This window comes from Roseateles aquatilis (assembly GCF_002205645.1).
Taxonomy (GTDB): domain Bacteria; phylum Pseudomonadota; class Gammaproteobacteria; order Burkholderiales; family Burkholderiaceae_C; genus Roseateles; species Roseateles aquatilis.
The window spans coordinates 1-56193 of record NZ_NIOF01000016.1 but is presented as its reverse complement, the minus strand read 5'-3'; the positions used below and the strand labels follow the sequence as shown (position 1 = coordinate 56193).

Genomic DNA, 56193 nt, shown 5'->3' with positions numbered 1-56193 from the left:
CATCGCCGCGGGCAACCATGCCGGCGGCCATGGCCACGGCGATGGCGGCGAGGACAGCGCCATCGGCAAGCCCGGCCAGGCACGGCAGGTCACCCGCACCGTCGTGGTGGACATGACCGACACCATGCGCTTCTCGCCCGCCAGCATCCAGGTCAAGCAAGGCGAGACGATCCGCTTCAAGGTGAAGAACTCCGGGCAGGTCAAGCACGAATTCGTGCTCGGCACCGAGCAGGAATTGAAGGCGCATTACCAGGCCATGCTCAAGAACCCCGAGATGGAGCACGAGGATCCGCAGATGGTCACCCTGGCGGGCGGCAAGACGGGCGAGGTGATCTGGCAGTTCACCAAGGCGGGCAAGGTCGATTTCGGTTGCCTGCAGCCGGGTCACTACGACGCCGGCATGAAGGGCGCCGTGACGGTCGCCAAGCTGGACGCCAAGGCCGCGCCGGCCAAGGCCGTGCCGAAGGCGGTGGACGGCCAGGCCAATCACGGGCATTGATGGGCATGAGCCACTCGATCCATCGAAGGCATGTGGTCCGGTCCGGCCTGGGCCTGGCGCTGATCGGCGCGGCGCCGGTGCTGACGTCGGCGAAGGCGTCCGCGCCGGTCGTCGAGGTGTGGAAGTCCCCCGAGTGCGGATGCTGCAAGGACTGGCTCGCGCACCTGCAGGCGCAGGGCTTCGCCATCGGCACCATCCACAACGACGGCAACACCGACGCGCGCAAGGCGCTGGGCATGCCCGTGGCCTTGGGTTCATGCCACACGGCGCGCATCGAGGGGTATGCGATCGAGGGCCACGTCCCCGCGCGCGAGATCAGGCGCCTGCTCAAGGAACGCCCCCAGGCCGTGGGCCTGGCCGTGCCCGGCATGCCGCTGGGCAGTCCAGGGATGGACGGGCCGGACTACGGCAACCGGACCCAGCCGTATGACGTGCTGCTGGTGCTCAAGGGCGGCGCGACGAGGATCTTTCAGTCCTACGCCTGAGCGCCGCCCGGGGCGCTCGCGGCCCTGGGGCCGACCGGCGCCCGCGGGCGCCGTCCTTCCCCTCGGTGACGCAGGGCAGGGCGGCGCCCGCCGCGCCGCCCTTCGCGCTCACAGGCTCCTCAGCCAGGCCAGCAGCGCCTCCCGGTCCGCCGTCGACAGTTGCTCGAAGCGCGCGCGTGACTTCTCCGCCTCGCCGCCGTGCCACAGGATGGCTTCGGTGACGGTGCGGGCGCGGCCGTCGTGCAGGTAGCCGACCTTCGTGGCGGCCTGCACCTTGTCGGTATAGCCGATGCCCCACAGCGGCGCGGTGCGCCACATCGCGCCCTGCGCCTGGCCCTCCGGCAGGGCGTCCGCCAGGGCGGGGCCCATGTCGTGCAGCAGCAGGTCGGTGAAGGGGCGGATGGTCTGGTCGCGCAGTTCCGCGAAGGGGTGGGTCTTGCCCGTCTTCATCTCCGCCGTGTGGCAGGCCGCGCAGCGCAGCGCGTCGAAGACCCGGCGGCCGGCCGCCACCTGCAGCGGATCGACGCGGTGCTCGTCCAGCGGCGCCACGCCCTTGGGGAAGCCGCTGGGCAGGCTGCGCTGGGCCGGCACCGCGATCAACTCCATGTAGCGCGTCAGCGAGGCCAGGTCCGCCTCGCCGATGCCCTTCTGCGCCGGGCCCGAGCGGCAGCCCGCCGGATCGGCGGCGCAGCCGCGGTTCGGGTAGATCGGCGAGGTCACCGACATGTCGTTCAGCAGCGCCGCGGCCACCTGATGACGCAGGCTGGCCTTGGACGCCTTCCAGCCGAAGCGGCCCAGGCGCACCGCGCCGGACTCGGGGTCGAAGACGAAGTTGGCCTTGCCCAGCACGCCGTCCACGTCCGGCACGGCGCGCACGCGCGCCAGGATGTCGGCCTCCGGCACCGCCTCCAGCAGGCCGACGCCGATCATCGGCTGCGCGCTGCGCGCCGAGTACAGCGCCGGCACCGGGCCGTCGAAGGCCAGCCTGGGCTTGCGCAGCTCGACGACGGTGCCGTCCGCGAGCTTGACGCCGCGGGTGTCGAAACCGACGACGCGCACGTCGTTGCCCCAGTTCTGCGGGCTGCCGCTGGCGGAGCGGGCGTTCATCTGGATCGTCGCGCCGTAACGCGGATCGGGGCGCACGCGGCCGTCGGCCCCGAGCGCGCCGACGTGCACCGACATCGTGTCCAGCCGCTGCCCGATGGCCCATGGCGCCGGGCTGCGACCGTTGTTGGTGTGGCACTGCACGCAGGCGGCCTGATTGAAGCGCGGACCGGCCAGGTTGGCGATCGCGTCCATGCGGTCGTTGCCGGGCTCCGAGTGCTCGCCGGTGACGAAGCTGCTGTGCACCAGCCGGCGGCCCTCGACGAAACGCTGCATGTTCTGCATGCCCACGTTGTTGGACGGCTGCTGGAACATCCGGAAGCCTTCGTCCGAATAGTTGTAGGACACGGAGCCCGACCCACCCGACAGCGTCGCCTCCGGCAGCGGCACGCTGTTCAGGCGCGGCTGCACGCCGTACCACGGGGCCAGGCCTTGCCCCACCACGTAGACCCACTCGTTGGCGTAGTAGCGGATGCCGCCGTTGTCGCCCTTGGCCTGCATCGCCGCGGTCGTCGAGAACATCGACGGCGCCACCTCGATCGCGTCGCCCACGACCAGCGGCCGCGCCGGCACGTTCTGGCCGTTCGGGAAGCCGTTGGCGTCCAGCGCCGCGTGGCCCGGATAGTCCTTGATCAGCACCGTGCAGTTGTCGGTGCCGAGCTGGCCGTTGGCCGGGTAGGCGACCGGCTTGCAGACCTGGTCGGGACTGCCCACCAGCGCGCCGTTGTTCATCCAGCCGTAGCCGGTCACGCCGACGCGGTCGAAGGCGCGGAAGAACGCGGTGCCGCCGGGCAGGAAGTCGACCTGGTTGTAGGTGTTGACCTTCAACTGCGGCCGGGTGACGCCCGCGACGCGGCTGTTGTCGATGATCTCCAGGCCCCAGGTGCGGTTCTTGAAGTAGTTGGGCACGAAGGTCAGGTAGGCGCCCGGACCCTTGTCGACCGGATTGCCGGCGGCGTCCACGGTGTCGTTGGGGCCGTAGCCGATCTCGTTCCAGTCCTCGCCGCGCTCACGGCCGTGGCGGCCCACGCCGCGGTTGCCGAAGCGCGTGATCAAGGTGCCGTCCGGCAGCGTGAACTGCAGCGTCTCGACCGGCGCCTGCGGAGCGAAGAGCGCCGCCAGGTTGTTGCCGTTGGCGGGGAAGGGCAGCGGCGAGGTCGCCTGCGTCGGCAGGCTGTTGTCGCTGCCGATGGTCTTGAACTCGACCTCGAACAGCGAGTAGCCGTAGTTGGTCGCCCGCGCGATGCCCTGCATGCGGACGAAGCGCGTCTTGACGCCGAGGTTGAAGAACTCCTCGGCGCCGCCCTTGCCGTTCTGGACCTCGCGCAGCTGGGTCCAGGTCTTGCCGTCGTTGGAGACCTGCAGCGCGTAGGCCTTGCCGTAGGCGTTCTCCCAGACCAGCTTCATGTAGCCCAGGTTCACCGGCGAGGCGAACTCGAACTGCAGCCAGGCGCCGTCCTCGGCCTTGCTGGCCCAGCGCGTGGCCGCGTTGCCGTCGACGGCGTTGGCCGCGGACAGGCCGCCGTTCTCGACGCTGGAGGCCGTCACCGTGACGGGCCTGACGGCGACGCCGGGCCGGCTGGTGTCGCCATCGGGCGGCGTGACCGGCGGCTGGTCCGGGTTGGTGGGCGCGGTGGGATCGGTGGGCGTGGTGGGCGGCACGGGCGTGCCGCTGAAGGCCTGGATCTCGAAGATCGAGTAGCCGTACTGCGTCGAGCGGCTCAGGCCCTGGATGCGCAGGAAACGACCGTGGCCGGCCAGGCCGCCGATGTCCTCGACGCCGCCGGCGCTGTTCTCCACCGTCTTGATCGTGGCGAAGGTCTTGCCGTCGTCGGAGACCTGGATCGCGTACCGCCTGGCGTGCGCGTTCTCCCACTGGATGCGCACGCGGGCGATGTCGACGGCCTTGCCGTAGTCCAGCGTCAGCCACTCGTTGTCGGTGAAGCCGCTGCCCCAGCGGCTGCCGTCGTCGTGGTCGATCGCCTTGTCGGCGGACAGGTCGCCGCGTTCATTGGAGCTGGAGGTCGCGCCGGTGGGCGTCAGCGCGGTCTCGCTGCTGTCGCCGGCCATCGCCTTCGCGCGGGCCGCGGAATCCGCGGTGACCTCGCCGACGCCGGCCGACTGGATGCCGACCTCCGTCCTGCTCTCGCCGCCGCCGCCGCCACAGGCGGCGAGCAGCACGCTCCCCAGCACGGCGGGCAGCAGCGCGCCGCTCGCGAGTTGCCCGAACGTCGAGCCGAGCCCGACTTGCCTGATCTTGATCGCCATCCTCATCCCTCCCGTGCCTGCGGCATGCGTTGGTGCGGTGTGGGCGGGCTCCGCTGTCTCGCGGTGCGCCGCCGCGTGTCCCCGGTGAAGGGGTCACGCGGCGCGAAGTATGGTTTTCCAGCTTGGCGCAGGACAAGTTTTAATCTGTTTCAGATTGCTCTCATCCGGATACATAACGGAAACATGACGGCCATCTGACGAGGTGCTCACGGCGACGCGGGTCGTCGCCGGCCGAAGTGGGGTCAGGTCTTGCGCCCTCAGCCCTTGTCCTCGTCCTTGACCGCCTTGCGCTGCGTGCTCATCGCCTTCGCGCCCATCGAATCCGCCTCGCGCTCCAGATGCGCGTGATCGTTGACCGGCACGCCGCCGCCCATCGTCATGGTCGGCTTGACGCGGCCCTGCGCCTGCTGCACGACGTGCCAGGCCTCGTGCGGGAGGTGCCGCTCCTGGCCCGGCGCGAGGTGGATGTCCCGGCCTTGCGCGTAGGCATGGGCGTTGAGCTGCGCGGGCTTGGCGGAGTTGTAGTGCACCTGCACGTTGTCCAGGCTCATGCCGGACAAGGACTCCATGCCCTCGCGCAGCGGCGCGGGCAGGCCGCCTCGGTCCTCCGAGCGGGCGGCGGGCGCCTTGCCCTTGCGCAACTGCGCCAGCTTGTGGCGCTGCACGGTCTGGCGGGGGCTCGCGTCCAGCGCCTGGCTGTCGGCGCCGGCCGGTGCCGCGCCGTCGTCCTGCGCGCGCTGCGCGGCCGGCTCGTGACGTGGCTCCACGGCGGGGCCGTCTTGGGATCGTTTCATGGTCGGATCTCCCGTTGTCTCGCGCAGGGTCGGCGTGGACGGGTCGCCGGGCCGGCTACTTGCCGCCGGGCTTGCCGCTGGACTTGGCGATCGAGTTGCTGACGTTCGCCTCCATCATGCGCCGGCGCCGGCCGTTCTTGGCGGCGCTGATGCCCGGGTCTTCCGTGCGGGCCTTGCCGGCCTTGTGCGACGTGATCTTGCCGCCGCGGTTCTTCGAATGGGACGGGCCCAGGCTGTGGCCCTTGGCCTTGCGCTCGCCCTCCACGCGCTGCACGGGCGCCTCGGCGCTCGTGGCGGCGGCCGGGACGGGCTTCGCGCCGGCGCGCAGCTGCGCCAGTTGCGCGCCTTGCGCGCTCTGGCGCGGGCTGTCCGCGGGGGCGGGGCGGCCGGCGGCGCCTTCACTGGCGGCGCGGCGCTGGGCCGGCGCGGCCTCGGCTTGGGGTTGATGCTTCTTCATGGGTTCTCCACCTTTCGTTTCAGCATGGCGACGATCAGGAACACCACCAGCGCCGCGACGGCGATGCCCAGCATCAGCATGCCGCTGTCGCGCAGGAAGGCCAGGGCCGGGTCGCAGGCGCTCAGCGCGAAAGCCACCAGCGCGGGCGGCACGCCGGCCAGCAAGGCGATGCGGCCGTAGCGCTGGCGCCAGCCGCAATTGAGCTGCAGCGCGACCCAGATCACCACGCCCGCCAGCACCAGCAGCTCGAAGGCCAGCCGCACCCACCAGCGGTTCGGGCAGATCCAGCCGCACAGGGTCGACTGCACGCCCAGGCCGGGGTCCGGCCCGAAGATGGACTTCAGGTCTTTCAGGTTGTTCGTGTTGAACTCGGGCAGCGGCCAGACACCCATGCCGCCGAAGTTGTCCTCCGCGTAGGCCAGATCGTCCTGGAACTGCTGATTCTCCAGGGGCGGCACCTGCATCACCGGCACGATGCTGCGCAGGAAGATGCGCCGGTCGGTGCCCTGCACGGCGGAGCTCTCCTCCACGGTGCGACGCAGCAGCTTCTTGGACAGCGTCGTGGGCTCCGGCAACAGCACCAGGAAGCGCAGCTCCACGTTGCCGTCGCGTCGATAGTCCTGCCGCCCGGTGACGATGCGGCCCTCCACGATCTTGGGCTTCTCGACGGCCTTGAGCAGCTCGAACAGCGTCGCCACGTCGAAGGGCGCGTCCGCGTTGCGCGCGGGTCGACCCGTCACCTGATTGCCGGTCATCACGAGATTGATCGCGTACTGGCGCCCGGGGTTCCTGGCCATGGCCTCCGCGAGCCCGCGCACGAACGCCGGATAGAACGAGGCGAAGCGGCGTGCCTCCTGCGTGTCGCGTGCCGGGAGGTCGTCGAAGACCAGCGTCACGCCGTCCGCGAGGTACTGCGCCTCGCCGAAGCCCGGCAGCCACGCCTTGGCGCGTTCGCCCAGCCCGGGCAGCGGCGTGTCCAGCAGCTCGCGCAGGCGGGTCGTCAGGCGCTGGATGCGCCACTGGCGCTCGGCGGCCCATTGCGCCGGATCGGCCTGCTGCAGGAAACGCCAGTCGTTGTTGTAGAGCACCAGGTCCACGCGCGTGCCGTGCCGCCGCGCGGTGCGCACGAACGCCGTCGCCTTGGCGTCCTGGGCCCAGCCGGGGGGCAGCGCCAGGTCATCGGCCATCGGCAGGGCGAAGTAGCTGATGCGGTTGATCACGCTGAAGTCCATCGTCTGGGGCCGCCCCTTCTGGGGTTCGCCCTTGGCGTTGCCGGCACCGCTGGCGCCGCCGTCGCTGCTGCTGGGGGCGTCTTCGGCGGGGGCGTCGGGAGGCGGCTCGCTGAACCAGGCCGGATAGAAGGCATAAAGCGGCTGGTTCTCGCGCGCGGCCGCGCACCCGCAATCGGCCGCGGCGACCCAGTTCAGCAACCTCGACGTGCCCAGCGGCCTCTGGATGCGCGCAGCCTGGCTCAACCAGGTGACCAGACCGGGCGGCAGCAGCCAGACGCCGACGTCCGCCGGCTTGAGCGTCGTCGGCGCCGATGCGGCGGAGGCGGGCGCGGACGCGGACGCGCTCGCGGCCTTGCGCCGTGGCGCCGACGCGGTCGCGGACGTCGCGCGGTCCGTCTCGGCGGTCTGGTGGCGGCGCAGGCAGTCTTCCAGATAGATCGCCTTGTCCCCCGCGCTCTGCTTGAGCCGCGCGGCCTCGTTGGAGACCAGCAACCAGGCCTGCTCGCAACTGCGCGCCCGCAAGGCATCCTCGAACAGGTCGCGCGTCAAATAGACCTTGGACAGCAACGGTTGCAGCACGCCGTTCAACTGGTTCTGCTGGTCCTCGGTCCAGGGCACGTCGGTGGGCAGCTCCGGCAGCGTCGGTGCCGGTGTCGCGGCTGCTTCGGCCACCGAGGTCGACGTGGCCGGCGTGTCCGTCCCGGCGCCAGCGTCGGCGCTCGGGGCGGCGTCGAGGTCGGACGAGGCCCCGTCTCCCTTGCCGCTCTTCGCGGGAATCAAGGCCTTGATGGCCTCCACCACGCCAGCGGGCAGTTCATAGACCGTCGCCGTCGGACGCGATGCCGCCTGGGCCGAGGCGTGGGCGATCTCCAACGAGGTCAGCGGCGCCGGGCGCTGGGGCTTGGGCACGGCCGGCGCGGACGCGGCCGATGCTGGAGGCTCGGGCTTGCGTGCGCCCAGCACGCGCAGATCGAAGGTCTGATGCAGACGGGTGCCCGCCCGGTCCGTCACCAGCACGACGAAACGCGTGGCCTGCACCCTCGGCGGCGTCCCCGCGATCGTGCCACGCGCATCCAGGGTCAGGTCTTGCGGCAGGTCGCCGTCGACCACCGTGAACTGGTAGGGCGGTCGGCCGCCCTCGGCGGACAGCGTCTGCAGGTAGGCGCGACCCTGCCGCGCCGGGGGCAGCGTTTCCGGCGGCCGGGGCAGCCGCAACGCCCCGCGGCTGCCACTGCCGCAGCAGCAGGCGCCGCCGGTGGCGTCCGATGCCGCCGACGGAAAGGCCGAACGATCGCCCGTCGGCACGATGCAGATCGTCGGCGAGGAGGCCGCCGTGGACGGCAGGTTGGACGGCGCGGCCGGTGGCGATGTCGGCTGTCCCGGGGACGGCACGGCCGAAGGCTTGGGCACGGGGACCGCGGACACGGTGGGCGTGCGCAGGGGGCTCGTCGCGACGGCGTCGGCCGCCGCGCCCGGGGTGCCGGTGGAGCCCGAGGTGCCCAGGGAGCCTGAGGTGCCCGTCGGGCCTGCGGGGCCAGCCGAGGCCGAGGTGCCGGCGTTGCCCGAGGCCCCTGGCGCCGGCACACCGACCGCCGCCGAAGCTGCGCCGACCCGGCCGGGAGGTGTCAGCGCCGCCGCCGCTGATGCCGCTGACGCAGTTGGCGCGGACCCGGTCGGCCCGGAGGCCGCCGCCCACGCGCCGACGCAGACGGCGATCGCGGCCAGCGCCGCCGCGCCGCAGGCGGTCCAGGATCGCGCCGACAGACGGAGCTTGCTCACAGCGTCCTCCCTTCCTTGCGCAGTTCCCGCGCGATGCCGGCTCGCAGCTCGGACTGGTTCACCGCGTCGCGGCCCTGGCGCCGCGCGGCCAGGGCGGCATGGCGGATCACGTTGGCGATGGCGCCGCCGGACAGCTCGTAGCGCCGCGCCAGCGGCTCCAGCTCGACATCGGCCCCCAGGTGGCGCTCGTGCAGCATGCCGCGCCACAGGCGCAGCCGCTGGTCGCCGTCCGGCATCGGGAAATGGATCATCGACTGGAAGCGCCGCGAGAACGCCTCGTCCAGGTTGCCGCGCAGGTTGCTGGCCAGGATCACCACGCCGGGGAAGTCCTCGACGCGTTGCAGCAGGTAGGCGATCTCCTGATTGGCGTGATGGTCGTTGGCGTTTTGCGCCGCGCCGCGCTTGCCGAAGAGCGCGTCGGCCTCGTCGAAGAACAGCACCCAGCGGCGGCTCTGCGCCTGATCGAAGACGCGCGCCAGGTTCTTCTCCGTCTCGCCGATGTACTTGGACACCACCATCGACAGGTCGATGCGGTAGACGTCCCGCTCCTTGCCGCCGATCAGCGTCGCGGTCAGCGTCTTGCCGGTGCCGGGCGGTCCGTGGAAGAGCGCGCGATAGCCCGGCTTGAGCGCGCGCGCCAGGCCCCAGTCGCGCATCAGCAGCTCGCCGTCGGTCATCCAGGCGCGGATCTGGTTGACCTCGTCCAGCACCTCCGGCGCCAGCACCAGGTCGTCCCAGTCCAGCGTGCTGGTGATGCGCTTGGCGGGGAAGTTGACGCTGTAGTCGGGCTTGTCCGCGGCGCCGGTGCACAGGCGCTGCAATGCCTCGCCGCTGAGCAGCAGGGCGCCGCACAGCCGCGGCTCGCCCGCGGGCGGCGTGTCCAGGCGCAGGTGTCCGCCGGCCATCAACGGATGCGGCGCGTCGAACCAGTCCAGCAGCGCCAGCCGGTCCCGCAGCCGATCGCCGGCCAGCAGGAAGGCGGCCGTCTCGCCCGTGGGCAGGAAACCCCCGTGCGCCTGCGCCTTGATGCCGCCGAACTCGGTGAAGCCGCGCTCCAGGTTCTGGTTGCGCATGAAGAGCAGGTCCAGCGCCGACGGCCGCAGGTGCGGCGCCAGCGCGAGCGCCAGCAGCAGCCGCCCGTGCAGGTCCAGCGGCAGGTCGTGGACCCAGGCCGCGAGCTCGCTGTCGGGCGGCGGCTCGGGCGGGGGCGGGGCGCGCTCCAGCAGCTCGCCGTCCTGCCGGAAGTGCTGCTCCAGGCGCAGGTCCAGCACGCGGGACAGCCAGTCCAGCTCCAGGCGCAGCGCCTGCGCGTGCGGGGTGTCAGCGCCATTCCACATGCAGCACTCCAGGCATCCAGGGCAGGCGGATGGTGTGAAAGCTCCAGGGCAGCCGATCCAGCAGCACGTCGAAGCCGCGCGGCTGCACGCGCAGCCGCCAGCGCGGCGGCTCGCCGGCACGAGGCTTGTCCTCCTGCAGGCGGCCCTGGCGCTGCAGGAAGCTTTCGCGCAGGCCCGCCACCGTGGTGTTGCCCACCGCCTTCCAGTGCGCGACGACGGCGGCCAGCAGTTGCTCCAGCAGCGCCAGCCGCTCGGCGTCGCAGGGCGGCACCGGCGGCAGGACCTCGTCCGGCGGCGCCCCGCACAGCAGGCGCGACAGCACGGTGCAGGACTCGTCCGCCGGGCCCGGCCCGTGGCAGAGCGTCTGCAGGCATTGCACCGCCGTCGATTGCGCCTCGGCGTCGATGAAGCGGCCGTCCCGCAGCAGGTTCAGGTGCTTGAACAGGCGTTCGGCATAGGCGGCCAGCAACACCTGGCCCGCGTCGTCGACCCAGATCGGATCGCGGTTGGAGACGGCGATGGCGACGGCGTCGCGGCGCGTGGCGGCGGCGGGGCCCGTCGCCATCGAGGCCGGCGGCGAGGCGGGCAGCGCCTCGTCCTGGTAGTTCCGGCGCAGGCTCGCCGCGTCCGGGCTCAGCCCCTGGATGAAGAGGTGGCGGCACAGGCGCCGCCAGTGTTCCGCCAGGGCCGCGACGGGCTCGCGCACCAGCCCTTGCAGCCAGCGGCCGAGGCGGCCGGCGCGTTGCCGCAGCGGCTCGGCCATCGCGCCGAACTGCGCCTGCAGCATGCGCCAGCGGCGGTTCTCGCTGAACAGCCGCAGCCAGCGGTCGCAGCCGTCCGGCGTTTCGAGCAGGCGTGCCAGCCGCAGCCGCTGCGGCCATGACCAGCGGCCGTCGCGGCATTCGCGCTCCAGGTGCAGCAGCGCGCGGTCGGTGGCGTCCGCGGCCTTGGCGGTGTCGCCTCGTCGGCGACGCGGCGGCGGTGTGGCCGAGGCGTCGCGCGCGTCCATGTCGTCGTCCGCCCCCTCGGCATCGGACTTCGTCGCGGGGCTCGCGCGGGGGCGCGGCGCCTCCACGCCGTCGTCGCCGCGCCCTTGCCAGTCCTGCCACGCCTGTCGCCACAATGCCTGCCAGCCCTGATGCTGATCGGGCAGGCGGCGGCCCTCCAGCACCTGGCGCAGGCTCGCCTGCATCAGCAGCGCGCGCAGGCGGCCCAGGCCGGGGCGCTGGCCGGCCGGGGCCTCGCGTTGCAGGCGCAGGGCGGTCTGGCGCAGCGATTCCGCCCAGTGCGGCGCGGCGGCCGCGGACAGCCCCGGCAGCGGCCGCGGGCTCATCGCCGCCAGCAGCAGGCTCATGCTGGCGGGCTCCAGCGCCAGCGACCAGGTGCGCCGCTCGCGGCGCTGCGAGGCCCAGCCCTGCAACCGTTGACGCAGCAGCGCCGGCTGCGCGGCGGCCAGGCTGGTCAGCAGGCGACGCAGCCGCTCGCCCTGCGCGGGCCGGCGTTGGCGCAGCAGGGTCTGCAACTGCAGCAGCGCGTGTTCCCAGGTGCGGCCGGGGCCGTCGACGTCCGCCCGGGCATCGACGGGCCGGAGCGCATCGTCGCGGTCGTCCGCGGCCAGCAGTTCGTGCAGCAGGTCGCCGTCGGGACGACGCGCTCGCGCCTCCGTCCGCGCGGACGCCGTCGACGCCGCCATCAGCGCCCGCCAGCCGGTGCCCAGCGCCTCGGCCAGCAGGCGGCGCCAGGCCGTCAGCAGATCGCGGCGGCCATGCGCGGAGAGCCGCCCGCCCCGGCGACCCCACAGTTGCCGCAGCGCCGCGACGCGCAGCGCCTGCTGCAACTGGCCGCGCTGGTAGGCGCTGAGCCGACCGCTGCCCTGCAGCGGCAGCAAGGCCTCGTCGTCCATCTGCCGCAGCGTGGTGGCGAGGTCGGGATCGCGCTGCGCGATCAGCGCCTGCAAGCCGTCGTGCGGGCTGATCAGCGACAGCCGCACCAGCAGCCGGTCCCGCGCCGGATCGTGCAGCAGCGCGCGCCACAGCCCGGCGCCGTGTTGACGGGCCAGCCGCGTCAGCCAGGTCGACAGCGCCTGCCGACCGTTGAAGTCGCGCCCCCACGGCAGATGGCCGTGACGCAGGTAGTGCAGGAACTGCGCCACCTCATGCGGGCCTTCGCCGCTGCGTCGCATCGGCAGCGGCGGCTGCACGTCAGCCCCGGCGGCGGCTTGCGCCAGCGCGGCGCGCAGCGCGGTGGTGAGCCGCTCCTCCCATTGGCGTTCGCTCTGATGGCGGTCGATGGTGCCCAGGTCCAGCGTCAGCGTCGGGAGGATCCAGACCTGATCCGGCGGGCAGGCGCGGTCGAAGCAGGTCTCGATGCCGGCCAGGCCCTGGCGACGCAGGAACAGCATCAGCCGCTGGTGCAGGTCCTGCGCGCCGGTGGCGGACAGCGCGTTGCGATGGCGCAGGTCCCAGCGCAGGGTCTCGATGCGGTGCGTGGTCATCGGGTCCCCCGGGGAGCGCGTGTCCTGCGCGCGTGGCGGGCGGCGTGCCGCGTGCGTGGTCCGTTCGGTGCGTTGCGGATTCGCCAGCGGTGCAACCAGTCGCGCAACGCGGCGGCGCTGGTGGCCAGTGCATCGCGAAGGTCGGCGGGCGCGTCGCTGTCCAGCAGCGCCAGATCGTGTTTCTGCCGATCCCGCAGCCAATCGATCCACAGCGCCTCGAACGCCAGCATGTCGGGCGCGTTCAGCCACAGCAACTCGCAGTGCAGGTGCACCGGCGCCTCGCGTTCCACGATCTGAGCCGCGAGCTGGCGAAAGCGCGGATCACGGCCGCGCGCCGTCCAGCCGCTGAAGATCAGGCTGACACGGTGAACGCCAGCCTTGGCACCGCCCGTCGCCACGAGCGGGCGCAGCAGCAGATGCTCCACCAGATGCAGGCCCTCGCCGTCGGCCTGCAACTGGCAGGCGGCGGCATGCAGCTCACGGGCCAGCGAGCGGGCGCCAGCGCCGTCCAGATCGCGTGCCAGCAGCCAGCCGGGCGCGTCGCCGTCGGGGTCCAGGCGCAACTCCCGGGTGTCGGCGCGATAGCGGAACTGCGACGGGCGCACGGCCTCGCGCAGCAGTGCCATCGGCAGCCGGGTCAGACCTTGAGCGTCCATCCAGCGTCGCAACCGCGGGGCGAGCCGGGACCAGTCCACCGGTTGGCGCGGCAGGTCGGGGTCCAGCAGCGCGGCGGTGCGCGCGGGGGCCCGCGGCGCGGCCGGCGTCTGGGCGACCTCGGTGAGGCGCGTGGCGCCGGAGGGCCGGCGCCGGGCGGGTTCGGCGGCGGTGGGCAGCGGCGGTTCGGGTTCCAGCGTCAGGTCCTGCTCGCCCAATTGCTTCAGCACGCGGGTCAGGGACCGGCTCTGTGTCTGGACCAGGCCGAGCATCAAACCCAGCCGCTCCTGCAGCGGCGGCGTGTTGTCCGCATTGCCGAGCAGCGGCTGGCTGTAGTCGGCGCCGGCCCCGCGGTCGCGGCCCAGTCGCAGCACGCGGCGCATGAACAGCCGCTTCAGGTTGAGCAGGTGCACCGGCCAGGCCGGCGGCGTGTGATAACGCGGCAGGCCTTGCAGCACCGTCTGGTCCAGGACCTCGCCATGCAGCGCGAGCTGGAAATCGAGCAGCCGGTGGCGCCGATCCAGGCGGTCGGCATCGAGCTCGGCCGCGTCCTGCCGCGCGTGCCGGTCCGCCAGGTACAGCGCCTCGATGCCGGGCAGTTGCGCGTCGCCCGGCCACTCGTGCCAATAGCTGCGCGTGTCCTCCTGGTCCAGGGCGTAGAGCCGCGGCAGTTGCTCGCGTTGTTGCTGGACCTGGTTGAGCCCGACCTCCAGCAGCGCCAGATACCCGGCCCACTGCGCCTTGAGCCCGGGCTGCGAGGCGGCGCGCAGTTGCAGCGCCTCGGTGTAGAGCGGCGGCAGCGCGTCGCTGGCGGCCGGATGGCCGTCGCGCCGCGGCGGCAGCGCAGGCAGCGGCGCCTGCGCGCGGGGCTGGGTGGTGCCGCGCGGCGACAGGCCCGCGCCATGGCGCGGCGGCGCGCCGGCCCGCGCGACGGCCAGCTCCCGCTCGTGCTCGACGCGGCGCTGCAGCGCGAGCTGCGCCAGCAGTGCGTCCTCGGGCAACTGCACGCGCATGCCGTCGCGCCGCACGACCCAGGACCGCAGGTCGCGCGGCTCCGACGGCCAACGCAGCCGCAGCGCCCAGTCGCCGCCGCGCCGGGCGACGCTGCCCGGCGGTGCGTCGGCGTCCTCCGGGCGATCGCCGTCGTCCTCGTCGGCGGCGCGCAGGAACAGGCCCTCGATGCTGGCGATGCCGGGGATCTCCTGCAGCAGGCGGCCCAGGTCGCTGGCGTAGAGGAAGTCGTCGTCCTCCGCCAGCCACTGGCGTTCGGCCCGCGTGGTCGGGCGGCCGAGCGGCCCGCCCGGCAGGTGGGGATCGTCGGTCAGCGGCGGCGGCGCGGGCGGCTCGTCCTGGCCCTCCAGCGGCGTCTGCACGCGTTTGGAGATGCAGGCATCGCAGCGCCGCAGCAGCTCGGCGAGCAGCTCGGTGAGGTCGCGCTCGCCGTTGATGCTCAGGTGGATCTCCAGCCGGACCCAGCGCGGCTGCAGCAGCCGTGGCGGCTCGGCCAGGTCCTCGCCCAGCGCGCGACCGGCCCAGCAGGCGCGCAGCGCGCGGGCCCGCAGGCGCAGGTCCGAGCGCGGTTGATCGGAGCGCGCCTGCAGCGACAGGCGCCACAGGCCTTGCGCCCGGCCGCGCCAGTCGAGCAGCGCGTTCATCGACAGCTGCCGCGCGTCCGGCAGCAGGCGGCCCAGCCAGAGGCGCCAGTCGGCCTCGCTGACCGGTCGGCAGGGCAGCAGCGTGTCGCGGTCGTGCAGTCCCAGCCGCGTCCAGGCGGTCGGCTCGGCCAACGCCGCGTCCGACGTCAACCCAAGCAGCCGGGGCACCGGCCAGCGCGCCGCGAAGATGTCCTCGGTCAGCGCGAAGCACAGCGCCTCCAGCAGGCTGACGCCGGGGTCGTGCAGGTTGAAATCGGTCCACAGCTCGCCGCTGGCGGCTTGCGCCCGCGCGATGGCCAGCGCGCGCAGCGCGTCGAAGCCGAGCGGGTCCGCCTCGGTGTGACGGGGGATGGTGCGCAGGTCCGTCATGGTCCGGGCTCCGACGGCGCATCCGCCCGGGGGCGCTGCCTGAGCATCGTGGGCAGGAACCAGAGCTGGGTGACCTGCGCCACCAGCGGCACGTCGTCGCCGAAGTTGCAGCCGCTGCGGATCTCCAGGTGATAGCTGGCGTCGCGCCCCTGGCTGCCCATCCAGCGCAGTTCCACGCGGTCGCAGCGGCGGCCCCACCAGGCCTGCGTCTGGCGGATGCCGCGCCGGCTGCCGCGGCTGGGGAACCACGTCGGTGTCGGGTTGAAGGTGCTCAGCGCGATCGCGTGCAGCAGGCCGAAATGGCCGGTGCCCTCGACCCCGGCGCCCGCCATCACCTCGAAGCCCTGGCAGCCCTTCAGCGCCGGGGTCAGGGCTTGCCAGCGGCCGTTGGCGACCAGGCCGTCGGGCACCACGAAGTTGCCGACGCGGCCTTCGCTGGCCACCACGCCGCGCACGTCCAGCCGCGTGCGCGGGTCGTCGGTGCCCAGGCCGACGCGCTGGCGGCTGTCCAGCGCCAGCACCGGCGGTGGCGGCACGGCGCCCGTGGTCGTCGACGGCACGTGGACCTGCAGCTGGTCGTTGGTCCGGCCCAGGCGCAGTTGCCAGAGCGGGTCCTCCGGCTGCTGGTCGCGGAAGAAGCTCATCAGCGCGTCATGCCCGACCGGCGCGTAGATCTCGTCGCCGCGCTCCACGCTCTTGCGGAAGCCCTCGTCGTTCATGTTGAGCATGGAATCGATGAGGGCCTCGAAGTGCCGCTGCGACGGCATCTGCCCGTCGCGGAAGTAATTCTTGAGGGTGTCCCGGTTGACGGTCTTCATGCCGCGGCCCGTCCGATGATGAAGCTGCCGCCCACGCTGAGCTGGGCCAGGCCGCTGGTGGAGGGCAGCTCGCGCGGGTCGTCCGTCAGTTCCAGCAGATGGCCGCGCGTGGGTAGCGCCAGGCTCCAGCCGGCGCGCGGCCGGATCGCGCGCGCGCCTTGGGCGGAGTCGCCGAAGCGGAAGAAGCCCCGGTCGTCGCGCGTGATGTGCAGCAGCGACGCGCCGCCCACCGCGTCCACGCCGGGCTGGGCGCGCAGGTAGGCCTCGACCTCCTCGGCGCGCAGTTGCCAGTCGAAGCGGGCGGTGATGCCGCCCGGCCGCCACGGCGACAGGAAGTCGCGCAGCGCCTGGTTGAGGTCGCGCAGCCGCCTGCCGGCCGGCTCGCCCGGCGTCAGCCGCAGGCTGCAGCGCACCTGGATGCGGTCGTAGGTGGCGTTGCGCACCAGCAGCGGGTGGCCGGGCGCCAGGCGCGGCGTCAGGTGGCGCTGGATGCGCAGCAGGGCGGCGGCGTCCAGGCGCGGCGCCTCGGTGCCGTCGACCTCGTGGCCCGGCGGCAGCGTCGGCACCACGACCACCGTCACGCGGTCGTCCCGCCGCCGTCCGCTCAGCGGCAGGCATTTCACCTTGTAGACCTCCGGGAAGGCGTCCAGCACCAGCCGCTCCACGTCCCAAGGCGACACGGCCCGGTCGCGATGGCGCAGCCGCTCGGCGACGCGCTGCTTCCAGGCCGGCCGATCCTCCGCCACGCGTTGCGGCAGCGAGGGCCACGGCTGGCGGATCGTCGCCAGGCCGGGGATGGGCGTCTGTGCCGCGCGGATGCTGTCGGCGGGCAGGACCTCGTCCCGCGGCGGTCCTTCCAGGCGCACGCTCACGCCGTTGGCCCACACGCCCTTGAGGGCCGCCAGCAGATCCAGATCGCCGTCGCCCAGCAGGCGCAGCCAGAACAGGCCCGGCGGCAACGCGGCGCAGTCGGCGCTCAGGCCGGCCGGCAGGTCCAGCATCACCAGGCCGCTGCGCAGCAGGCCGTCGGTGCTGTCCAGCAGCACGCGATGCGGCTCCAGCGTGCGCCAGTCGCCGTCGCACCAGGCCTGCCAGCGCAGCGTCGGCCCCGGTCGGCCCAGCGCTTCCAGCGCCATCTCCGCGCGCAGCAGGAAGAGCAGGCTCAGCGTGCCGGCCGGATCCGCGCCGCGCAGGCCGATCAGCAACTGCCCCTCGGACGGCTGGGCCGGCAGCACCGGCACCCGATGGCGCAGCGGCAAGGTCCGCAGCGGCTGCACGCCGAAGGGCCGCAGGTGGAAGAGCTGGCTGGGCGCGCCCTCGCCGGAGAGTCCCGCGCCGACGCCCGATCCGCCCGATGCCGCCTGCGCGGGCGATGCCGACAGCGTGCCTTCCGGTCGGGGCTGGATGCGCTCCTCGGCCTCGTAGTCGGCGCGCAGGAATTCGAGCACCGGGGTGTAGGGCGGCAGCGGCGCGGGCAGTTGGTCCTTGGGTTTGAGGCGGCTGTTCTCGGTCAGCCGCGCGCCGAGCACGCGCGGATACAACGCGTGGCCGAAGGCCTCGGCCGGTCCGCTCAGGCGCAGCCGGAAGAAGCCTTGGCGGCTGCGTGAGCTGTAGTCGGCGCCGGGGGCGTCGGCCTGCGGCTGGTGCAGTCGCAGCCAGGCCGACGACGACAGGTCCAGCGTCTGGTCCGCCAGCGGCCGGCCGCGGGCATCCTCGGGGAAAAGCGCCCGCGACGGCTGGTCGCCGTCCTGCCAGCGGCCCTCGCGCAACACCTCGGCCTGGATGCGGAAGGCGTCCGGGGTCCAGGGGCCGTCGGGATAGGCGCCGTAATGCGCGGCCAGCGTCGTGGCCGGCAGCCCGGCGAAGCGCAGCCGCAGCCGCAGCCGCGTGACCGGCTTGCGCATCAGCTCCACGTGGCTGAACAGCAGGTACGCGCTGGTGTCGGGCAGCGGACCGAAGGGCATGAAGGGCTTGCCGGCGTCGAGCTGACCCAGCTGGTTGTGCAGTTGCAGCGAGCGCAGGCCCTGCACCGCCACCTTCAGGTGGACCGCCGCCAGCGGCAGTTGCTGCAGCAGGCTGGCGGGGAACAGGCGACTGCGGCCGTCCAGCAGCAGTTGCAGCACCGACTGGCGCGGCCAGCCGGGACCGTGCAGCTCGGGCCGGGCGGGGCTCAGGCCGGGCAGGTCGGCGCCGAGTTGCAGCTTGAGCAGCAGCCCGCGGCCGCCCTCCGCCGGATAGGCCGCCTGCACCGCGCCGAGTTCCAGCCAGCCCGCGTCCGCGCTGGCCCGGGCGCGCCAGGCGCCATGGAAGACGCGGTTGAAGATCAACGAGCGCTCCAGCGGCAGGTCGCTGTAGAGCAGCGCCAGCGGGTCGTCCACGTCGACGGGCGACGACCGATAACCCGCGCGCCGGAGCTTGCGGCGCACATGGCGGCGCAGCAGCGCGAGCGTCGGCAGGTCCAGTTCATCGGTGGTGGCGCAGAGCCAGACCGCCATCAGCCGGCCCAGCCGCCGCGCCAGATCCTGTGGCGCCGCGCTCGCCAGGCAACGCGCCAGCAGGTAGCCGAGCCATGGCCGGTCCAGCATCGCCGGGCACAGGCGCCGCAGGCGGCGCATCAGGCCCTCGACCGGTTCGCGGCGACCGGGCTCCGGTCGATCGGCGGAGGCCTGCTCCGCCTCTTCGAAGGCCGCGACGGCGGCGAAGCGCGCGGACGCCAGGCCCGATGCCGACGCGGAACCCGAAGGCGAGGGCGAGGGCAGGAGGGGCCCGCCGACTTCGAGCAGGATGTCGAGCCGCCGCGTGCCTTCGCGCAGCAGCAGCAACGGCGAGGTGATGGCCAGGCCGAGCCGCGCCGTCGACGCGTCCGCGCCGCCGCCCAGCAGCGGCCGGCAATCGGCGCGGGCGTCGGCCGCGGCGGCCGGTGTCGGGGGCTCGGTCCGCCACGCGACGATCTCGCTGGCGTAGCCGTACTCGCGCTGCGGCGAGATCAACGGATCGCGCACCTGCCGCAGCGCCAGCAGCGCGTCGACGCGCACGGGCTGCAGTTGGGGCGTCTGCTCGACGACATAGCTGCGGCTGCCACGCGGCAGCGCCGCGACGAAGCACTGGCCGGGCGCGATCGCCGCCGGCTCCGCCAGCAGCGGGGACGCCTCCAGCACCAGCCAGACGCGCTGATCGCCGGTGGGCCGGCGCGGCACGCCCAGGCGGTCGGCGTAGTAGTGATCGACGAGCCGCTCGTTGAAGGCGTTCAGCGGCGCGCGGCTGTATTGCAGCAACTGGGTCCACGCCAGCAGCAGGCCCATCGCCGGATCGTGCCGGCCGCCGGCCAGGGCGGCCTCCACGCGCGGCGTGGCCAGCTCGCGCAGCCGCTGCAGCACGCGGCACAGCGCGAGCCACAGCATGCGGTCGTCCCGGACGGGCGCCGGCTCCAGGCCCGCGCGCGCGGCCACCGGCGTGTCCAGCCCCCAGTCGGGATGCCAGCGCGACGAGGCCGCCTCGGCGGCGCTCAATACGCCATCGGGCCACGCGCCGGACAGTGTGCCCGGAGTCGCCCTCCGAGTCGCACCCGGTGTGGCGCCTGGTGTGGCGGTGGTCGCCGCACCGGGCGCCGTGCCCGCCACCGCGCCGGGTACTGTGCCGGATGCAGCGCCCGGCACTGCCGCCACGGCGCGGCCGAGGTCCGCCAGCAGCGGTCGCAGCCGCGGCCCGAGCTGCGTGCGCAGCGTCTGCCGCAGCCAGTCGGCCAGCGGCCGGAACAGCCGGTCGTCGCCGGGTTGTTCCTCGGCCTGGTCCTGCAGCGCCGCGTGCCAGCGGTCCAGGCGCCGGGCCAGCAGCAGGCACTGGTCGCGCAGCGCGTCGTCGGCCCAGGGACCGTCGTCGCGCAGGCGCGCCTGCCAGAGCGTCACCGGCAGCGTCGCCAGCTCCGCCAGCAGCACCGCGCCGTCCGGCTCCATCGCGTCGCTCCAGCGGCCTTCGGACTGACCCTGCGGATCGACGAAGCGCAGCTGCCGCGCCAGCGCCAGCGCCTGCATCAGGCGCTGGGCCACGCCCTGCTCGTCGGGACGGACGTAGTCCGGCACGAGCGCGGGCGGCAGCCGTTGGTCCTGTTGCGAGCCGGGGTGCATGGCGTTGTGCGGTCCGTGGTGAAGGGGTGGCGCGGTGCTCAGCCCGCCGGCACCGGGTGGGTGGCCTGGTCCAGGTACAGCGGGTAGACCATGTTGTGCCGCGTGTTGGTCGTGCGGATGCGGTAGTCCAGCTGCAGCAGCAGCGTGCCTAGGTCGTCCTCGGAGCGGCGGATGTCCAGCTGTTCCAGCTCGATGCGCGGCTCGAAATACATCACCGCCTTCTCCAGCATGTCGCGCAGCTCGGTCAGCGTCTGGTCGGTGACTTCCTCGAAGACCATGCGATGCAGCTGCGTGCCGTAGCCGTGCTGCATCACGCGCTCGCCGCGGCGGGTGTGGAAGAGGATGCGCAGGCTTTCCTCGATGTCCTCGCGGTCGGTCACCATCGCGACGCGCTTGTCGGCGTCGAAGCGGGGCGGGAAGCTCCAGCCACGGCCCAGGAAGCTCATCTCATCCTCCGATCATGACGGTGGGCAGCCCCAGGGTGATCGCGCCGCCGTGGGCGGTGGTGTCGCCCACGCGTGCCGCCGGCCGGCCGCCGATCATCACCGTGGCCGAGCCCTTGACGATCACGTCCGGGGGGCCGACGCAGACGGCGTTGTCCCCGACCACCGCCGCCACCAGCTTGCCGATCAGCACCGTCGGCACGCCCGGCCCGATGACGGGGCCGCCGACGTGCGGGATGGGCACCACGGCCGGGGTCTGCATCGGGCAGGTGTGCAGGTCGGTGAGGCGGGCGGCGGGCGGCATGGGGACCTCCGGTCTCAATTGATCATCACCAGGCCGCCCTTGACGGTGGTCTGGCCGGACGCCGACAGCTCGGCGGTGGCCGAGCCCTTGCCGGTGAACCCGACCTTGGCCTCGGCCGCGATGTTCAGCGCGGAGGACTTGATGTCGGCGTCGCAGTCCAGCGTGATGCCGGTGCTGGCCTTCATCGCGATGCCGGCGCCGGCGGTGAGCTTGATGTCCTTGGGGCTGTCCAGCACGATGCCGGCGCTGGACAGCTTGACGCTGTTGCCGTTCTCGTCCTTGACCAGGATGCTCTTGTCCTTGTCGTCCAGCACCACCGTGTTCTTGCCGGGCGTGACCACGGTGATGATCTTGTCCTTCTCGTTGAACTCGATGCGGTGCAGGCAGCGCGTGACGATGGCCTTGGTGTCGTTCTCCGCCTCGAAGGCGTAGGGCGGCTGGCGCTTGCTGCTGTAGAGCGAGCCCAGCACCACCGGGTGGCAGGGGTCGTCGTTGAGGAAACCCAGCAGCACCTCGTCCCCGATCTCCGGCACGAAGAAGTGGCCGAAGCCCGAGGACGCATGCAGCTGCGTCAGCCGCGCCCAGATGCCCGGCGCCTCGGCCTGCAGCGCGGGCAGCCGCACCTGCACGCGGGACTCGCCCAGCGGGTCCTCGTCCAGCTTCATCACCACGCCGATGTGCAGGCCCGAGATGCCGGGCAGCAGGCCCGAGTTGGGCGGCGCCAGCACGTCGCGGCGCTCCATCTGCCAGTCGGGATGGCGGCCGAACTCGCCGTGCGTGATCCAGTCGCCGTTCGTGATCTCGTGTTGCACGGCGGTGAGGTAGACGTCGCCGCCGAAGCGCTTGCCGACGCCGTTCAGCTCGACCAGCGCACCTGGCACGGCCAGCGCGTTGCCCTGGAAGCTCAGCCGGCCGCGCTGGCGTGCCAGCGTCGCCTTCAGCTGCGTGGCCTTGGCCCAGGCGTCCAGCATGTCCTTGCCCAGCGGCGTGCAGCTCTGCAGCGCCAGCGGGTCCAGTCCGCCCAGCGTCGAGAGCGTCGCGCCCTTGAGGTCGCCGTGCGCGTTGCCGTCGATCGGCGCCTCGCTGGCGCCTTGCAGCAGGTCCTGCTGCGACGGGTCCCAGCTGCTCGCCTGCACGGACGTCCATTGCGTGCGCGCGTCGATGTCGGCGCTGAAGTCGATCAGGTCGTCGCCCCAGGTCACGCTCAGCGCGGCGGCCGCGTCGAAGGCGGGGCTCTCCACCACCAGTTTCGGGCCGGCCAGCCGCAACACCAGGCCCATGGCGTCGGCGCGGGCGACGATGAAGTCCCAGTCGCTGCAGTAATGCTGGGCCAGCTCGGGGTGGGTGACGGCGGTGGACTCGACCTGCGCGCTGACGCCGTGGCGGCGCAGCAGGGTTTCGATGATGGCGCTGTCGGTCTGCTGGGTGTAGTGGGCGCTGCGCCGGCCCAGCGTGGCCGTGCAGACCGCGTGGCGGCACTCGATCTCCAGCCGGCTGTAGTTGTTGGCGCCGATCTTGAAACCCTGGCGCACGACCACGCCGCTGAAGATCTCGGACTCGTCGTCGCCGTAGCCGGCCTTCACCACGATCGCGGTGCCGGGCTTGAAGAGGCTGCCGTCGCCCAGCGGCACGGCGTTGTTGGGCATGTCGCCGTCCACCACCACGATCTGCGCCCAGGAGATGGTGTTCAGCGCATGGCGCACCGTCACCGAGACCAGGGGCAGGTCGGGCTGGTCCTCGCCGGCGCAGCTGACGGTCAGGCGCAGCGGGCCGGTGTCGGTGAGGGCGGGACTGATGGGCATGGCGGGCCTGGCGGGCGTTCAGCTCAGCGGCGGGAAGTGCAGGCGGCTGCCGGGCGCCAGGCGGCGGAACTCGGTCAGGCCGTTGAAGGCGGCCACCTCCGGGTAGTAGCGCGCGTCGCCGTAGATGCGCAGGCACAGCAGCGGCAGCGTGTCCCCGTCCACCACCAGCACGCTGTGGCTGAGGTCGGGCGAGGCGCGGTTGGCCTTGTAGTTGGCCAGGCTGTAGGTGGCGAAGCCCGTCAGCGCCAGGTCCACCTTGGCGCGCAGCGGCGCGCCGCTGGACTTGAACAGCGTGTACTGCGTGTCGAAGCTCTTGAGCCGGCAGTCGAAGCTGAGCGTGCCCCAGGCCACGCGCAGGTGGTGGGGCTCGTGGTCCTCGCTCTCGTAGTCGTAGACGACAGCGCACATCGTCTCGATCTGGCCGGTGACGTCGGACGGCTGGTCGGGCCGCGACGGGATCACGCCCGTGCCGTCGAAGATCACGCTGAAGGCGATGCTGTCCGGGTTCATCGCCGCGAAGCGCGCGGGATTGCTGGTCTGCCCCATCGTCTTGCGGGTGTTGTAGCAAATGCTGCGCTGATGCGAGAACTCCGACGGGTTGATCATGAGCTGGTAGGTCTTGCCCTTGATCGGCGTGGGCGGCCCGTTCTTGTTGAGCTGCAGCGCGGTGAGGGTCAGGGGTTGCTTGGCCATGCGCGCCTCACCGTTCGTCGATGTGGCGCAGCTGCTCGCGCAGCCAGACCTGGCAGGCGGCCAGGATCTCGTCCTTGAGCGCTTCCTTGTCCTCGCAGCCGTCCTCGCCGCCGCCGCCGCAACCGCCCGAGGCGGCGTCGGCCTGCCGGGCGCCGGGCCTGCCGGCGGCGTCGTCCTCGCTGTCGTCGTCGTCGCGGACGTGGGCGCGCAGCACCAGTTGGCGGACTTCCAGGGTCATGACGGACTCACGCAGTTGCGGTAGGCGAGCTCGATTTCCTCGATCGCCGCCTCGTTCTTGGTCGATTCGAAGCTGTCGATGTTCCAGCGCACCGGGAAGGCGCCGTTGCAGCTCCAGACCAGCAGCGGCTGGTTGAGCTGCCCGAACAGCTGAACCTTCACATCCACCAGCTGCAGCGGTACTTCCATGCCGCCCTGCAGGCTGCGCCGGCACCAGGCGACGAAGGGCGAGCCGCGGTCCACCAGCCCGCGCCGCAGCGTCAGCCGCTTGGCCTTGGCGCGGGTGGGGAGCTGGTGGACGTAGCGGTTCTCGCCGCCCTCGGGCACCTCCTCGGTCTCCAGCGTCTGCTCCATGCCGGAGACCTCCTGGAACGAGCACTGCAGCGGCCCGCCGTGGCCGGGCACGTTGAAGAACTCGACCTTGAAGGCGAAGGCCACGGGCAGCTCGACCCGCAGGTCCAGGTCCTGCGCCAGGCCGGGCGCCTTCATCCAGTCGGTGGCGTTGCGCGGCACGGCGCGGGCCTCAGCCGTTGGCGATGGTCAGGCCTTCGTGCGCGACCTCGATGGTCTCGACGGCGGCCTCGTTGCCCTCGGCCTTGAGGTCGGTGCCGGTGATCTTGGTCGGCCAGGCATTGGTCAGCGTCCACACCATCGTCGGCTTGCCTTCCTCGTCCAGCAGGCTGATGGTCACGGGGATGCGCTTGACCGTGTTCATCTTGATCTGGTTGAACCAGTCCCAGAACTTGTTGTCCGACTTGAAGACGCCCTTCTTCATCGTGACGTTGCCGTACTTCTTGAGGCCAGGCATCTTGATGGGCGAGAACACCGGGCTGTCGCCGTGGCGGTACTCGATGGGCTGGGCCTCGACGTCCAGCCCCGAGACTTCCTCGAAGGACAGCACGGCGGAGTCCCACTTCACCTGGAAATAGAACTTGGGCAGGGGCCAGACATTGGTGGATTGCTTGGAACCGTCATCAGCCATTTCTGTTGCTCCGTTGCGGTTGCTTGATGGGTTGCGCGATCGGCGGCGCCATGGGGCGCGCGAGGGGTCGGGTCAGCGATCGCGCGATGGATCGGGGGGACGCGAGGCGGCGCCCCGCGGCGCGCCTCGCGCGGGCGTCACGACTTGGGCATCTGCTGCTGGAAGGTGATCTCGATGAACTCGGCCGGCCGCACCATGGCCACGAGCACGGTCACGCGCAGGATGCCTTCGAGCACGTCGTCGGGCGTCATGGTCTCGCCCAGGCCGACGTGCACGCTGAACGCGTCCTCCGGCACGGCGCCCATCAGGCCGCCGCGCTTCCACACGCTGGTGAGGAAGTTGCCGATCATGCTTTTCATCGTGACCCAGGTGTTGGCCGTGTTGGGCTCGAAGACCAGGGCCTTGGCGGCCAGCTTGCAGGACTGCTCCAGCATGATCATCGTGCGGCGCACGTTGAGGTAGCGCCAGTCCAGGCTGTTGCCGTCCAGCGTGCGCGCGCCCCAGACCAGCACGCCTTCGCCGATGAAGCTGCGGATGGCGTTGACCGACTTGCCCTGCGCGGTGACGTTCAGGTCCTCCTGCTGCTCGGCCGAGATGCTGACCGTGGGCGACACCACGCCGGCCAGGCTGACGTTGGCCGGGGCCTTCCAGACGCCGCGGGTGTTGTCCACCATCGTGTAGACGCCGGCCATCGCGGCGCCGGGCGGCATGACGTTGAGGCGGCGGCGGGCCTCCGCCATCACGGTGTTGAAGACCGAGCTGGCGCGGACCAGCGTCTTGTTCAGCAGCGCCGTGCGCGCCACCACGCCGGCCTTGACCTGGTCGGGCGTGAGCACCTGGGGAGGCGTCTTGGCGGCGGCTTCGGTGAGGACGGCGGCCTTGAAGTCGGTGTCGATCTCGTTGATGGCGTTGAACAGCGCCTTCGTCGGCTCGGTCGCGTCGGCGGGCAGCGCGTCGGGCAGGCGCAGCTCGGCGCGCATCAGCGTCTTGAGCAGCGCGATGCTGGTGGGGTTGATGTTCTCGAAGCTCAGGTCCTTCTCGCCCACCACCGTGGTGTTGAGCCAGGGGTAGTAGGCGACGGCGAAGTCCAGGAAGTTGATGCCCAGCTTGTTGCGGAACTTGTCGACCGGCATGCCGTCGTTGAGTTCCTTGTCGCCGTTGTAGACGTCCAGGATGGCGATGCGGCTGCGGGTCTTGTCGCCGCAGTGCATCAGCATGGCCTGCTGCAGGTCGATGCAGGCGTCCTCTTCCAGGCGCACGGCCTCGGGCACCAGCACCATGGTGGGCTCCTGCTCCTTGAGCAGGGCCTCGATGCCGGCCTTGAACTTGTCGATGTCGAAATCGTTCTTGTAGTCGCCGACGGAGACGATGTAGCAGGGCCCGCCGCCGTTTTGATAGAAGTGACGCAGCGCTTGGTAGAGCCCGAAGTCGCCACCGTCCTTGCCGGGCACCTGGGTCATGACGTAGCCCTTGGCATCCAGGTCGACGCCGGGCGCGGCCTTGAAGTCGGGGCGGCGCGGGGCGGCCGGGGCGGCATCGGCGGCCCCGCCGTCGCCAGCGGCCCCGGCGGCGGGCACCTCGGCGATGTTGAACAGCGGCTTGGGCGGGCCGCCGAAGAACTGGTGGTACTCCGCCATGGAGCTGATGCGCCAGGGCGTCATCTCCAGCGGGGCGTTTCGGTTGTCGGCGAACTCGGTATGGCCGATGAACGCCGGCACGGCGGTGGCGACTTCCACCACCGAGTTGGGGAAGGCATTCTTCTCGACGATGTAGACCCCTGGCGTTTTCATCACGGCCATGGTTTGCTCCTTCAGCGGTTGAGGAAGATTTCGTGCACGGGCCGACGTCGGCCTGCACGTTGCTCGCAAATCAGGCCGGCGGGCGCGGCCAACGGAACGGGGTTGAGCAGGCGGCGCGGCGCGGTGCCGCCCAGGTCCTGCAATTCGAGGCGCAGGCTGCCGCGCTCGCGCAGCGGCAGGCGACGCGTGGAGCGGAAGACCTGCGCGAGCCGGCCGTCGTCGAGCCGCTCGGGCTCGTCGCGGCGGAACTCGGCGCGGCCGGCGCGCTCGCTCAGCGTCAGCGGGCCGCTGGGCCAGTCGCCGACCAGCAGGTACTTCCAGGTGCTGAGGCGGGCGCGCAGGCGCAGCGTCGGGCGCAGCGGCAGCGCGGCCAGCCAGTCCGGCAGATCGGCGGCGCTACCCGGGTCCGGCTGCACGCGGCGCGGCGCGCGACGCTCGGTGTAGCGGTCGAAGTCCGGATCGCGCGAGCGCAGCCGCCAGGCCAGCAACACCTGACCCCGGGCCGCGGCGGCGCGCAGGTCCTGCCACAGCGCAGGCAGCTGCGATTCGGCGGCGGCCAGCAGCAGCGCGCCCTGGTCCTGGCGGACGATCAGCGCGTGCCGGCGCAGCCAGGCGGCACAGTCGGGCTCGGGCTCCAGGGTCAGGCCGCGGGCGGGACCGTCGTCGAAGTATTCGTGCGCGATGCTCAGCCGCATCAGCTCGCGGTAACGCAGCGGCGAGGGCGCGCGTGGCGGCGACGGGGCCGGCGGCGTCGATCGGCCGGCCGCGTCGGTCGGCGGGAAGTCGGGCACGAGGTGGGCGGCGTCCCTCATGACAGGCCCCGCACGTCGGTCTGGCCGATGACGATGTCGCGGCCGCGCGCCCACTGGCCGTCGAGGCTGACCAGGCGCACGCGGTACAGCACCGACGGCAGGTAGCGCCCGCTGTGGATGGCCCAGAGGCTGTGCATCTCGGCGCTGCTCAAGTTCTCGATGTTGAGCGTCAGGCGGTCCAGCGTGCCGTCCATGTCGGGGCAGTTCTGGTGGTCCAGCACCGGACGCGCCTGGAAGAAGGCGATCGCGCCGGACAGGCACTTCAGCGCCTCCGAGTAGTTGGTGCCGCTGAAGTTGGCGGCGCACATCATGAGCAGGTTGAGGTAGACCGGCTCCGGCGTCTGCAGGCGCTGCTGCAGCCCGGCGGGCTGGGCGGCGCGGTGCGCGAGCGTGTCGCGCTCGATGCCGGCCAGGAACAGCACCAGCTTGTGCTGCGCCAGCGGCACCGGGCCGCCGCTCTGCTCGAGCAGGTTGCTCAGCACGACCATGTCCTCGTCCGCGCCGAGGCGCTGGCGCAGGTGCTGGTTGAGCTGTCGAGCAAGCAGCTGGAGTGCGACGTCGATCATGCGGTGCCTGTGGCCGGAATCCCGGTTTCGGAAAGTGGCGCAACGGTAAGGTGGCGGACCTTCGCGGGGCATCGGACGGTTGCTGAATCGGCGTGGCGGAAGTGCTGATTCGAAGGGTACGGCAGGCGCGGCGGCGCGGTGGAATGCGCCGAGACGCGGCGCAACGACGCGCTGTCGCGATGTGATCGCGCGGCGAGGCGACGCACGATGGCGCGTCGCGACGGAATGTCGCGACGGCAGGATCCATGGGATGGGATGGGGCCGGCGACGAGGCCGGGCTTGCTCAGCGGGGCGGGCGCGCGTCCATGGTGGACAGCCCCTCGCGCAGCGCGAAGCGCGTCAACTCGGCGATGCTCTGAATGCGCAGCTTGGCGTAGACGTGCTCGCGGTGCGTGGCCACGGTCTTGGCGCTGACGTGCAACTGGTCGGCGATCTGCTGCGCGCTGTAGCCCTCGGAGAAGAGCTGCACCATCTCGCGCTCGCGCGCGGTGAGCTGGGCCAGCGGCAGCTCGCGCGGGTCCTGGCGCATGCCGGCGAGGGTGCCTTGCAGCAGCTCGCCGCTGAGGAAGATCTGGTCCTGCATGACGCGGCGCACGCCGCGCACCAGCTCGTCGAAGGAGTTCTCCTTCAATACATAGCCTTGCGCGCCGGCGTCCAGCGCCGACACCACCTGCCTGGGCAGCGCCTCCACGGCCAGGCAGATCGCCTTGCAGGGCAGGGCCTCGGCGCGGATGCGGCGCAGCGCCTCCAGGCCGTTCATCACCGGCATGGCCATGTCGATCAGCAGCAGGTCGGGCTGGTGGTCGCGGGCGAGCCGGAACAGCTCCAGCCCGTCGCGGGCCTGCGCGACGACTTCCAGGTCGATCTCGCGCTCCAGCAGCGCGACCAGGCCCTCGCGCACCAGCACGTGGTCGTCCGCGACGATGACACGGATGACGGGGCCCGCGGCCGGGCGCTCGGGCCCGCGGGTGGCGGCGAGCGCCTGCGCGATCAGGAGGCGCGATTGCCGGGTGTCCTGGCAGGGCTGCGGCACCTGGTCCAGCTGACGCAGGGCCTGCGCCAGCAACTGGGCCAGCTCGTCCTGTTGCTGCTGGCGGCCGTGACGGGCGCCGCCGGGACGGCCCGACAGCGCCATGACAGGCAGGATCGATGCGTCGGCGCGGCGTTCCGGCGCGGACTCTTGGAATGTCGCGACTTGCATGTGGGACCCCCTGTCGGCGATGCGCCGGCTACCCGCTCTTGATGGCGGATGCGCAGCGTAGTGAGCCGCGCGTCGCGACGTCAACTTGTAAGAGCTTGCAGGAGGGCCATCGAGACACCGTGTCGGGTTTCGTGGCGATTTTCCGTGGTGAGTCGGGGATTCCGCGCTGCGGGAAATGGGCAGGAAAGCAGGGGTGCAGTCAGCAATCCGGAAGCGTCGGGTCAGCGCCTGGCTGATGTCTTTGGTCCTGAGGTGGCGCGAGGCTCAGGGCATTCCTGTCGCTGATTTTTTCGATCGATCGGCGCGCTTGCGCCGACAGGGTGGACGGGGACCCGATCCAGGATCCACGACGCCCGTGACCGTCGTCATCAAGGCGACGGACGATCCCCGCGGATGCGGTCGCGATGTCACGCCGGATGCGTTGTCGGTCCGGCATGGGCATGCAATCATGCGCTCCGAGCGGGGTGACGGATGTCCCCTGACTGCTGGTCATCGACGCCCCGTCGTTTCGTTGATCGCGACAACACCTGGGAGATCGTGCCGAATGCCCATCGACGACATGATTACCGACGCCGCGCAGGCGCCAACGGCGTTCAGCCTGGTCTGGACCACGTCCGAGCGAGAGAGCGAATCGCTGTCGGACGATCTGACCGGATTGCCGCACGAGGAGGTCCGCACCCGGGAGATCGAGGGCGTCAGCGACATGATCGTGTGGGCCGTCACGCTGGCCTCCGCGAGTCCGCTGCTGCGCAAGCTGATCGACTTCGTGGACACCCGGTTCAGGGAGCTGCACGCGCGCAAGCTGGTGCAGTCCGTGCGCGTGGAGAGCGACGGCGGGGTGCACATCGAGAATGCGACGCCCGACCAGGTCGTCCAGCTTTTGAAGGCCATCGCCAAGCATGCTCAACACGACTGACGGGCGGCCGGCGCCGTTGTGGGTCGTTCGGGAGATGCGGTCGAGAGGCCGGATGGCGCGCGACCAGCCGAGCGGACCGCACATCGATGAGCTTGCCGACATACTCCAGCGGTTTGCCTCCTGGTCCTCCACGCCGCTGCTTCCCTGCAGGACCAGCGCGGCGACGGTTCGCCTGGTTCATCTGGCCGGTGGCGAGCAGCGGTGCATCGTCTGGGACGAGAGCTTCTTCAATCCGATCGAGGCTTGCGTGGCGCTCGCCCTGTCCAATGCGGCGCGCCATGACGAAGAAGACCTGCAACTGCTGCTGGTGTCCGTCATCTTCAGGTCCGTGGCGGAACGGGTTCATCTTCGGACGCCCTTTCGCGCGCGCGGCCCTCGAGATCGCCAGCCAACTGATCGGGTCGCGCGATGTCCAGACAGGCATCGCCATCGACGACCCTCTGCGCCATGAGACGGTGATGCGCCACATCCGGTGGTGGACATTCCTGCATGAGCTCGGGCACGAGCTCTTTCACACCCGGCCGGAGCTGGTGACGAACATCGACGACAAGGTGGAGCAGGCTCGGCAGGCCTGCTCGGGAATCAAGGATCGCGTCGTCCTGTCCAATGTGACGTCGATCGACGATGCGCGCATCGCATTGAGGCGCAAGGGGATTCTCCGAGCGGCTGGCGATGGCATCGACGAGCTGAACAGCTCCCTTCGCACGCCGGGAACACGCGAAGAGGTGTGGTGCGATTTCTTCGCGGTCGAGCAGATGACGATGCAGGCGTTCATCCGGGAGACGAATCCGCGCGATCTGTATCTGGCGCTGATGCTGGCGCATTACTCGAATGGGCTGCTGACCCAGGCGCAACGCTTCTTCGATCCGGGCGTTTCGGACGCGGACTATGCGAGGAGCTTCCAGGCGCAGGAACTTGCCACACGGGCAGATCTGCGCGCCATGCATCTCGGCGCGATGCTCCAGACGATTTTCATCGGGCCGCTCGGCCTGGATGCCGCGCAATGCGTGACCCAATGGATCGGCGGAAACTATCCGATCATGAACAGGTTCTGCGAGTTGGAATCGCACATCGGGCGGCTATTGCATCCTCAAATGAGATCCGCCGCCCTTGCTTCCTGTGATGCCTGGTCCGCCACGCTCAGCGAGAAGGACCGCGAGCGCCACTTCGAGGATCTGCAATCCGAGCTCGGCTGGGGCGGGTAGCCATCAGCGTCCTTCATCAGGCGTTCAGTCGGGGAGCGGAGGATGCGAGGCATGATCCTGTCTGCCGCCCTCTTGTTCGTCCTGGCCTCCACCGTGGTCGCCGCCTTCCAGGCCGCGCTCGTGTTGGGCATGCCTTGGGGTGAGCTCACCTGCGGCGGCAAGTGGCGTGGTCGATTGCCGCGGCGCGTGCGGATCATTCCCTTGCTTTCGATGCTGCTGCTGGGCCTGTCCAGCCTGGTCATCCTGACTCGCGCGCAATGGATGTGGCCGGAACTCCACGCGGCATCGCGCGTTGGCGCATGGGCGGTCGTCGGCTACTGCGCGCTGAGCTGCGTCGCCAATGCCGCGACGCCCAGCAGGCGCGAGCGACAGCTGTGGCTGCCGGTGGTCATCTGCATGCTTGTTGCAAGCCTGGTCGTGGCATTGGCGTGACATGGGCATGACCTGACGTCATCGATGACGGCGTGCGGCCGTCTTTGCGTCGATCACGCGTCATGAGTCGTGGCCCTGGAGAACCAAGTTGAAGAGACGTTCATGAGACCTTCAGCGAGGGCTCAGACCTTCTTCATGGCGTGCTGCCCACACTGACCGGGTCGAAGCTTCTTTTGCCACGTCATGTCTCTGGATCACGTCCGTCTCACGCGTCGTCTTGCGCTCAAGACCAGTCTTTCCGCAATCACCGGCGCGGGCCTGTTGTCGGCCTGCGGCGGAAGCTCCGAAGTCACGGAGCTGCGCGATCGTCGCGTGGCCGTCGCCGCGGGTGTTTCACTGCAGGTCCGTGAATGGGGGCCGGTCAGGGCGAGCCTGACCTATGTCCTGCTGGCCGGTCTCGGGGGCAATGCCCGCGGCTTCGATAGCCTGGGGCCGGCGCTCGCGGCGGGCCACAACACGCGCGTCGTGGCGGTGAGTCGCCGCGGCTATGGAAAGTCCGACAAGCCCCTGCCGTCCAGCACGGGGCCGCGTTACGACCCAGCGACCTTGGTGGAAGACCTGCGCGTGCTGATGGATGCGCTCGAGATCGACCGCGCGGTGCTGGTGGGGCATTCGATCGCCAGCAACGAGCTCACCCGTTTCGCCGGCACGTATCCGTTGCGGACGCGAGGGCTGGCCTACTTCGACACCACCTTCGACTACACCCGTGTCATTCCCGACGCGGGGATCGAGGAGCCCCAGCCCGGCGTATCGCCACTGGCCGAGCCTGAGCCGGGAGCCGCCGACCTGGCCTCGATGTCGGCGGCCATCGCATTCTCCCGGCGTATCAACAAGAACTGGTCCGCGCCGCTTGAAGCGCAATTGCGCGACTCGCTGCATGAGTTGCCCGATGGCCGGGTGCAGGTCAACACGCCCGATGACGTGGCCCGGGACATGGTGGCGCATGCCCACGCCTTCTCGCCCGACTACCGCGCCGTTCGCGCCCGGGCGCTGGTGGTCTCCGCCTATCCGAGCACATGGCGGGATCTGTTTCCCTGGCTGCCCGACAAGATCGACGCCAACACGCGTTCCGAGGCAGAAGCCATGTTGCGCGCCGTGCGCGAAGGGCGCGCGGCGGACGCGGCGCTTTTGGTCGCCGCCTTGCCCGGAAGCACCCTGTTGCGTGTGGAGAACAGCAGCCACGCCGACTTCTTCATCGAGCACGAAGAACCCGTGCTGCGCGCGCTCCGGTTCATGCAGTGGTGATCAGGGGCGCCGACAGGCCGATGCGCCGATGCGTCAGCGCGCGACATGTCGACCCCGATGACGGGCGGCCGGTCGAGTCGACGTGTCGGCCCCGTGCGCGTGCGCCCTCATCGGGTGATGCGGACTGTCCTAAGGCAGGAAGTCCAGTGCGTTCACCAGCTCGAATCGCTGTGAATCGGCGGCGTATCGCTGCAGCAAGGGGGCGTGGCCAGCGCCCACGATCAGCAGCACGCGAGGTTGCCCTTGCGTGGCCTGGCGCAGGTTCTCGAACATGCGCAGGTTGCGGGTCATCCAGTTCCCGACGTAGTTGGCCCCCGCCGCCCATTCGGCATCGCCAAAGCGGAGGTAGTCGAAGTAGCGCCGGTGGGATTCCGCGAGACGGTCGGGGCTGTTGAGCAGGCGCAGCGCGCCCGCCGGGCCATGCTGCTGCAATGCCACATCCATCTGGGAGGCCCAGGCCTGCAGCGACTGGCGTTGCGCCTTCAGGGCCTCTCGAGGTCCGGGTTGTCCCCGGGCAGCCTGATCCTCGGTCCAGGCCGGGTAGTCATAGGGGCGGAACTCGCCGCCAGGCGGCATGCCCCGCCAGTCGATGCCTCGCAAGGGGCCCGACTGGAGCTGGCGCCGCAGGCGAAAGCCCAGTTGCTCGATCTCCGATCGCCCCAGCGTCGCGGTGCCGGCAAGCCATGCCGCATAGCGCTCGTCCATCGCTGCGTCCTGCGCCGCCACCTCTTCGACAGCGATGGCGGTGGGGGCGAAGCGGGCCAGCGAGGCCACGATCTTCTCGAGCGCCTCCTGGCGTTTGGGCGCGAGGATGTCGTCGTCCGCCTGCTTGGCGACGTCACGCCCGGGGTTGGCGAAGTGATAGACGCCCAGGATCAGCAACTGGGGTCGGCTGGGGGCGGCTGCGACGGGCGCGGAGCTGGCGTTGGCGTTGGCGTTGGCTCGGGCGGCCAGCGCCAGACCGGCGGCGCCGGCGAGCAACTGACGGCGGCTTGTCAGCAGGCCAGAGACGGGCGCGGTCGCGTTTTCGGTTGTGGCTGCGGTCGTGGTCGCGGCGGGCATCTTTTCGGACATGAGCATGAAGGCAAGAGCTTTGGTGGCGCGGAGTCTCGGCCCGCCACCGCGGGCCTGCCAGCATCGGGCGATGAAACGTAGCCCGACCGGGCCAGGGTGCCGATAACGCGGATCGGTTGATCCCGCGGCGCGCGCTCCGGCCGCGACCCGATCGGGCAGCGGTGGCGACCTCGACGCGCCGCACGGCTGGGGTCAGGTCGTGCCCATTCGCCTGGGCGCGACAGCGGTCAACCACCGTGGGGGCTCATTCCTCCCGGAACACCCCATCCCTTCGCAGGCATTCCGCCGTCATGAAGTGAATGAAGGCCGCCACCTCGTCCGGCCGTCGCGCGAGGTCGTCGGTCGCGCCCAGGTACACCTGCATGGCGGTCCGAACGACCGCTTCATGCTCGGCGGGCAGCCGCTCCAGCAACCATCGCGCGGCGGCGTCCTTGGACGCGATGTTTCCGGTCTTCAGGGTGAGGGCGATACGGCACAACGCGAGCACGATGTGGCTTTCTTCACCCGCCCAGTCGGCGGGCTCGCTCCACTGCAGGAGTGTGTCCCGAAGCGCCTTCCGGAGGTCTTGCGACGGGACGGGCTGGAACGCCTCCGTGGCGGGAGGCCCCGCGAGGTTGACGCTGTGAAGCCGGAGCTGGGTGAGGATGATGGCGAGATCGGGATCGATCATCGGCGGTTCGACCTCGCCTTCACCGAGGCTCTGCCGCAGCCATTCCCCGAATTGCATCTCCCTTCTCGGCGGATAGCGCCACGGCACGATCTCGCCTTGCGCGATCACCGTCACCTCCAGCGGGCGCAACCCGGCATCGGTGCCCGGGGGCGCCGATGCCGTCAGCAGGTCGGTCATCAGGGCCGCGATGGTGGCGGCCGAAGGCGCCTCGCCGACCGTGACCAGCAGGTCGATGTCGCTCTTCGGCTTCAGGCCGCCGTCGACGGCGGAGCCGAACAAGTGAACCGACGTCACGGTGCCGGCGAGGTGGCGGTCGATGACGGCCATCGCCCGCTTGAGTTGGGCGGCGATGGGCGCGATGGCCTGGGAGGACGCGGTGTCGATGCTCATTCGGCGATTCTGATAGCCGACCGCTCAGGTCGTGAAGTCCCCGGCCGCCTCCGGCTGGAAGGGGATGTCGACGACCGTGGCGGTGTGTTCCTCGCCGTCGGGCCCCGACCACCGGATGACCTCGCCGACTTCCGCGCCGAGCAGGCTCAGCCCCAGCGGCGAGAAGACGCTCAGGCGGCCCTCCTGGGCGCTGGTCTCGCCCGGATAGCTCAGGGTGACTGCCATCGACCGGTCGCCGGCGCTGGCGAGGACCACGCGCGAGCGCATCGTCACCACGTGGCGCGGGATGCTGCGAGGGTCGACCTGGTCGGCCAGGTCGAGGACTTCCTCGGCCAGCTCGACGGTGTGGGCGGTCAGACGTGCGTCGGCGCGGGGCGCGCGAACGAGATTGGACAGGCGGACGTGATCCAGCCAGCTCAGCCGGCGGGGCTTCATGTTGAGTTCCATCGATTCCTCCATGGACGCGGCGGTGAACGCGCGCGAGTTGTCCCGGGGCGGGGCCCGGCGACCGAGGGGAATGGGTGGGGGAGAGGGGTCGCCGGGCTCAGGGAAGTGCGGCGGCGAGGGGCTGGCGCTGGTGCCCGAGCGCGCGCGCGTGCCGCGCCACCGGAGAACCGGCGGCGCAGGACGTGGTGGCGGACAGCGCGAACATGGGGTCGATCATAGGGGAGTCGCGCAGCGCGCCGAACTCCGGGCCTTCCGGCCCGTGGGCGTGGCCGTGGACATTCGCGTGCACGTCCACGCCCAGGCCGTCAGATCTTCATCGCGGCGACCAAGCTGTCGTGTGCAGCCTTGTTCAAGCGAATGTCGAAGGGCAGGAAGGTGAGTCGGTCGTTGACGGTGGCGCCATTCGGGTTGGAGACGTAGTAGCTGCCGCCGAGCACCGTGCCGTCCTTGATCAACGCGCCCGTGTAGACGTTGCCGTTGAGCTGGAAGTAGATGCGGTACTGCACCGTCGAGCTCAACGTGGCCGATCGCGGGCGCGGGTTGTTGGCCACCCAGACCGACACGCCGCCGACGGTGCCGACGACGCCGTCAGCCAGGCGATAGGTGACGCCGTCGCTGGTCGAGGAGATGCCGGTGGTCAGCACGTTGTTCAACGTGGTCCCGGTGCGGCACGGCGTGACGGCGGCGCCGGTGGTCGCGGTCGTGCAGTCGAAGGCGTTGTAGCGATCGCCGCTGTTCGTCTGCGTGAACTTGAGGTAGCCGGCGCCGGCGGCATACGAGCGGGTCGTGTCGAGGATGGCCGGATTCGAGAAGAACGAGTTGTGGAAACGGGCGACGTCGTCCGGCGTCGCGGCGAGCGTGCCCGTCAGCGCAACGGTCTCGTAGTTGCTGCGAATCTCCGCGTACGCCACCGTGACGTTGTCCGAGGCGATCGTGTCGACGCGCACGTCGCTGCCGACGTAGGACACCTTGTTGGACACGTTGGGCGCCGGCACCACCAGGATCGCGCCGTTCTTGAGGACGCGTGTGGGCCCCGGCGTGAGCAATGCCAGCGTGCTCGCGATGTTGCTCGGCGCGCTCTGGGCGCTGAGCTGCGGGCCGTTCGTCAGCGGTGACGCGGGAATCACCGCGAAGTCCGAATAGGCGTAATGCGTGCCGCTGGTCGGGGTGCCGGCATAGGGCAGGTTCCAGTGCAGGAAGTGGCTGCCGGCGGCGGGAGCGAGGATCGTGCTCTCGAAGGCCTGCTGATTGGCGCTCAGCGCAAGCGTGAGTTGCGCCGCCGTGCTGGTGACGCTGCCGGCCGTGCTGGACACCTCGACCGTATACAGCGCGCCGTGGTCAACGTAGCTGACCGCCGGCGTCGTGTAGGCCTCGGAGGTGGCGGAGGGAATGGCCACGCCATTCTTCTTCCATTGATAACCGAGGCCGGTGCCCGTCGCGCTGACGGTGAAGGTGGCCGTGCCACCCGTCAGCACCGAGGCGTTGGCCGGCTGCGTTGCAATGACGGGGGCATCGGACGATGCCGACTTGACGCGGACCGAGGCTGTGTCCTCCCCGCCGCCGCCGCATGCAGCGACGAACACCGACACCGCGGCCAGCACGGCCGCGTTCTTGAGTCTTGCTGAAAACATGGGTTCTCCCTGATGGAACGTTGCTTGCGCGTTCGGTCCGCCAACGAGGCCGCCGCGTCATTTTTGGCGCGGAGTATAGGAGGCGGCCCCGCTTCCGGCACGGGGGCGGCAAACGCTGGCATGCTCCGTCTGTCAGCACGAGAGACCCGTTTCATGACCGACCTTACCGGCACGACCGCCGACCGCCCGCAAACCCTGGGAGAAGAGATCGCCAACGCGATCAGCCACGGCCTGGGCGCGTTGCTGGCCATCGCCGCCTTGCCCATCCTCGTGATCCGCGCGATGGGCCATGGCGAGGTGGCGGACGTGGTGGCGGCGGCCGTCTTCGCGTCCACCGGCATCCTGTTGTACGGCATCTCCGCGCTGTATCACGCCTTGCCCGCCAAGCTGGCCAACGGCCGCGTCAAGGCGTGGCTGATGCGGCTGGACCATGCGGCGATCTATGTCTTCATCGCCGGCAGCTACACCCCCTTCACGCTGGGCGTGCTGCACAAGGGGCCGGGCATGGCGCTGCTGGTCGCCATCTGGGCCGCGGCCGCCTTCGGGGTGACGATCAAGCTGCTGAATCGGCTGCGCCATCCGTTGGTGTCCACGGGGCTGTATCTCGCCATGGGCTGGGTGGTGGTGTTCGCCATCGGCCCGCTGGTGGAGAACACGCCGGGTCCGGGGCTCGCGCTGCTGGTGGCGGGCGGGTTGAGCTACACGCTGGGCGCGGTCGTCTTCCTGCTGGACAACAAGCTGCGTTACGCGCATTTCGTCTGGCACCTGTTCGTGCTGGGCGGCAGCGTCTGCCACTTCTTCGCGGCGCTGTTCTATGCCTATCGGTGAAGGCCGCCCGCGAGAGGCTTGCGCATCGGGCTGGACCGACATCCCCGGACTGCGCTGGATCGAGGGATACCCCTGAAGCGCCGGTCCGCCCAGGTCGCTGATTACATCGAGGTACGCCCCTAGCATGCGGGCATGACGCAAGCTCCTTCCCGTCGCCACGTCCTTGGGATGGCATTGGCGGCACCCGCCCTGGCCGCCGCCACGGCGGCGCCCAATGACGTTCGCCTTCAAACCGGCGCCTCCACTTCGGCGCTCTCCGCCCGACGCATCGAGCAGACGCTGCAGCGCATGGTGGCGGAGGGCCGCGTCGCGGGGGTGTCGGCGGTGGTTTGGCAAGGCGGCGCCGAACGCTACTTCGGCGCCTTCGGCCTGGCCGACCGGGAAGCCCGGCGGCCGATGGCCCGCGACACGCTGGCGCGCATCTGGTCCATGACCAAGCCGGTGGCGTCGGTCGCGTTGATGCGCCTGTGGGACGCGGGCCGCTTCCGGCTGGAAGATCCGCTCGCGCTCTACCTGCCGGAGTTCAAGGCCATGCGGGTCCATGCCGACGACGGCGCTGGCGAGCGACCGGCGGAGCGGCCCATCCTCGTGCGCGACGTGCTGCTGCATACCGCCGGCCTGACGTACGCGATGTTGGACGGCCCGGCCGATCGAGCGTTCCGCGCGGCGGACCCGTTGGCGACATCGCCCGACCTTGCCGCGTTCAGCCGCGCGGTGGCCGCGCTGCCGCTGCGCCACGAGCCAGGCACCGCCTGGCACTACGGCACATCGACCGACATCGTGGCCCGGTTGGTGGAGGTGCTGGCGGGCGAGCCCTTCGATGCGCATGTGCGTCGCCACATCCTGCGGCCGTTGGGCATGCGAGAGACGGACTGGACGCAACCCGCCGCGCTGAAGGACCGGATGGCCGCCACCTACCAGTTCCCCGACGGCCAGCCACCCCGGCGCGAACCCGACCTGCCATTCACGTTCGCGTCCGGAGGCGCGGGGCTGATCGCGCCCATCGACGACTACCTCCGCTTCGCGCGCATGCTGCTGAACGAAGGCACGCTCGACGGCGTGCGCGTGTTGCGGCCCGCGACCGTGCGCCTGATGCTCGTCGATCACCTCGACCCGGCCATCACGCAGCGGCACTTCCATGCCAACCCCAACGTCGGGTTCGGCTTCGGCGGCTCGGTGCGCACGGCGCCTGCCGCGGCGGACGAGGCGCCCGGCGCGGTGGGCGAGTTCTCCTGGGGTGGGGCGGCATCCACGCTGTTCTGGGTGGACCCGGCCAATCGACTCGCGGTGGTGTTCTTCGTCCAGAAGATGCCGTTCGACGAGGCCCTGCACCGGGACCTGCGGCGCGCGGTGTACGGCTGAGGTGGCCGACGCTTGATCGTGCGAGCCGTGCGGCTCGGCTATCACTTGCATCGACGCGCGCGCTCTTCGTGGGCGGCCTTGTCATCCTCGACGACCGGACGTGTCCGCCGCCATGAACCGCGACCCCATCGACGAGAAGCGAGGACGGATTCTCTCCGGCTCGCTCTTCCGGACCGTCGAAGTGGGCGTGTCGAGATTTCGAGACGCGGGGTGCGACACTCCCGCACACATCGACACCCCGCCATGGAGAGATCAGCGCAATGAGCGACGACCTGATGGTCTTTGACCCGGACCCAGCCCCGAAGGATCGGGACGCATTCCTGGCGTGGTACCAAGAACAAGCCGAGTGGGGCGAGGATCATTCATACGACGACCCCGAAGTTTCCACGTCACCGCTTCGCGCGTGGTTCCTTGACATGATCCAGTCCTATCCGGCGATGAACGGCCCCCACGCCTCTGAAGATATTCCGGAGGACGACACATCCGTCACCGATTACAGCGTTGGAAAGGTCGTCATCTACGCCGCGTTCGCATGGTCCCTGGCCGAGCAAGCCCATGAGGCCACATTCAGACTCGCGGCCAAACATGGCGTCGGGTTCCTCGACGCCAGTTCCGACAACGCGGAAGTCTGGCTGCCCGATGGCAAGGGCGGCTTGTCGCTGGCGCATTCGGGCTGAGGGGTGATGCCCGATCAAAGCCCAATGACTGGGGCTCTGGGATGAGCCCCCTGTTGAAGACGCTCTGCGCCGCGGCGCTTGGCCTCCTGACGGCGCGGGTCCACGCGGCCAGCCCGGCCTGCGAAGTCGACGCGCAACTCAAGCTGGAGCGCATCACCGAGCGGACCATCCTCGTCGGCGAGACCCATGGCAACGAGCAGGCGCCCGCGTTCGTCGCGCGCCTGGTCTGCGGCCTGTTGGCTCAGCATCGCCCCGTGATCGTGGCCCTGGAACGCGCCGATGCCGAGCAGGTATCGACGGAGCGTTTCCTCGCCTCCGCCGGTACCGCCGCCGATGTCCGCGCGCTGCTCGGGCAGCGCGGCTGGAACATGGCGATGCAGGACGGTCGTAGCAGTCAGGCCGTGTTCAGATTGCTGGATCAGTTGCGGCAATGGCGCCAGACCGGTCAGCCGGTTGAGCTGGTGATGATGCGCAAGCCGCCACGGTTCGAAGTGCCTGACAGCTCGGCTTCGGTGCCCAGGTTGGACGACAACGCCTTGCAGGCACAGGAAGACCTGGACATGGCGGACAGCGTCACCGCCGCGCTGCAACGTCATCCCACGCATGTCGCCGTGGTGTTCGCTGGCACCTTCCACACCGTGGTCGGATCGAAGACGCACCGGGACATGATCGGCGCGCCCTCCATGGGGGACGTGCTGGCGTCGCGCGGGCCGGTCCATGTCATCGGGCTGGGCGGCGGCGCGGGCGAGACCTGGGCCTGTCTGCGGGCCAAGGGCTGCGGGCCGACGCCCTTGAGCGGCGGGCCATGGGACCTTCCCGATGCGCGGATCGACACGCGTGTCCATCTCGGCCCGGTCACCGCGTCCGGACCGGCCGTGCGCCGGCAGCCTGAGATGCGAGAGTAGGCGTCGCTGCGCGACAGGCCGGCAAAAAAAGGCCGGTCCCCCACAAGGGCTGCCAGATCGGGTTAGGGTGGCGGGGAACTTGGGAAATCAACCATGACCGCCAACGCCCCGACCGACTCCACCATCGTCGCCATCCAGCCGCTGGGCATGCCCTGGGAGACGCTGGATCCGTTCCTGTTCTGCGTCCATCACGACGACGCCTACCCTCCCGGCAACGGCCGCTACGGGCCGGATGCCTCACTGCTGTCGGGCCGGCAGATGGGCTCCGACTTCTCGCGCAAGGACGGCTGGAGCATGTATCACGGCCAGCAGGTACCGGGCTTCCCCGCCCATCCTCACCGCGGTTTCGAGACGGTGACGATCGTGCGCAAGGGGCGCATCGACCATTCCGACTCGCTCGGCGCCGGCGCGCGTTTCGGGGGCGGCGACGTGCAGTGGCTGACGGCCGGCAAGGGCATCGTCCACGCGGAGATGTTCCCCCTGCTGCAGACCGATCGGCCGAATGCGCTGGAGCTGTTCCAGATCTGGCTCAACCTGCCCGCGGACAGCAAGATGGTCGATCCGCATTTCACGATGTTCTGGTCGCAGGACATCCCGCGGCGCACCTTCGTCGATGAAACGGGACGCGCCACCGAGGTGGTGATCGTCGCGGGCGATCTTCCCGCCGCGGGCAACGGCGGTGGCGGCGTGATCAAGCCGCTGGCGCCGCCGCCGGATTCGTGGGCGTCGCGCCTGCATTCGGATCTGGCCATGTGGACGTTGCGCATGGAGCCCGGCGCGCAATGGGTGCTGCCGGCGGCGACGGGGGAGGGCACGCGCCGCAAGCTGTACTTCTTCGCGGGCTCGCGGATCACGATCGACGGGCAATCCGTGCCCGTCGGCTCGGCCATCGAGGTGCGAGCCGGCGCCACCGTCACCCTGACCAATGGCGACGAGCCCGGCGAGCTGCTGATGCTGCAGGGCCGACCCATCGGCGAGCCGGTGGCGCAGTACGGCCCCTTCGTCATGAACACCGAGCAGGAGCTGCGGCAGGCATTCGACGATTACCGCCGCACCGAGTTCGGCGGCTGGCCCTGGCCGGATACCGCGCCCGTGCACGGCGACGAGGAGGGCCGCTTCGCCCGTCATGCGGATGGACGGACGGAGCGGCATCCGTCGCAGACATAGGGCGCCGCGGCGACGACCCACCGCGCCCCGAGGGCGCGGCGCGGTCGAGGGTCAAGCCAGCGCCAGACCGCGCGGGCGAATGCCGGCGCCGCGACGGCGCTTCTGCCACCCCAGCACCACGATGCCCGTCAACAGCAGGGCCCAGCTCGACGGCTCCGGCACCGTCATGTTGAAGTTGGCCACGGTCGCGAGCTGGGCGCTGCTCAGCCCCTCGACACGCGGCGCCTGCAGCAGCGCCAGGCCGGTGGACTGCGCCAGCGCGACGTCCTGCGCCGTCGGCCCCGACTCGTCGCTGGACAGGAACGCGAAGTTCAGCAGGCTCAGGCTCTGGCCCGGGGCGATGTTGACGAGGAAGCCGACGTTGTACCGGTCCGGCGTGATCGACGCCTGGCCCAGGCCGTTGTTGCCCGACACCAGCGCCAGCACCGGGTCGTAGCCGCAGACCCCCGTGCCGTCGTCCTCGCAGCTGACGATCAGGCCGCTCCGGTCGTCGCTGATGAGTTCGTCGCCATCGGAGCCGAGGTTGCCGAAGAAGTTCAGCCGCGTGCTGATCGACTGGACGCCGTTGTTGGTGAAGGTGTCGAAGAAGCGGTAGACGTTGCCGCTCAGCAGGTCCACCTGCCGCATCTGCGACAGGCCCGACGTGCCGGCGTTGTAGAAACCGAAGGCATCGAAGGCGCCGTTGCCGCCGTCGACGACTTGTCCGAGCGCCTGGTTGGTCAGCGGGACCGTGCCGCCGGGGCCGACATAGCGGGTGCCATAACCGTTGCCGTCGAAGATGCCGCCGGTGGCCTGGACCGGCGCGGCTTGCGCGGAGGCGCCGATCAGGCAGGCCGCGACGGCGGCGGCGATGAGGAGGTGAAGGGACATGAAGTGGCTCCAGGAGGAAGTCGAGGAGGCAGGCGTCCACGCCGGGGCGCCTGCCCGTGATTCAGAAAGTCGGAGGTGTCGTCGGCTGGTTCAGGCGCGACGCGCGGTCAGCCACTGGGTCGACGGCAGCGGGCGGCCGACGAGGCGCAGCTCGCCGAGCCAGCCGTAGAAGCCGTCGTCCAGGACCGTATCCCACCAGCCCGCGCCGATGATCCAGGGGTTGTTGACGCTCATCGAGCGCGCGCCGGTGGCCGCGTTGGCCACGTTGCGCAGCACCGGGGCGCCGTCGATGTACAGCGTGGTCGTGCGCGTGGACGGGTCGTTGACGATGGCGATGTGGTACCAGGTGCCGCGGATGATCTCGCCCGACCAGGCGGTCTGCGCGTACTGGGCGTTGGACGCCGGCACGACCTCCCATTGGATCTCGCGCAGGTTGGACACCGCGAAGAGGACGCTGGAGGCTTCCGGATCCCCGCCGCGGTAGCCGCCCGGCACGTTGCCGCGACGACCGACCCGTCCCAGCAGGTTGCCCCAGCGGTGCTTGGTGGCATCCCAGTTGTCCGGGATCTTGACGAAGGTCTCGATGGTGTAGCCGTTCCAGAAGCTGCGGTTGTTGACCGAGGCGCCCATCGCCGTGAGGAAGGCGTTCAATCGGCCGACCGTCTTGTCGGTGTTGAGGAAGCGCACGCTGCCCGGCGCGGACGACAGGCGGTGCTTGTCGGTGGACCAGACGACGTCCCCGAGCTGAGCCGCGCCGCTGGGCGCGACGCGGAACATGTGCTGCCCGACGTGCTGGCCGCTGGTGGTGATGTTGGGCATCGCCTCGCCGACCTGCACGATCTGGCCGTCGGCGATGCCGGCCGGCGCCCGCCAGTGGGCGTAGTTGTCGTCGCCGGCGATCAGCGGGAAGTCGGCGGCGTCGACCGGCGGACGCATGACCACGGGTGTCGGCTCCTGGTAGCCGGCCAGCAGGTTCGCGCGCACGCGCGGCAGGATGGCCGTGCCGGTGGTCGACAGCGTCGGTTTCCAGCGCATGAAGCCGGCGAAGCGCTTCTTGAAGTTGATGTTGATGGTGAAGCGCTGGTTCGGGGCCGTCAGCTCGGCGAAGTCGAACTGCGTCAGCGTGGCCGCCGGCTTGGCGATGACCCACGGCGAGAACGACATCACGTCGATCCTGTTGTTGCCCAGGTCCACCTCGCACAGCCGCATCATCGCGTTGCCGCCCTGGTAGTCCATCTGATAGTCGACCACCATCTGGTGGACTTCGTTGCCGAAGTTGTTGAACTTGCGCAGGTAGGCGGCGCCGTGGTGGTGGCCGTTGAGCGTCATGAAGATCTGATCGTTGTCCACGATCAGCTGGTCCCACAGCATGCGGCCGTAGTCGGTCTCGAGCGGGCTGCTGCCGTCGGTCGCGATGTTGAGCAACTGATGATTGGCCACGATCACCGGCAGCGTCGGGTTGCGGCGCAACACGTCGCGCGCCCAGGCGATGCCGGCATTCGAGATGCGCCACGACAGCGACAGCACCATGAACTGCACACCGTGCGCGCTGAAGACGTGGTACTCGTGGAAGGCGGAGCTGTCGCGCTCGCGGAAGGTGCGTTGGCGTGCGGCGCGGCTGGCGGGGAACCACTGCAGGTAGGGCTCCGCCGCGAGATTGCGCTGCGCGTCGGTGCCGGCGTTCTGGTCGGCGGGGACGTGATAGTCGTAATCGGTGATCACGTCATGGTTGCCCGCCAGGATGGAGTAGGGCACCCCGGCGTTCTCCAGCAGCTGCATCGCGGCATCGGCGACACGCCATTGATTCGGCTTGCCCTGCTGGTCGACCACGTCGCCCAGGTGGATGACGAAGGGGATGTTGTAGGTGCTGGCGTTGGTCGCGATCCAGCCCGTCTGCGCGGCGTAGGGCGTGGAGCCGTAGCGATTCTGGAACTGCTGGCCTTCGTCGGTGGTCGCGTAGCGTGAATAGAACTGCGTGTCCGGCAGCACCGCGATGGCGAAGCTGGTGACCGGTCCGGGCGCGGCCTGCGCGCCATCCATCAGGCCGGCGCCGGCGGCCAGCGCGGAGAGTCCGGCGGCGCCGCGAAGCACCGCGCGGCGGTCCGCGAGAAGAGGGGACGGACGGTCGTTGGCGTCCTGGTCGACGGACTGGGGAGTGGGATCGGTCATGGGAGGAGATCGTGCGAAGAGAGCCTGTGCCCGGGAATGCAACAGTCTGTTCATGGCGCAAGACCTGGGAGTGACAGCGCGGCATGGGCAGCATGGTCCCCCTGGCTCGCCGACGTGATACCTTCTTCCGATGAGCACGAATTTTTCCGAAGAAGAACCGACCATCATTCAGGAGCCGCGGCTGTGGCGTGACGAGCGCTGGACGGCGCGGGTGATCAAGAACGAGGACGACGACGGCTGGGCCGTGGCCATGACCCTGGCCGGCGAGACCGAACCCGCGCTGGTGGGCCCCTGGACGATGGGGCGGGACAAGAAGAACCCCAAGCCGCTGGACGCCCCGGCCTTCCACACGCTGGTGAAGACGGCCTCCGAGGTGCTGCGCCGTCACGAGCAGCAGTTGCATGCGCAGCTGCACAAGAGCCTCAAATTGGACACGCCCGCTGGGCGCCTCCAGGTCCTGCTGGACATCGTGCCCGACGACGACAACCCGTATGCGTTGCTGACCGCCCGGGACGAGGCGGGCGAGCAGATCGCGCAGGTGCGTGTCGCGGCCGGTTTCCGGCTCAACGAGGCGAGCGCCGCCGCGTGGGTCGAGAACGAGTTCCAGAGGCCGCGGTCATGAGGTCCGGCGAGCCCGCGTTCGCGCGCCACCGCCCCAGGTTCCGATGAAGACGCCCCCGCGACTCCAGCCCCTGCTCGAGGAAGGCCTGATCGACACGGTGGTGCGTCAGCTGATGAGCGGCAAGGAAGCGCTGGTCTACGTCGTGCGGTGCGGCGACGAGACACGCTGCGCCAAGGTCTACAAGGAGGCCACGCAGCGCAGCTTCAGGCAGGCGGTGGACTACACCGAGAACCGCAAGACCAAGAACAGCCGGCAGGCACGGGCCATGGCCAAGGGCACGAAGTTCGGCCGGCAGGCGCAGGAGGCCGCCTGGCAGAGCGCCGAGGTCGATGCGTTGTATCGCCTGGCCGCGGCCGGCGTGCGTGTGCCCACGCCGTTCAACTTCATGGACGGGGTGCTGTTGATGGAGCTGGTGGCCGACGAGAACGGTGACGCGGCGCCTCGCCTCAACGACGTGATGTTCACGGCCGAGGAGGCGCGCACGCATCACCAGACCCTGCTGGTCGAGGTGGTTCGCATGCTTTGCGCCGGCGTGGTCCATGGCGATCTGTCCGAGTTCAACATCCTGCTGGCCGGCGATGGTCCGGTGATCATCGACCTGCCGCAGGCCGTCGACGCGGCGGGCAACAACCACGCCAAGCGCATGCTGCTGCGCGACGTGGCCAACCTGCGCGACTTCTTCGGCGGTTTCGCGCCGGATCTGCTCAGCACCGACTACGGGCCCGAGATCTGGGCGTTGTACGAGCGAGGGGCGCTCCAGACGGACACGCCGCTGACCGGCCACTTCAAGAAACCGACCGGGCCGGTCGATCTGGGCGAAGTGATTCGGGAGATCGACAACGCGCGGGATGAGGAATCAGCGAGGCAACTGCGGATGCAGTGAAGCGCCGCCTGACGCCGCCGTGATGGCGAGTCAAAAGCAAAACGCCCGGCCTGAGCCGGGCGTTTTGCTTGGGAGCGAACCGAGGGTCGTCAGTACGCGGATCGCTCCGTCGATACAGCGCAACCGTGGGGGCTCACTGGATCGAGGCGACTTGGCTGCCGTCGACGGAGGCGTCACGGCGGCCGGTGATGTAGACGGTGGGCAGTTGCTCGCGCTTGACGGAGATGACCACCGGGTCCAGCGTGACGATCGAGGCGCGCAGCTCGCGCTGGCCTTGAGCGTGGGCGATGCCGATCACCAGGGCCATCGAGGCCAGCACGCCGAAGACGACAGCCTTGGCGGTGGTGTGGGTGGCGGAAGCGAGGGCAAGGCGGCTGGTGGTGTTCATGTCGATCTCCTGAAGGGGTGGGCTGTGTCGATGGATGGAGTGTCGTCATCGACCCGGGGCCTCTCCAGCGCCGGGCGACGAAGCAGCGGCGCGACGGTGTGAGGTGCGTCAATGGCGGATGAGCCGTGGCGCCTCCAGGGGATGTCCAAATGAAAAGCGCCGACCGGGCGAGCCCCGTCGGCGCTTGCGGCCCGGTCGGGCCAGGAGCGCAGAACCCGTTCAGCCCGCCGCCAGCGCCTGAGCCTCCAGTTGCGCCTTCAGCCCTTCGGGCAGTCGCAACTGCCGGGCCAGTTCGTCGAGGTAGGCGCGCTCCATGAAGCTGGTCTCGTCGACCATCAGCAGGCTGGCGAGGTACATCTCGGCCGCGATTTCCGGGGTCGCGGCGGCCTTCGCGACGGCGGCCGGATCGAGCGGTCGGCGCAACTCTTCCTCATGCCAGCGATGCAGGGTGGCATCGCCTTCCAGGCGGCCCAGTTCCTGCTCGATCAACTCCCGCTCGCGATCGTCCAGGTGGCCGTCGGCCTTGGCCGCCGCGATCATCGCCAGCAGCACGGCACGGCTGTGCTGCTCGGCCTCGGCCTGCGGGACGCGGTCGAGGGTGCGCGGTTCCGCGGTCAAGGCGGCCGGCGCCGACGATGGCGTCGTCGATCCGGGCGCAGGCTGTCGGCCTTGCGCCTGCTGCTGTGCCTGCCAGGCGGTGTAAGCCTTGTAGGCCATCAGGCCCAGCGCGGCGATGCTGCCGTACTTCAGCGCCTTGCCCCCGTAGCTCCGGCCGCGCTTGCTGCCCAGCAGGGCGCCCAGGACGCCCGCCGCGCCCGCGCCGGCTCCGATCTTCCCGAGGCCGCCGAGATTGCCCAGCCCGCCGAGCGTGCCGCCCAAGCCGCCCAGGCCCCCTTTGCCCGTCGAGCCGGCGCGGCCCTCCAGCAGGTCCCGGCCGGACCTCAACAGTTGATCCAGAAGTCCGTGTGCGCTCATTGCTAGCCCCTTTCTAGGCGGTGGGAGATGCCGTCAGTTGAGGGCATCGTGCGGGATCCCCAGTGCGTTCGGTCCGCGCTGGGGGCTCGGCTCGACCGTCTTGCGCCGCGTCAGGCGCGGTGCTAGCGAAGTGACGGGCCGGCGACGGCGACGCGACATCCTGGCTGAAGTGGCAACTGGCGCGAGGCGGCGGGACGCCGCCGATCGTTCCCGTCAGCTCAAGGACTGGTACGTCGAGGTGGGGACGCAGCACCCCTCGTGGAACGACCTGTCATTGATGGTCAATGGTCGATTGACGACACCGAGCGTCCATCCGCGGCCGAGGAGCCCGCGTGGCGGGGCAGGGCATGGGGCGCTGGGCGTGGCCGTATTGGAAGACCCGTCAATGTGAAGGGCTGGCGCCAACCGATGGGGATCGTTGAGGCCGGGTGATAGGCTAAGGGCGCCTGGCGCCTGCGCGGGCCTGGGAATTCCGCAGACCCGGCGCGGGTCAACGCAGCTCGGCGCGGGCGCGTTGCATCGCGTGCGTTCTCAAAGGGAAAGACAATAATGCGACTCTTGATCCCCCTCGGCCTTCTCCTCGCCGCCGCCGGTGTCCAGGCGCAAGTCTGGAAGTGCGAGGTGAATGGAAAGACGGTGTATTCGGACCGCAAATGCGAAGCCAAGGGCGAGGCCCTGAATCCCGCCGCATTGCAGGCCAACTCGCTCGACGCGTCCGCTGATCGGGCGGCCATCGCCCGGTCGAAGGACGAGGCCGCCGCCGCTGCGGCGCAGTCGCAGATGGAAAGAATGCAGCAGGCCGGCGCCGGCCCCGCGGCATCCCAGAACGTCTGCCCGACGGACCGCGACATCGCCGGCATGGAGACCCGCGCCAGCTCGATCAGCCTGAGCCGCGAGGCGAAGTCCTTCATGCAGGACGAGATCCGCCGCGCGCGGCAGTGCCAGAAGGGGCAGGGCCGTTACACCGCCGCCGACTGGAAGATCAGCCGTGACGCGCAGGATGCGCAGAGCAGCCTGAGCGGCGGGGCGGATGCGCGCCGTCGCGCGGAATCGATGCACAGCGCCGCCGACCCCTCGGAAGGGGACCGGATCTCGCGCAGCGCGGATCGTCGGGAGTCGCGCGCCGCGTACTGCGCGGACCTGCGCGCGCGTGGCCGGGAGTGCCCGGCGGAACGCTGAGCTGTCGCCGTGCTTCGATCCACCGATCGGCCAGCGCGGCGCTCAATCGAAGGGGAAGCTCCCCTCGGCCGCCAGGGCGCTCAGCGGCAGGCGTGAGTTCGGCTGCTCTCGCGCCTTCAGCGCGTCGGGCAGCACCGACGGATCGCCACGCCGGCCCAGCGCGATCACCACTTGCGGCGAGTAGTCCTCGGGGATGGCCAGCGCCGCGCGGGCGCGCTCGCGGTCGAAGCCGCCGATGCTGTGGGCGTGCCAGCCCGCGATCGACGCCTGCAGCGCCAGGAAGGCCCAGGCAGCGCCGCTGTCGAAGGCATGCGTGTGATTCGGCTCCAGCACGGACTTGCCCGGCGGCAGCCAGCGCTGCTGAGACACCACCAGCACCAGCGCCGACGCGCGATGCGCCCAGCTCTGGTTGGTGCTGCTGAGCGTCTCGAACAGCGGTGTCCATGCCGGCGTGCCGGCCAGCGCATACACGAAGCGCCACGGCTGCGCGTTGTAGCCCGACGGCGCCCAGCGCGCCGCCTCCAGGAAGCTGTGCAAGGTGGGGCTGTCCAGCGGCTCGCCGGTGAAGGCGCGTGGCGACCAGCGGGTCAGGAACTGCGGATCGATCGGGTGATGGGCTTCTCGCTCGGACATGGGGCGGTTCTCCTTGGATGCGGCGAGGATGGCACGCGGTGTGCCTTGGGCGCCAAGCACAAGCGCGCATAAGCACATGCGGTCCGGCGGGCAAGCGGCCCCGGCCGCCGCATGGCGCGTCTGCCGGGAGGCCGTGGCGGTGTGGGCGCCTCAACCTGGGAACGGCCGGCGTCCGGGCCGCCGGGCAGGTCCATCGCTGCCTCGCGTCCTACGCGCGCCTGCGCTCCGGGCTGACGTCGTCGCCGGGCGCGCGGACCTAGGCTAGTCGCATGGGACTTCACCGACTCATCGGGCGTCTGGCGATGACGCCCTTTTCCAAGGCCTTGCCCGCGATGGGCGACACCGAACGGGCGGCGCTCGAAGCCGGCACGGTGGGCTTCGAGGGGCAGCTTTTCGCCGGCCAGCCCGACTTCGACGCGTTGATCGCACGGGGGCCCAATCGCCTCACCGACGAGGAGCGCCATTTCCTCGACCACGAGGTGAACACGCTCATCGGCATGCTCGACGACCACGCCATCGACAAGGCCGGCGACCTGCCGCCGGAGGTGTGGCGCTACCTGCGCGAGCAGCGCTTCTTCGGAATGATCATCCCCAAGGAACATGGCGGCCTGGGCTTCGGCCATTACGCGCATGCCGAGGTGGTGACCCGCATCGCCACCGTCAACACCGCCTGCGCGGTGACGGTGATGGTGCCCAACTCGCTGGGCCCGGCCGAACTGCTGCTGCGCTACGGCACGCCGGCCCAGCAGCAACACTACCTGCCGCGCCTGGCCGACGGCCGCGAGTTGCCGTGCTTCGGTCTCACCTCGCCGCATGCCGGCTCGGATGCCGCTGCCATCCCCGACCGCGGCGTGCTCACCGAGCGCGACATCGACGGCCGCAGGGTGCGTGGATTCAGCGTGCGTTTCGACAAGCGCTACATCACGCTCGCGCCGGTGGCGAGCGTGGTGGGCCTGGCCTTCCAGGCGGTGGATCCGTCGCGGCCCGCCGGCCAGCAGGAGCTGGGCATCACCTGCGCGCTGCTGCCCGTGCCCACGCCCGGCATGGAGATCGGGCACCGCCACCGTCCGATGGACTCTGCCTTCATGAACGGCCCGATCCGCGGGGACGACGTCTTCGTGCCCATGGACTGGGTGATCGGCGGCGAGGAGCGGGTCGGTCAGGGCTGGCGCATGCTGATGGAGTGCCTGGCCGCCGGCCGCGCGATTTCGCTGCCGGCGATGGGCGCTGCGATGCAGCAGACGGCGCTGTTCGTGGTCAACGGCTATGGCCAGGTGCGCGAGCAGTTCGGCCTGCCCATCGGACGCTTCCACGCCATCGCGGGCATCACCGCGCAGATGGCCGCGCGGCTCTACGCCACCGACGCCGCCCGGCGCTACACCGCCGCGGCGCTGGACGCCGGCGAGCGTCCCAGCGTCGCCAGCGCCATCCTCAAGGTGCAGCTCACCGAGGCGGGCCGCCGCGCGGTCAACGACGGCATGGACGTGCTGGGAGGGAAGGGCATCATCGCCGGGCCGCGCAACCTGTTGGGCGTGGCGTACCGCCATGCGCCGATCGCCATCACGGTGGAAGGCGCCAACCTGCTGTCGCGGGCACTGATCATCTTCGGCCAGGGCGCGACGCGCTGCCACCCCTTCGTGCTGGAGGAAATGGGGGCGGTGCAGGCGCAGGACCCCGAGCGACTCGGCCGCGCGCTCGTCGGCCACGTCGGTCATGTGATGCGCAACCTCTGGCGCAGTCTGGCGCATGCGCCGGTGCGCGGGCACCCGCCGGCCGACCTGCGCGCCGAGGCTCGGCTCCTCACCTCGCTGTCGGCCCGCTATGCGCTCACCGCCGACCTCGCGATGGGTCTGCTCGGCGGCAAGCTCAAGCGCATGGAGTTGCTGTCGGCACGCCTGGGCGATGCGCTCGCCGCGCTTTACCTCGCCGCCGCTTGCGTGTGGCGCTATGAGGTCGAGAAGGATCCGACGATGCTCCCGGTGGCGCGCGCGGCGATCCGCCTTCAACTGCACGAGGCCGCGACGCTGCTGCGCGACCTCTACGCCAATCTGCCGTCGCGCTTCCTGCGCGCGATGGCGCCGATGCTCTTGCACGGCACAGGCCACCTCGCTCCGCTGCGCGATCGCGAGGCCCTCGCGCTGGCCGACGCGCTACGCACGCAGCCGGCGCTGATGCGGTGGCTGTGTCCCGACGTCTCGCGCCCGAAGCGCGGTGGGCTGCTCGATCTGATGCTGGCGCTCGAGGCCGCCCGCGCGCTGGGCGACGAGGTCCCGGAGCTCAACAAGGCGCTGCGCCGTGCGGGCTCGCTGGAGGAGGTGGCGCGTGGCTCGCGCAACCCAGAGGCGGCGCTGGCGTACCTGCGGGCGGCGGAGCAGGTGATCGGGGTCGACGAGGAGTAGCGCCGCGCCGACACGCGACTGCGCCAGGTGCGTGGCCTGCGCCCGCCCACGATTTTCGAAGCCGGGCCTCAAGCCGGCGCCGTAGACGCCGATATGGCGAAGATGGACATCACCAACTCACCCAGCGTCGCCTCGGCGGTCAGCAGTGCCTCCAACGGAGCGCCTGGCACGGTCGGCAATGCCGCCAGCTTGCTGGTGCTCCGCAAGGCCATGGACGTCCAGGAAGCCGGCGCGATCGCGCTGCTCGCGGCCTTGCCGCAGCCGCCCGCCCTGGCCACTGAAGGCAGTCTCGGGCGGAACATCAACACCTACGCCTGACGCGGGTGCTTCGGCATTCGCGGCGAGTCGCGGGAATTGATCGACCCGGACACCGGGGGGCTCGGATGGCGTTCCTGGCGCAGGGCCGTTGAGCAGGAGCCCAACTTCTTGAGGCAGAGAAATGTCCAGCAGCAGAATGCTTCAGTTGAAGCCTCGATTCGGGCCGAGGCGGTCTACTGGCGCGCGACACGCTGGCCCGGAGCCCTACTTGATGTGGCTGAAGGGCGAGGCGTCGATTGCAGACGCGCGATCATTGTCGATCTGGACATCGACTTCCCTGGAACGTCGCGTCTATTCGGACTCCTCTTGACGGCTGACGAGATCTTCATCGAGTTCGAGATTGAGACGGATCCTTCGCACGCCCACGTCGAAGGGATTGCAGAGTGGAAGGACGTCACCGGCAAGCAGAACCTGTCGCGGCACAACCGAGGCACAGGGTGGGGAAAGGGTGCCCTCGCGCTCCAGGTGCTGCACCAGCTGAACACTCCTCCTGAGGCGACCTGCCAGTGCAAGAGCCTGGATTGATCGCTCGCTGCTGGTCGCTTGTGAACAGGGCCTCTCCACCCCCTTTAGCTTGCCCCTCTTTGGGTCGCCTTTCTCCTAGGTCACCTTCCTGAAGCGGAACTCGCAACCTGCAAATGCGCGTAGTCGCGTCCTGCATCTTCTGTGGACTTGATCGCTGGCCGGAGACGTCCAGCGAAGTAGGGCCCGCGGAAGACGGTGTGGCGACACAGTTGCAAGCTTGCGTCCTTGCGCGAAGAGGGCCGCAAATGAGTTCCTCGCGATTGACGTTGGAAGAATCACCAGATCGAAGAATGGGCAACAGGGATGGATGGGAATCAGCCAGAGAGGGATGAGACGTTCGCGATGTTCACGTCGCCCGACGACTACGCTTATCACATTGGCCAAGTGGCGAGCCTCGGATCGAAGGGCCTGATGGTGGTGCGAAGGAATCTCTCGATCAAGACGCCTTACAAGATCGAGGTCGTGCCTTGGGACCGGGTCTCGCATGCGCGGTACGACGCCAGGTTGGCACCCCTGAAAATCGCCATGGGGATCGCGACGCTGCTCCTGCTGGCCGGCATCCTCTACTACCTGATCCACTACTGGAACGATCTGGAGCCGAGGACCACGATTCAGATCGGCCTCCTGTCCCTGGCGGTCGGTTATGGACTGCGATGGGCGTTCATGTCCCGACGCCACCGATTCACCTTCCATCTGCGAGACGGCTCACGGTTGCGATGGACGTCCCGGTCCGGGGACTTCAAGTACAAGACCGGCGCCGTCCATCGAGGCGTGGAACGGCTGACCGAGCTGCAGTTGCTCCGCGCCTCGCCGTAGGGGCGTCGATTGGTCGCGAATCCGAGACCTCCTGGAGCACATCGCGATGACCGCTTTCGCGAATGTCGCATGAGGCTCTTTCCGTGCAGCAAGTATGAAGACTAGGCCGAGCTGACTCGTTCGGGCCGACTTGAGCTGCTTGAAAACGGAAGGCGGGCTCCGTTCCTGGACCTGAGCCTGTGGCCGCTATGTGGCGGAAGGGAAAAGGCCCAGTCATGCAGAATGTTCGTCATCCCTTCGACCAGGAGTCGAGATGTTTGATCTCTACGAGCTTGCCGGATATGTCGCCATCGTGCTCGGCCTTTTCCTGATACCAGGCCCCGCCGTTCTGCTTGTTTTCAGCAGAACCGTAGAAGGTGGACGGCAGGCCGGAATCGCGACCGGACTTGGCGTTGCCGCCGGCGACTTCATTCACACCGTTTTCGCCGCGGTTGGCTTGTCTGCGCTCCTCATGACATCGGCATTCGCGTTCAGCGTGGTGAAGTACGTGGGTGCGGCGTACCTGATCTACCTCGGCGTGCGAGCGTTCATGGAGAAACCCACAGATCCTTCGCTCCCCAAGACGACGTCCGTCGCACCTGGTCGCGCATTCCTGGAGGCCATTCCGGCCGAAGTTCTGAACCCGAAGACCGCGCTGTTCTTTCTCGCCTTCCTCCCCCAATTCGTACATCCCGAGAAAGGATCGAGCCTCGTGCAGTTCATGGTGTTGGGGCTGATCTTCGTCATCCTTAGCTCCGTCTACACCACTCTGTTGGCTCTATCGGTCAAGCCACTTGGACGGATGCTCAAGAGCCTGAGCAGGTTCAGTCGGTGGCAAGGGAAGGTGATCGGCGTGATCTTCATTTCATTGGGATTGAAGGTGGCTTCACAGCAGCGCTAGCGGGCAACTTGTACATGCAAGCAGCGAATAGTGGGTTGACGAGCCAGCCGTTCAGCCATGACCGTACCGACGGCAGGTCCAGCGTTGCAAACCATTCCCGCTCCACCGAGGCGAACTGGCGGACGAAGGGCACGACAGCCAGATCCGTGGCGCAAGGGGTGGCGCCGCCCAGCAAGGGCGCGTTGCGAAGCCGTGCCTCCAGCGGCCGCAGAAGCACATCCAGCGCCCTGTCGCGGTGTTCGTCTGGGGCGAGGGTCTCATTCGCGTAGCGCTGGGGGTACTTCCAGCGGTCCAGGTGATGTTTGAAGTTACCGTCATTTCGCTGGACCAGGTCGAGGTTCTCAGGAGACTGCGCCCGCGCCCACCAGCCCTGCGTATCGGGTACCGCCAGTGCCCAGCGCATGATGTCCCAACTCTCCTCGATCACGCTGCCATCGGGCAACTGCAGTACCGGCACCGTCGCCTTGGGAGACAAGGCCAGCAAGCTTGCTGGCTTGTCGCGCAAGCTGACCTCCACCGCTTCGAAGACTCGCCCGGCTTGCAGTAGCGCCATCCGTGCACGCATGGCGTAGGGGCAGCGGCGAAAGGTGTAGAGCCGCGGCAACTGTGGAATTGCGGGGGAGAGTGGGGTGTGCGGTGTCGGTTTCGGTGTCGATGCTTGCATGGCTAAGGTCTTTGCAGTGACTGCAGGCGGCTCAATGAACCCACAGCACCTCGAATTGCTGTCGGATCGAAGCGACCTGTATCGACACCTGATCACCTTCGAATTTCCCCAGCACGGCCCTGCCCAACGGGGCTTCACTGCTGATGACCTGAATGAACTGAGCGCCGCTCGCCAACTTCATGCTGCCCCCATCCGGGCCGAGAAAAAGCTGTTGCTGCTTGTCGTCGGAATCGACCAGGCAGACCAGCGCGCCGAGCTTTATGCCCACCCTGGCATCGTAAGAAAGCGGGCGGAATTGGCGCCAATCGGCCATCGCCTGACGGATGGCTTCTGCGCGACGAGCTTGGCCGGTAGCCAGGTAGGCGGCTTCGAGACCCAAGGTGTCGTACTTGTTCTCGGCGATGCATTCTTCGTGAGTCGCCGTTTCATGCGCCGCGCGTGCTGCTCGTTCAGTTTGCAGCAGGTCTTCGGCGAGCCGGTCCAGCACCTGCTGCTGCAGCAAGAATTTATCCATGATCAAAGGTGGGAATCGAATATGCGGGGGCGCCTTGATTGTGAAGGAGTCGGGTGGCTTGGATGGCTGTGTTGCAGCGGAAGCGGACCCTGGTAGGTCAGAATGCGTCAACCCGCCAACGCCCAAGTCTCATGTTGGAACTCACCCTAGGTGCTGAATTCGACGCCAACCTCCGCCGTCTATTGGTTGACGCTGTCCGGAAGCTTGGTGGCACAGTCGGAGCGAGTAGTTGGTCCGTGGCAGGTTCCCAGGAGATGGAAGTCTTTGAGCTCCGTTTCCCGAGCGGGACAGTTGCTGCCACAGAAGAGACTTTCATGGGCCTCGTGCTGAGGGGCAATACCGAGTTGGTAACTGCCATTGCCATGAAGGTGAGAGAGTTGGCCTAGGTCATGGCATGAATCGACCCGGGTCCAGTAGACACCTTCGAGCCTCAAACTGAGGCCCAATCGGAGGTGCCATGCAAAGCAAGCAACCCTACCCAGAAGAATTCAAGATCGAGGC

The 56193-nt window shown here is 69.9% G+C and carries 51 protein-coding genes (1 of these 51 only partly in view); 19 read left to right on the top strand and 32 right to left on the bottom strand.

The features are described from left to right. Both CDN99_RS24270 and CDN99_RS24265 read left to right on the top strand, forming a co-directional pair. Window positions 1-499 carry the 3' portion of a cupredoxin domain-containing protein gene (locus tag CDN99_RS24270; protein ID WP_088387659.1) on the top strand. It extends 56 nt beyond the left edge of the window, so only the last 499 of its 555 coding nucleotides appear in the window; its start codon lies beyond the left edge, outside the window; its stop codon occupies window positions 497-499. Window positions 500-504: 5 nt separating this feature from the next. After that, entirely contained in the window at window positions 505-984 is a 480-nt protein-coding gene (locus tag CDN99_RS24265) for a DUF411 domain-containing protein (RefSeq protein ID WP_193531744.1), read from the top strand. A 108-nt stretch (window positions 985-1092) separates the two neighbouring features. On the opposite strand, the gene CDN99_RS24260 is transcribed toward CDN99_RS24265, so the two are convergent. The 20 genes from CDN99_RS24260 to CDN99_RS24165 form a co-directional block, all read right to left on the bottom strand. Continuing rightward, window positions 1093-4356, bottom strand: a complete 3264-nt coding sequence (locus CDN99_RS24260) for a di-heme oxidoredictase family protein (RefSeq protein WP_088387657.1) — start codon at window positions 4354-4356, stop codon at window positions 1093-1095. 257 nt (window positions 4357-4613) lie between these two features. Continuing rightward, on the bottom strand, window positions 4614-5150 hold the full coding sequence (locus tag CDN99_RS24255) for an eCIS core domain-containing protein (RefSeq protein WP_088387655.1): 537 nt from the start codon (window positions 5148-5150) through the stop codon (window positions 4614-4616). Window positions 5151-5205: 55 nt separating this feature from the next. Continuing rightward, entirely contained in the window at window positions 5206-5607 is a 402-nt protein-coding gene (locus CDN99_RS24250; protein ID WP_088387653.1) for a hypothetical protein, read from the bottom strand. Further along, window positions 5604-8618 (bottom strand): Ig domain-containing protein, encoded by a 3015-nt coding sequence (locus CDN99_RS24245; RefSeq protein WP_141100964.1) that lies wholly within the window; start codon window positions 8616-8618, stop codon window positions 5604-5606. The genes CDN99_RS24250 and CDN99_RS24245 overlap by 4 nt, the downstream gene beginning before the upstream one ends. Next, complete coding sequence (locus CDN99_RS24240) at window positions 8615-9955, bottom strand: ATP-binding protein (protein ID WP_088387649.1); 1341 nt, start codon at window positions 9953-9955, stop codon at window positions 8615-8617. Before CDN99_RS24240 ends, CDN99_RS24245 begins: the two co-directional genes overlap by 4 nt. After that, entirely contained in the window at window positions 9939-12449 is a 2511-nt protein-coding gene (locus CDN99_RS28790) for a contractile injection system tape measure protein (protein ID WP_088387647.1), read from the bottom strand. The genes CDN99_RS24240 and CDN99_RS28790 overlap by 17 nt, the downstream gene beginning before the upstream one ends. Then, complete coding sequence (locus CDN99_RS24230; RefSeq protein WP_088387645.1) at window positions 12446-15127, bottom strand: contractile injection system baseplate wedge protein; 2682 nt, start codon at window positions 15125-15127, stop codon at window positions 12446-12448. Before CDN99_RS24230 ends, CDN99_RS28790 begins: the two co-directional genes overlap by 4 nt. Then, window positions 15124-15945 carry a contractile injection system tail -fiber like adhesin gene (locus CDN99_RS24225; RefSeq protein ID WP_088387643.1) on the bottom strand — a complete coding sequence of 274 codons (822 nt, stop codon included), beginning with the start codon at window positions 15943-15945 and terminating at the stop codon, window positions 15124-15126. The genes CDN99_RS24230 and CDN99_RS24225 overlap by 4 nt, the downstream gene beginning before the upstream one ends. Then, on the bottom strand, window positions 15942-20069 hold the full coding sequence (locus CDN99_RS24220) for a baseplate J/gp47 family protein (protein WP_088387641.1): 4128 nt from the start codon (window positions 20067-20069) through the stop codon (window positions 15942-15944). Before CDN99_RS24220 ends, CDN99_RS24225 begins: the two co-directional genes overlap by 4 nt. 38 nt (window positions 20070-20107) lie before the next feature. Next, the gene (locus CDN99_RS24215) at window positions 20108-20515 is read right to left on the bottom strand and encodes a gp25 family contractile injection system sheath assembly initiator (protein ID WP_088387639.1); all 408 of its coding nucleotides are present in this window, start codon (window positions 20513-20515) and stop codon (window positions 20108-20110) included. A gap of 1 nt (window position 20516) precedes the next feature. Continuing rightward, entirely contained in the window at window positions 20517-20816 is a 300-nt protein-coding gene (locus CDN99_RS24210; RefSeq protein ID WP_088387637.1) for a PAAR domain-containing contractile injection system baseplate protein, read from the bottom strand. A 14-nt stretch (window positions 20817-20830) separates the two neighbouring features. Then, window positions 20831-22618, bottom strand: coding sequence for a type VI secretion system tip protein VgrG (gene vgrG / locus CDN99_RS24205; protein ID WP_088387635.1), 1788 nt, complete (start codon window positions 22616-22618; stop codon window positions 20831-20833). A gap of 18 nt (window positions 22619-22636) precedes the next feature. Continuing rightward, the gene (locus CDN99_RS24200) at window positions 22637-23311 is read right to left on the bottom strand and encodes a CIS tube protein (protein ID WP_088387633.1); all 675 of its coding nucleotides are present in this window, start codon (window positions 23309-23311) and stop codon (window positions 22637-22639) included. Between the two features lie 7 nt (window positions 23312-23318). Further along, window positions 23319-23549, bottom strand: coding sequence for a DUF5908 family protein (locus tag CDN99_RS24195; RefSeq protein WP_088387631.1), 231 nt, complete (start codon window positions 23547-23549; stop codon window positions 23319-23321). Beyond that, window positions 23546-24061, bottom strand: a complete 516-nt coding sequence (locus CDN99_RS24190; protein WP_088387629.1) for a phage tail protein — start codon at window positions 24059-24061, stop codon at window positions 23546-23548. The genes CDN99_RS24195 and CDN99_RS24190 overlap by 4 nt, the downstream gene beginning before the upstream one ends. Before the next feature lie 10 nt (window positions 24062-24071). After that, window positions 24072-24530 carry a phage tail protein gene (locus CDN99_RS24185; protein WP_088387627.1) on the bottom strand — a complete coding sequence of 153 codons (459 nt, stop codon included), beginning with the start codon at window positions 24528-24530 and terminating at the stop codon, window positions 24072-24074. Between the two features lie 137 nt (window positions 24531-24667). After that, the gene (locus CDN99_RS24180; protein WP_088387625.1) at window positions 24668-26329 is read right to left on the bottom strand and encodes a contractile injection system sheath protein; all 1662 of its coding nucleotides are present in this window, start codon (window positions 26327-26329) and stop codon (window positions 24668-24670) included. 11 nt (window positions 26330-26340) lie between these two features. Next, complete coding sequence (locus tag CDN99_RS24175) at window positions 26341-27141, bottom strand: hypothetical protein (RefSeq protein ID WP_088387623.1); 801 nt, start codon at window positions 27139-27141, stop codon at window positions 26341-26343. Further along, window positions 27138-27707 (bottom strand): contractile injection system cap protein, encoded by a 570-nt coding sequence (locus CDN99_RS24170; protein ID WP_158218950.1) that lies wholly within the window; start codon window positions 27705-27707, stop codon window positions 27138-27140. The genes CDN99_RS24175 and CDN99_RS24170 overlap by 4 nt, the downstream gene beginning before the upstream one ends. Before the next feature lie 283 nt (window positions 27708-27990). After that, window positions 27991-28908, bottom strand: coding sequence for a response regulator (locus CDN99_RS24165; protein WP_088387619.1), 918 nt, complete (start codon window positions 28906-28908; stop codon window positions 27991-27993). A gap of 355 nt (window positions 28909-29263) precedes the next feature. On the opposite strand from CDN99_RS24165, the gene CDN99_RS24160 reads away from it, so the two are divergent. The 4 genes from CDN99_RS24160 to CDN99_RS24145 all read left to right on the top strand — a co-directional run bounded on the left by CDN99_RS24160 (window position 29264) and on the right by CDN99_RS24145 (window position 32706). Beyond that, on the top strand, window positions 29264-29824 hold the full coding sequence (locus tag CDN99_RS24160) for a hypothetical protein (protein ID WP_141100963.1): 561 nt from the start codon (window positions 29264-29266) through the stop codon (window positions 29822-29824). A 278-nt stretch (window positions 29825-30102) separates the two neighbouring features. Beyond that, window positions 30103-31029 carry a hypothetical protein gene (locus CDN99_RS24155; RefSeq protein ID WP_141100962.1) on the top strand — a complete coding sequence of 309 codons (927 nt, stop codon included), beginning with the start codon at window positions 30103-30105 and terminating at the stop codon, window positions 31027-31029. 51 nt (window positions 31030-31080) lie between these two features. Continuing rightward, window positions 31081-31461, top strand: a complete 381-nt coding sequence (locus CDN99_RS24150) for a hypothetical protein (RefSeq protein ID WP_088387613.1) — start codon at window positions 31081-31083, stop codon at window positions 31459-31461. A gap of 183 nt (window positions 31462-31644) precedes the next feature. After that, the gene (locus CDN99_RS24145; RefSeq protein ID WP_088387611.1) at window positions 31645-32706 is read left to right on the top strand and encodes an alpha/beta fold hydrolase; all 1062 of its coding nucleotides are present in this window, start codon (window positions 31645-31647) and stop codon (window positions 32704-32706) included. Window positions 32707-32835: 129 nt separating this feature from the next. Here the strand turns inward: CDN99_RS24145 and CDN99_RS24140 are convergent, their stop codons facing one another. From CDN99_RS24140 to CDN99_RS24120, 5 genes are all read right to left on the bottom strand, one after another. Beyond that, the gene (locus tag CDN99_RS24140) at window positions 32836-33786 is read right to left on the bottom strand and encodes a DUF5694 domain-containing protein (protein ID WP_088387609.1); all 951 of its coding nucleotides are present in this window, start codon (window positions 33784-33786) and stop codon (window positions 32836-32838) included. Between the two features lie 238 nt (window positions 33787-34024). Next, window positions 34025-34840: an aminoglycoside adenylyltransferase family protein gene (locus tag CDN99_RS24135; protein WP_088387607.1), complete on the bottom strand. Its 816-nt coding sequence runs from the start codon at window positions 34838-34840 to the stop codon at window positions 34025-34027. 24 nt (window positions 34841-34864) lie between these two features. Then, entirely contained in the window at window positions 34865-35287 is a 423-nt protein-coding gene (locus CDN99_RS24130; RefSeq protein ID WP_088387605.1) for a GreA/GreB family elongation factor, read from the bottom strand. 97 nt (window positions 35288-35384) lie between these two features. Then, window positions 35385-35582, bottom strand: coding sequence for a hypothetical protein (locus tag CDN99_RS24125; RefSeq protein ID WP_088387603.1), 198 nt, complete (start codon window positions 35580-35582; stop codon window positions 35385-35387). Window positions 35583-35592: 10 nt separating this feature from the next. Then, a complete protein-coding gene (locus tag CDN99_RS24120) occupies window positions 35593-36918 on the bottom strand; it encodes an immunoglobulin domain-containing protein (protein ID WP_141100961.1) in 1326 nt (441 codons plus the stop codon). Between the two features lie 153 nt (window positions 36919-37071). Here CDN99_RS24120 and trhA point away from each other — a divergent pair, with 153 nt between their 5' ends. The 5 genes from trhA (at window position 37072) to CDN99_RS24095 (ending at window position 41857) form a co-directional block, all read left to right on the top strand. Next, window positions 37072-37746, top strand: a complete 675-nt coding sequence (gene trhA, locus CDN99_RS24115) for a PAQR family membrane homeostasis protein TrhA (protein WP_238139687.1) — start codon at window positions 37072-37074, stop codon at window positions 37744-37746. Between the two features lie 132 nt (window positions 37747-37878). Continuing rightward, window positions 37879-39108 carry a serine hydrolase domain-containing protein gene (locus tag CDN99_RS24110; protein WP_088387598.1) on the top strand — a complete coding sequence of 410 codons (1230 nt, stop codon included), beginning with the start codon at window positions 37879-37881 and terminating at the stop codon, window positions 39106-39108. 260 nt (window positions 39109-39368) lie between these two features. Continuing rightward, window positions 39369-39785 carry a hypothetical protein gene (locus tag CDN99_RS24105; protein ID WP_088387596.1) on the top strand — a complete coding sequence of 139 codons (417 nt, stop codon included), beginning with the start codon at window positions 39369-39371 and terminating at the stop codon, window positions 39783-39785. A gap of 41 nt (window positions 39786-39826) precedes the next feature. After that, a complete protein-coding gene (locus CDN99_RS24100) occupies window positions 39827-40690 on the top strand; it encodes a TraB/GumN family protein (RefSeq protein WP_088387594.1) in 864 nt (287 codons plus the stop codon). A gap of 93 nt (window positions 40691-40783) precedes the next feature. Beyond that, window positions 40784-41857: a pirin family protein gene (locus CDN99_RS24095; protein WP_088387592.1), complete on the top strand. Its 1074-nt coding sequence runs from the start codon at window positions 40784-40786 to the stop codon at window positions 41855-41857. A gap of 51 nt (window positions 41858-41908) precedes the next feature. Here the strand turns inward: CDN99_RS24095 and CDN99_RS24090 are convergent, their stop codons facing one another. Further along, window positions 41909-42727: a PEP-CTERM sorting domain-containing protein gene (locus tag CDN99_RS24090; RefSeq protein ID WP_088387590.1), complete on the bottom strand. Its 819-nt coding sequence runs from the start codon at window positions 42725-42727 to the stop codon at window positions 41909-41911. A 90-nt stretch (window positions 42728-42817) separates the two neighbouring features. Further along, complete coding sequence (locus CDN99_RS24085; RefSeq protein ID WP_088387588.1) at window positions 42818-44896, bottom strand: LamG-like jellyroll fold domain-containing protein; 2079 nt, start codon at window positions 44894-44896, stop codon at window positions 42818-42820. 130 nt (window positions 44897-45026) lie between these two features. On the opposite strand from CDN99_RS24085, the gene CDN99_RS24080 reads away from it, so the two are divergent. Beyond that, window positions 45027-45518, top strand: coding sequence for a hypothetical protein (locus CDN99_RS24080; RefSeq protein WP_088387586.1), 492 nt, complete (start codon window positions 45027-45029; stop codon window positions 45516-45518). 43 nt (window positions 45519-45561) lie between these two features. Further along, entirely contained in the window at window positions 45562-46401 is an 840-nt protein-coding gene (locus CDN99_RS24075; protein ID WP_088387584.1) for a PA4780 family RIO1-like protein kinase, read from the top strand. A 133-nt stretch (window positions 46402-46534) separates the two neighbouring features. On the opposite strand, the gene CDN99_RS24070 is transcribed toward CDN99_RS24075, so the two are convergent. Both CDN99_RS24070 and CDN99_RS24065 read right to left on the bottom strand, forming a co-directional pair. Beyond that, window positions 46535-46789 carry a hypothetical protein gene (locus tag CDN99_RS24070; protein WP_088385345.1) on the bottom strand — a complete coding sequence of 85 codons (255 nt, stop codon included), beginning with the start codon at window positions 46787-46789 and terminating at the stop codon, window positions 46535-46537. 219 nt (window positions 46790-47008) lie between these two features. Then, window positions 47009-47764, bottom strand: a complete 756-nt coding sequence (locus tag CDN99_RS24065; RefSeq protein ID WP_088387582.1) for a tellurite resistance TerB family protein — start codon at window positions 47762-47764, stop codon at window positions 47009-47011. 549 nt (window positions 47765-48313) lie between these two features. Between CDN99_RS24065 and CDN99_RS24060 the strand changes: the two genes are divergently transcribed. Continuing rightward, window positions 48314-48943: a DUF4124 domain-containing protein gene (locus CDN99_RS24060; RefSeq protein WP_088387580.1), complete on the top strand. Its 630-nt coding sequence runs from the start codon at window positions 48314-48316 to the stop codon at window positions 48941-48943. 42 nt (window positions 48944-48985) lie between these two features. On the opposite strand, the gene CDN99_RS24055 is transcribed toward CDN99_RS24060, so the two are convergent. After that, window positions 48986-49576 (bottom strand): nitroreductase family protein, encoded by a 591-nt coding sequence (locus CDN99_RS24055; protein WP_088387578.1) that lies wholly within the window; start codon window positions 49574-49576, stop codon window positions 48986-48988. Window positions 49577-49845: 269 nt separating this feature from the next. Here CDN99_RS24055 and CDN99_RS24050 point away from each other — a divergent pair, with 269 nt between their 5' ends. From CDN99_RS24050 to CDN99_RS24030, 5 genes are all read left to right on the top strand, one after another. Then, window positions 49846-51975: an acyl-CoA dehydrogenase gene (locus CDN99_RS24050; RefSeq protein ID WP_088387576.1), complete on the top strand. Its 2130-nt coding sequence runs from the start codon at window positions 49846-49848 to the stop codon at window positions 51973-51975. A 102-nt stretch (window positions 51976-52077) separates the two neighbouring features. After that, complete coding sequence (locus CDN99_RS24045) at window positions 52078-52293, top strand: putative motility protein (RefSeq protein WP_088387784.1); 216 nt, start codon at window positions 52078-52080, stop codon at window positions 52291-52293. A gap of 108 nt (window positions 52294-52401) precedes the next feature. Beyond that, on the top strand, window positions 52402-52818 hold the full coding sequence (locus tag CDN99_RS24040) for a hypothetical protein (protein ID WP_141100960.1): 417 nt from the start codon (window positions 52402-52404) through the stop codon (window positions 52816-52818). A gap of 342 nt (window positions 52819-53160) precedes the next feature. Further along, complete coding sequence (locus CDN99_RS24035; protein WP_088387572.1) at window positions 53161-53634, top strand: hypothetical protein; 474 nt, start codon at window positions 53161-53163, stop codon at window positions 53632-53634. Window positions 53635-53887: 253 nt separating this feature from the next. Next, window positions 53888-54514: a LysE family translocator gene (locus tag CDN99_RS24030; RefSeq protein WP_088387570.1), complete on the top strand. Its 627-nt coding sequence runs from the start codon at window positions 53888-53890 to the stop codon at window positions 54512-54514. Here the strand turns inward: CDN99_RS24030 and CDN99_RS24025 are convergent. Both CDN99_RS24025 and CDN99_RS24020 read right to left on the bottom strand, forming a co-directional pair. Continuing rightward, window positions 54474-55178 carry a glutathione S-transferase gene (locus CDN99_RS24025; protein WP_088387568.1) on the bottom strand — a complete coding sequence of 235 codons (705 nt, stop codon included), beginning with the start codon at window positions 55176-55178 and terminating at the stop codon, window positions 54474-54476. The genes CDN99_RS24030 and CDN99_RS24025 overlap by 41 nt on opposite strands. Window positions 55179-55209: 31 nt before the next feature. Next, the gene (locus CDN99_RS24020; protein ID WP_088387782.1) at window positions 55210-55692 is read right to left on the bottom strand and encodes a GreA/GreB family elongation factor; all 483 of its coding nucleotides are present in this window, start codon (window positions 55690-55692) and stop codon (window positions 55210-55212) included. Between the last annotated feature and the right edge of the window lie 501 nt (window positions 55693-56193).

Excerpts from the sequence above, each read along its gene's own strand:
- CDN99_RS24265 (WP_193531744.1), top strand. The coding sequence starts at position 505 with ATGAGCCACTCGATCCATCGAAGGCATGTGGTCCGGTCCGGCCTGGGC.
- CDN99_RS24260 (WP_088387657.1), bottom strand. The coding sequence starts at position 4,356 with ATGGCGATCAAGATCAGGCAAGTCGGGCTCGGCTCGACGTTCGGGCAA.
- CDN99_RS24255 (WP_088387655.1), bottom strand. The coding sequence starts at position 5,150 with ATGAAACGATCCCAAGACGGCCCCGCCGTGGAGCCACGTCACGAGCCG.
- CDN99_RS24250 (WP_088387653.1), bottom strand. The coding sequence starts at position 5,607 with ATGAAGAAGCATCAACCCCAAGCCGAGGCCGCGCCGGCCCAGCGCCGC.
- CDN99_RS24240 (WP_088387649.1), bottom strand. The coding sequence starts at position 9,955 with ATGTGGAATGGCGCTGACACCCCGCACGCGCAGGCGCTGCGCCTGGAG.
- CDN99_RS28790 (WP_088387647.1), bottom strand. The coding sequence starts at position 12,449 with ATGACCACGCACCGCATCGAGACCCTGCGCTGGGACCTGCGCCATCGC.
- CDN99_RS24230 (WP_088387645.1), bottom strand. The coding sequence starts at position 15,127 with ATGACGGACCTGCGCACCATCCCCCGTCACACCGAGGCGGACCCGCTC.
- CDN99_RS24225 (WP_088387643.1), bottom strand. The coding sequence starts at position 15,945 with ATGAAGACCGTCAACCGGGACACCCTCAAGAATTACTTCCGCGACGGG.
- CDN99_RS24220 (WP_088387641.1), bottom strand. The coding sequence starts at position 20,069 with ATGCACCCCGGCTCGCAACAGGACCAACGGCTGCCGCCCGCGCTCGTG.
- CDN99_RS24215 (WP_088387639.1), bottom strand. The coding sequence starts at position 20,515 with ATGAGCTTCCTGGGCCGTGGCTGGAGCTTCCCGCCCCGCTTCGACGCC.
- CDN99_RS24210 (WP_088387637.1), bottom strand. The coding sequence starts at position 20,816 with ATGCCGCCCGCCGCCCGCCTCACCGACCTGCACACCTGCCCGATGCAG.
- vgrG (WP_088387635.1), bottom strand. The coding sequence starts at position 22,618 with ATGCCCATCAGTCCCGCCCTCACCGACACCGGCCCGCTGCGCCTGACC.
- CDN99_RS24200 (WP_088387633.1), bottom strand. The coding sequence starts at position 23,311 with ATGGCCAAGCAACCCCTGACCCTCACCGCGCTGCAGCTCAACAAGAAC.
- CDN99_RS24195 (WP_088387631.1), bottom strand. The coding sequence starts at position 23,549 with ATGACCCTGGAAGTCCGCCAACTGGTGCTGCGCGCCCACGTCCGCGAC.
- CDN99_RS24185 (WP_088387627.1), bottom strand. The coding sequence starts at position 24,530 with ATGGCTGATGACGGTTCCAAGCAATCCACCAATGTCTGGCCCCTGCCC.
- CDN99_RS24180 (WP_088387625.1), bottom strand. The coding sequence starts at position 26,329 with ATGGCCGTGATGAAAACGCCAGGGGTCTACATCGTCGAGAAGAATGCC.
- CDN99_RS24175 (WP_088387623.1), bottom strand. The coding sequence starts at position 27,141 with ATGAGGGACGCCGCCCACCTCGTGCCCGACTTCCCGCCGACCGACGCG.
- CDN99_RS24170 (WP_158218950.1), bottom strand. The coding sequence starts at position 27,707 with ATGATCGACGTCGCACTCCAGCTGCTTGCTCGACAGCTCAACCAGCAC.
- CDN99_RS24165 (WP_088387619.1), bottom strand. The coding sequence starts at position 28,908 with ATGCAAGTCGCGACATTCCAAGAGTCCGCGCCGGAACGCCGCGCCGAC.
- CDN99_RS24155 (WP_141100962.1), top strand. The coding sequence starts at position 30,103 with ATGACGAAGAAGACCTGCAACTGCTGCTGGTGTCCGTCATCTTCAGGT.
- CDN99_RS24150 (WP_088387613.1), top strand. The coding sequence starts at position 31,081 with ATGATCCTGTCTGCCGCCCTCTTGTTCGTCCTGGCCTCCACCGTGGTC.
- CDN99_RS24145 (WP_088387611.1), top strand. The coding sequence starts at position 31,645 with ATGTCTCTGGATCACGTCCGTCTCACGCGTCGTCTTGCGCTCAAGACC.
- CDN99_RS24140 (WP_088387609.1), bottom strand. The coding sequence starts at position 33,786 with ATGCTCATGTCCGAAAAGATGCCCGCCGCGACCACGACCGCAGCCACA.
- CDN99_RS24135 (WP_088387607.1), bottom strand. The coding sequence starts at position 34,840 with ATGAGCATCGACACCGCGTCCTCCCAGGCCATCGCGCCCATCGCCGCC.
- CDN99_RS24130 (WP_088387605.1), bottom strand. The coding sequence starts at position 35,287 with ATGGAACTCAACATGAAGCCCCGCCGGCTGAGCTGGCTGGATCACGTC.
- CDN99_RS24120 (WP_141100961.1), bottom strand. The coding sequence starts at position 36,918 with ATGTTTTCAGCAAGACTCAAGAACGCGGCCGTGCTGGCCGCGGTGTCG.
- trhA (WP_238139687.1), top strand. The coding sequence starts at position 37,072 with ATGACCGACCTTACCGGCACGACCGCCGACCGCCCGCAAACCCTGGGA.
- CDN99_RS24110 (WP_088387598.1), top strand. The coding sequence starts at position 37,879 with ATGACGCAAGCTCCTTCCCGTCGCCACGTCCTTGGGATGGCATTGGCG.
- CDN99_RS24105 (WP_088387596.1), top strand. The coding sequence starts at position 39,369 with ATGAGCGACGACCTGATGGTCTTTGACCCGGACCCAGCCCCGAAGGAT.
- CDN99_RS24100 (WP_088387594.1), top strand. The coding sequence starts at position 39,827 with ATGAGCCCCCTGTTGAAGACGCTCTGCGCCGCGGCGCTTGGCCTCCTG.
- CDN99_RS24095 (WP_088387592.1), top strand. The coding sequence starts at position 40,784 with ATGACCGCCAACGCCCCGACCGACTCCACCATCGTCGCCATCCAGCCG.
- CDN99_RS24090 (WP_088387590.1), bottom strand. The coding sequence starts at position 42,727 with ATGTCCCTTCACCTCCTCATCGCCGCCGCCGTCGCGGCCTGCCTGATC.
- CDN99_RS24085 (WP_088387588.1), bottom strand. The coding sequence starts at position 44,896 with ATGACCGATCCCACTCCCCAGTCCGTCGACCAGGACGCCAACGACCGT.
- CDN99_RS24080 (WP_088387586.1), top strand. The coding sequence starts at position 45,027 with ATGAGCACGAATTTTTCCGAAGAAGAACCGACCATCATTCAGGAGCCG.
- CDN99_RS24075 (WP_088387584.1), top strand. The coding sequence starts at position 45,562 with ATGAAGACGCCCCCGCGACTCCAGCCCCTGCTCGAGGAAGGCCTGATC.
- CDN99_RS24070 (WP_088385345.1), bottom strand. The coding sequence starts at position 46,789 with ATGAACACCACCAGCCGCCTTGCCCTCGCTTCCGCCACCCACACCACC.
- CDN99_RS24065 (WP_088387582.1), bottom strand. The coding sequence starts at position 47,764 with ATGAGCGCACACGGACTTCTGGATCAACTGTTGAGGTCCGGCCGGGAC.
- CDN99_RS24060 (WP_088387580.1), top strand. The coding sequence starts at position 48,314 with ATGCGACTCTTGATCCCCCTCGGCCTTCTCCTCGCCGCCGCCGGTGTC.
- CDN99_RS24055 (WP_088387578.1), bottom strand. The coding sequence starts at position 49,576 with ATGTCCGAGCGAGAAGCCCATCACCCGATCGATCCGCAGTTCCTGACC.
- CDN99_RS24050 (WP_088387576.1), top strand. The coding sequence starts at position 49,846 with ATGGGACTTCACCGACTCATCGGGCGTCTGGCGATGACGCCCTTTTCC.
- CDN99_RS24045 (WP_088387784.1), top strand. The coding sequence starts at position 52,078 with ATGGACATCACCAACTCACCCAGCGTCGCCTCGGCGGTCAGCAGTGCC.
- CDN99_RS24035 (WP_088387572.1), top strand. The coding sequence starts at position 53,161 with ATGTTCACGTCGCCCGACGACTACGCTTATCACATTGGCCAAGTGGCG.
- CDN99_RS24030 (WP_088387570.1), top strand. The coding sequence starts at position 53,888 with ATGTTTGATCTCTACGAGCTTGCCGGATATGTCGCCATCGTGCTCGGC.
- CDN99_RS24025 (WP_088387568.1), bottom strand. The coding sequence starts at position 55,178 with ATGCAAGCATCGACACCGAAACCGACACCGCACACCCCACTCTCCCCC.
- CDN99_RS24020 (WP_088387782.1), bottom strand. The coding sequence starts at position 55,692 with ATGGATAAATTCTTGCTGCAGCAGCAGGTGCTGGACCGGCTCGCCGAA.